The sequence below is a fragment of the Vibrio sp. 2-Bac 85 genome, from assembly GCF_037546705.1.
Lineage (GTDB): Bacteria > Pseudomonadota > Gammaproteobacteria > Enterobacterales > Psychromonadaceae > Psychromonas.
Genome location: NZ_JALAAB010000001.1, coordinates 230,686 through 288,356, shown reverse-complemented (window position 1 = coordinate 288,356; position 57,671 = coordinate 230,686). Strand labels below are relative to the sequence as shown.

The window sequence follows — 57,671 nt, the reverse complement described above, 5'->3', positions numbered from 1 at the left end:
TCAGACATTGGATTTAGCGCTGTTATTTGTAATAAGCTTTCTGCATGTTCTCTACGTGCATCTGATACATCTGCAATAATTACATTTGCACCTTCTGCTTTTGCAATCGAAGCAACGCCAAGCCCTATTGGTCCTGCACCAATAACTAATACATTCTGTCCTGGCTTTATTTCTGCTCGTCTAACTGAGTGAGCCCCAATAGAAAAACACTCAACGATAGATCCTTGGCTATCGCTAACGTTATCAGGTAGCTTCACCAAGTTATCTTCTAATACGGCTAAATATTCAGAAAAGCCGCCATCTTGATGTACGCCATAAAGAGAAATATCTTCACAGCAGTTTGTTTTCCCTTCGGTACAGGCGGCACATTGACCACATGGAATGGCGGGAATAACAGCACAGCGTTGACCCTGTGTAGTATCCTTACAATCACTGCCTACTTGGCTCACGGTGCCACTCATTTCATGGCCTAATACGCGAGGATAAGAAAAGAAAGGTTGGTTACCTGTATAAGCATGAATATCAGTGCCGCAAATACCAACAGATTTTATTTTCAATAACACTTCATTGGGTTGGATAGTTGGAATATCACGTTCAATGTATTCAATAGAATGTGGTTCATTACAAATAAGCGTTTTCATCTTTATTCCTTATTTAATTTTTTCTATAAAGGCACAAATACCCTTATCACTAATTTCTTCAAAGGCTTTATTCACTAGGTTAAATAGTGCCTGGTTTGGTTTTCCAAAGATTCTTTCTATGTTTAATAACTGCTGTAACGCTTGCTGAGGGCTAGATGCTGTTTCGACGATCTCAATAAATTGAGAAGCGAGAGGATCTTTCACATCGACATGGTTGTTGATGGAGTTGATGATGTAATGTGCCCAACCCGCGACCATGATTGGAATATAAATGCTATGGCAGCCTGTTGTTTGTAAGGTTAAAAAAGGATCTAATGCGCGTTGTGGTAGTTTTTGAGAGCCATCCATCGCAATTTGCGCTGTTTTATGTTTAATTTTAGGGTTGCTGAAACGTTGTAGAAGTAGATTAATATATTCATTTATATCAACATTCAGTCCTTTTTTTAAGGAGTGAGACTGCTCTTCCATCAAGTTTTTAGTGACTTGTTTTAGACTATTGTCTTGCATACATTGATAAATAAACTCATAACCAGCAAGGGAGCCGTTATAAGCTAAAAATGAGTGGCTACCATTTAACATACGTAACTTCATTTCTTCATAGGGCACAACATCATCTACAAATAATGCGCCAGCAAGTGCCCAATTAGGTCTACCTGCAATGAACTTATCTTCAATCACCCATTGTGAAAAATCTTCGCATACCACACCGACCTGATCTTTTACATTAGTCAGTTTCTCTATTAATGCATACTCTTCAACTTGCATCGCGGGGACTATTCGGTCGACCATTGTGCTCGGGAAAGATACTTTTTTAACTATCCAATCTGCCAACATTGCATCTTTCTGTTGTGCAAAACCAATCACTGCATTACGCGTTAAAATGCCGTTTTCAGGAATGTTGTCACAGGACATAATACTTAAACCACTTTGTCCATTGAGCATTCTTTGTTTTAAAGCTTGAACGAGTAAACCAATAACAGTTTTAGGTAGGCCTTCTGACTCTAAATCATGTATGACATGTTCATTTTTAATATCTAACTGACGCGTTTGAGGATCGATGCAGTAACCTTTTTCAGTGACCGTTAAAGACACTATCGCTACTTGTGGTTCAGCTATTTTTTTAATAATTGCTTGAATACCATCATGGCGACCGTCCAACGCTTCTGAAACTGTTCTAATTAAGCGTGTACTTGTTTTCTCTGCTGACTGTTCAACAACACTAAAACAACAATCTTGAATTTTCAGGGGCTCAATGGAGCTAAACATGCTTACTTCACAGATCCCCCAAAGGTCACTACTTTCCTGATTAGTGACATCGTTATAAACCGCTTGATGACCGCGATGAAATGCTCCAAATCCTATGTGTACAATGCGAGAAGTTAAATCAGAACGATTGTAAGTTGTATGTAAATCAAAATGACCCTGTTGTTCAAATTTGTTCATCAGAAGGCTACCTATTTATGTTTTATCTCTCTGTGTTAACCATTATCTACAATTGGACAACCAATTTCCATAGGGAAAATAAGCAAAGTCTTGAAATGTGATCTTGAAGCAAGCTCATTATTTTTGATTTCTTAGTTTGTTTTTCTTAATTTGTTGATTTATAGTTATTTTTTATGTTTCTAGCTTTGAGGGATATTTAAATTAATTGTTATAAACAGCCGGCTGATAATAGTGCAATATTAAAATTTTTAATTTTTATCAACCAATTTCATTGGGAATCAACTTTTGACAAAGTAACTGATAAGCCATGATTTACTTTGAGCTCATTTATTGAACCTCCATTATTAATTTTTTAAGTTAAGCTTTGTGTCGCTAGTCCTTATAGTGCTTGCCTTTCCTTGCTCATTGTAGGGCTTTTCGTTATTATCAGGCGTTATAGAATTGATAATCCATCATGAGGAAGTTTAAAATGGATAAAGCAGCGACAAAGAGAAGATATTTTGAAATTGGTTTACAAATTGAAGAGTTGCTGCATACGGGTGTATTTAAAGCAGGCCAACGCCTGCCATCTGAACGAGAGTTAAGTGAGCGACTTGATACAAGTCGTGCAACCATCCGTGAAGCTATTATTATGTTGGAATTAAAAGGTTTAGTTGTCGTTAAACAAGGTGCAGGTATCTATTTTATAGATTCTCCTGATGAGTTAAATCAACGTAATTTTATTCCAATTTCTGATGTTGGTCCTTTTGAATTATTACAAGCTAGACAAATTCTTGAAAGCAGTATCGCTGCTTTTGCTGCCAGCCAAATCAAGTTTAATGAGCTTAGAGAGTTAAAAAGTGTATTGAGGCAACAAGAAAATGAGATTAACGGTGATAGTGAAAAATTCGAAAGTTTAGATCAAGAGTTTCATCGCCTCATCGCGGAATCGACACAAAATAGAGTGTTGATAAAGCAAGCCAGTGATTTATGGAATTTAGTCCGCACTAAAAACCCGTTATGGAAAGAACTGAACCATAAGTATTTACATGAAGAAAAATTACAAACAACTTGGATTCAAGATCACAAAAGAATATTGATGGCGTTACAAAAAAAATCCCCTGAATCTGCACGCCAAGCAGTATGGCAGCACATAGAGAATAGTAAGCAAGAGTTGTTAAAATTGGCTAATATAGATGAAAGTAATGAATCGATGGATGATTATTTTTTTGCTACTGAAATGGATAATATAGATATCTAATTTTGTTTTATTTTCTTTGTTTATAGTGCTTGCTTGATTGTCGAAAATAGATGGTCTTTGACTTTTTAGAGGGCTATAGTTTTAATTTAATTACTTTAAATTAAAAAATGTCACTGAGTGAGGTACTGTCCATCACACTCACTCAGCAACAAAACTGCTTCTACTTGCTTACTTCACCTTTTACATTATTAGGCCTGCCACCGTAGGTAACATCATTGAAATAGCTGGAATGTATGTTACTAACATGAGTACCAAGAAGATAACTAAAAAGAATGGTAATAAGGTTTTGATAACCGAATCAATACTGATACCGCTTATTTTACAACCCGTAAATAAGATCGGCCCAACGGGTGGCGTGATAGTCCCTAAAGATAGATTAAATACCATCAAAATACCAAATTGTACTGGGTGCATTCCTAAGTCCATACAAATGGGTAAGAGAATGGGAGTGAAAATTAATACTGCAGGTGTTGGGTCCATAAAAGTACCGATAAATAATAACACTAAGTTAATAATTAATAGTATTAATATAGGATTGTCGGTTAGTGAAAGTAAGCCATCTGCGATCATACCTGGTATTTGTGTAAAGGCCATCACCCAAGACATTATTGAAGATGTACCAATCATAAATATAACAATCGAAGCCATTTTTACTGTGCTTAAAAGGATTTCTGGTAAATCTTTAACTTTAAGTTGTCGATAAAAAAATCCCAATATAACTGAATAAACAACGGCGATTGCGGAAGCCTCTGTTGCAGTAAATACTCCCCCTAGAATGCCTCCAATCACAACGACAATTAATGACAGACTAGGAATGGCATCAATGGTTACTTTAATACACTCTTTAAGTGTCATTGAATGCTTACCGATATATCCTCGACGTTTTCCCATTATTCCAGCCACAATCATCACACCAAGTCCCCACAGAAGACCGGGCACATAACCGCCTAGAAATAATGCAGATATAGAAACACTACCAGCAACCGTTGCATATACGATCAAAGCATTGCTTGGTGGTATTAGCATTCCCGTTGGTGCTGAAGCAATATTTACCGCGGTACTAAACTTAGGATCATAACCTTCTTTTTTCTGAATTGGACTCATAATGCCACCGACAGCTGCACATGAAGCAACACCAGAGCCACTAATTGAACCAAATAACATGTTAGATACTACATTAGTTTGTGCAAGGGCTGCGGGACAGAAGCCGCTCACAATTTTTGAAAAGTTGATTAGTCGTATTGCAATCCCACCATTATTCATTAGGTTACCGGCTAGAATAAAAAAAGGTATTGCTAGCAAAGCAAAGGAGTCTAAGCCAACAAACATACGTTGTGCAGACGTGGTTAACGCGCCGTTGTAAGGGAGAATAGTTGCCATCGCTGCCAACGATGAAATTCCCACACTCATTGCTATCGGCACACCTATAATTAATAGGACCACAACACCGATAAACATAATTAGCGAAGCAGTTAATGCTATATCCATTATAAATTACCTCGTTGCTGTGATTGATCGTGCTTTAAGTCTGCTAGTTGTTTAACAAAGCCCACTTCATGACAAATAAAATAAAATAACATGATTGCTCCAGATGCTGGAATGGCGATATAAATGACACCAATTGGGATCTGTAATGAAGAATCAAGCTGCCACATTTGGCGCATAGAGCCGTTATAACCACCTGTAATCATCACGGTATAAGCAAAGATAACGATGATTAGCTCAATAAACATTTCAACAATAATGCGTGTCTTTTTATTGAATTTATCTTTAATGAAGGTGATCGCCATGTGTTCGCGTAATCCAAAAACATAGGCACTTCCAAATAGAATCATCCAAATAAATAGGTAGCGTGAGGCAACTTCACTAAAAGCACTAGGGTTATCAAAAACATAGCGAACGATGACTTGATAGGTTACCAGTAAGGTCATTAATCCCATCAGTGCGATTAAAAAAATTGAAAGTATTTTATCGATTCCGAATTTAAGTTTCTGAAACACTGAAACTAAGCGGTTTAATTTATTATTTGGCATAATTTAATCCTGAAAAAATAAGGTCAGTGTTTTCCTGACCTTATTTCTCAAATAATTATCGCAGAGCAATAACTTTGTTGTATAACTCTTTTTGAGCGGCAGTTTTGATTAACTCTTGTTGAAGTGGAGTACATGCTTTTTGGAATTGAGTGATATCAACTTCGTTAAACTTAGCTCCTTTGCTCTGTGCTGCTTCTTTAGATACTTTGATTTGGCTCTTCCATAAATCAAATTCAGCAGCAGTACTTTCTTTGGCTAGACGTCTAAAAGTAGCTCGATCTTGTTCTGACATTGAATTAATAAAGTCAGTACTCACAATCACTAAGTCTGGCACCATTAAATGGCGGGTCGCTGAATAAAATGGGGCAACTTCATATTGTTTAAGGTCGTAGTAGGTGATTTCACTGTTTTCAGCGCCATCAAGTACACCCTGTTGAATTGCTGAGTAAACTTCACCCTGTCCCATTGGAACGCCTTGGCCACCCATGCATGAAAGAGTCTTAATCATGGTGTCAGATTGCATCACTCGCGTTTTCACGCCTTTCATGTCTGCAATCGTATTGATAGGGCCTTCTTTAGTGTACATGCTACGAGCACCACCAGTGTATGCAGCTAATACTTCAAAACCCATTGGCGTGGTTTGTTTGAATAGGTTATCTAATACACCTGAAGTGAATACTTTTTGTTGGTGGTCATAGCCACTGTATATGTATGGCAGGCTAATAATGCCAAAATCTGCACTGTAGTTTTCAACCAGCGGATTAGCAACTATAGCCATTTGAATTGCACTATTTTGTACCAATTCTAATGATGCGCGTTGATCGCCCAGTAATTCATTTGGGAAAATATTCAATTTATAGCGACCGTCAGTTGCTTCGGCGAATTTTTTTCCAAAATCGTTGAGGGCTGTGTATTGGGGATGTTTATCTGATTGGTTGAAGGCTGCTTTTATTTCCGTTGCAGCATTCGCCATTGAAAAAACGCCAAGTGCACCGACAATAGTGGTAGCAAGGGTTAATACTTTAAACTTAGACATAATTGTACTCCGTGTCATTATTAATAAAAAATTAACGAATTTTGTTCATATCAACAAAATCCATATCATCGAATGTAAGATTTTCACCTAGCATTCCCCAAATAAAACTATAATTTTGTGTTCCACATCCTGAGTGAATTGACCAACTTGGAGATAGCACCATTTGATGGTTTCTAACAACAATATGGCGAGTTTCTTGCGGTTGACCCATGAAGTGAAATACCACCTGTTGTGGTTTAATATCAAAATAGAAATAAGCTTCCATACGACGTTCGTGGGTATGAGGAGGCATGGTGTTCCAAACACTGCCAGCTTTTAATGAAGTTAGTCCCATTGATAACTGTGAGGTAGGTAAAACATCAGGATGAATGTATTGATTAATACAGCGTGCATTTGCATTGCTTTGATCACCTAAATCTACGACCTTTGCATCCTCAAGACGAATAATGCGAGAAGGATGAATATGGTGAGATGGTGCGCTAATACAATATAATAAAGCGGGGGATTCACTCTCTAAAGATTTAAATACGATATTTTCATTGCCCTGACCCAGATATAAAGCATCTTTATGCTTTAACGTATAAACTTTTTCTTTGGTTGTTATTTCCGCTTTACCACCGAGGTTAATCATTCCTAACTCGCGACGCTGAAGAAAAAAATCGGTACCAAAATCTTTATTATTAATAAAGTCATCTAATACTAAGTTATTGTTTTTAGGTGAGACTCCCATTACCACAATACGATCAATATGGCTGTATACAGTTACAATTTCATTATCTTTAAACATCTCTTCGGTTAAGAACTCATCTCGAAGCCGCGTGGTATCGTACGTTTTTGCGTCTACTGGATTACTATTATAATTAATATGCATTTTTACACCTTGTGAAGTTCGTTAATACTTTGATTTATATTAAGTTGCTGCATTTTTCTTATTGTTAGCAACAATTAAAATCATCAAAATTCGTAACTGAAATAACGCTATTCAAATATTTTAATCGTCTAATAATTAGTCGTCTGTGAGTACAATACGGCAGTATTGTTAACCAATCAATGTTATTGGTTGTCAATTTGTTTTATTTTTGACAGGGATCTAATAATTGAACTTAATTGAAACGTTGTTTCAAAAAATAACTTTTATTACTTTGTTTTATTATTTTTTGTAATTGCTTTTAACTTATTGTTTTTTATTATCTAATTTTCCTGTCTTTAACTTTTTTGTTCTTCAAATAAATTTTTGTGAAAATGAGGGGGGGTAATACAAGGAAAAAAAACTTAAAAAAGGTAAACCAACTTGTTTTGTCGTTGGAAGTAGTGAGGTACAAATAGGATTTAACTGTTATTGAGATATAGATAGTTAAAAGGATTGAGTTATTAAGTAGCAAGTACTTATTTAATCTAGAAGAAATATAATAAAGCGTTGAAAAAACTAGGTAGTGATGAAATAAGAAGGTCTAACATTGTTAGACCTTTTATAAAAACATTAAGCAATAGCAGGTGATTACGTTGCTGGATATTTTTCTTTTATCCAAAGCATACTTACCGCTGCACCAAAGTGATGAACAGGTCATTACCGCTTAATACAATAGCAACCTTTGCTTTGATTGGGTTAACCAATCAGTGGTGTTATATCAGTAAACAGTCCCATAATAAGATTCGCGGCAAACATTGCTAGTGCTAATGGGATACGTATTTTTATGATCATTAGCATCATTCCACGATACCGAGGAAAATACCTATTAATCTACCATCTATGGTGAACCCCTATTTGAACTTACTTTTAAACAAGTTTAAAGTGGCCACTAAATAAATTAGTAGCCACTTTTGTTCGGTCATTTGGCTAGCTTGCTATTGGACGTTTATAAGTAAGGTTTAACCCAGTCCAAACCTTCTTCTGTTGTATTTTTAGGGTTATATTCGCAACCAATCCAACCGTCATATCCAGAGTCATCCAGCACTGTAAATAAGTGTGGATAGTTGATTTCACCTTCGAAAGGTTCATTTCTACTTGGAATAGAGGCAATTTGAATATAGCCAGTAACATCAGCAAGATCATTAATAAGGTGTGTAAGATCACCATCCATGATTTGAGCGTGGTAAAGATCCAGTTGAAGCTTCACGTTAGTACGCTCAACTTGCCTAATTAAATCTGCAGCTTGTCGCTGATGTGCAATAAAATAATTAGGTGCATCGCGTGTATTTAATGGTTCTATCATCAGTTCAATACCTTGTTTTGCAAAAGCATCTGCAGCAAAACGGATATTATTAATGAAAGTAGTTGTATGTTGTTCACGTGTAAAGCGTGGATCAACAATGCCTGACATTGCATGCACTTTTTTACAATTAAGTGCTTTAGCGTACGTTAGCGCTGTTTTAACACTTTCTTGAAATTCTAGTTCGCGTCCAGGTATTGCTGCAAAACCACGTTCACCAGCATCCCAGTCGCCAGGAGGCATGTTAAACAGTGCTTGCTCAAAGCCATATCGTTGTAGTTTATCTGCTAAAATATCGACATCAAAGGCATAGGGAAATAAATATTCAACTGCTTTAAAGCCTGCATTATGTGCGCGTTCAAAACGCTCTAAAAATGGAACTTCAGTAAAAAGCATGGTTAGGTTTGCTGCAAATTTAGACATTATTTTCCTCTCTCTTTTAAATCTGTTACTTCTGCATCTGTTGGGTAACGAGTTGGATTGCCTGTTAATAACAATGCTAATTGTGCCATTTCTTGTAACTCTTCAGCATTATTAACAGTATCTAAAAATCAGTCTCAGTAATAATAGGGCGATGATTTGCAATTAAGATGTACGATGCTGATCAGAAAATTTAATGATTATGGTGCAATTTATGGCGCCACTGTTCAGTATTAAGGGATACACGCAATTCGCCTATACGCATCACGTAATAAAGGGTGAATCCTTTAATTGCATTATCTTGAACGGCACATGCATATTAACTGTTTTCATCAATACAGCATTCATCTTGTAAGAATCCAATGACTGATTGTAGTTTTTTATATTCGGCGACACAAAAAAGTGTGCGTCCTTCACGGCGTTGCGAAATAAGTTCTGCTGAAAGCAAGCTGGATATGTGATGCGATAGGGTAGAGCCGGGTATTGCTAGCTTTTCTTGTAAGCTGCCCACCGCGATACCTTGATAACCTGCTCGAACGACGCTTTTATAAATACTCAAACGTGTTGGGTGACCTAACTCTTTTAATGCTTTAGCTACAACATCAATATCCATTATTTTACCTTTTCTATTTAATAGGTTAGATTTTCATTTTATACATTTCGATATTACTGGAAATCTTAGAGAGTGCCAATCATTAGTCATTAAAAGGTGGGACAATCAGGCCGACTATAAACGACCTGATTGCTTTATTCTAAAACAGAAAAGAGTAAAGATAACCGGCAGCCATCGCCATACCTAAGATCACCGCAAGAAAAGCAATAATCATTTGGTTTTTAAAAATAGATTTTAACAGGATAACTTCAGTTAAGCTTGCACCTGCGCTACCAATGATTAGTGCCATCACAGAGCCTAGCGCCATACCTTTTGCCACTAATGCCGCACTTAAAGGAATAACCGCTTCAGCTCGAATATAAAGTGGGATACCAATAACGGCTGCGATAGGAGTTGCGTACCAATGGCCTTCCCCTGCGTACTCTGCAATTAAATCTGTTGGCATAAAACCGTAAATAAAAGCCCCTAATGAAATACCAATTAATAAGTAAGGAAAAACTTGCTTGAAATCTTTCCAAGTTGATAACCAAATACGTAACCAACGATTATCTTCTTTTTTAGGCTTAACATTATTGCCGCAGTCCGAAGTCACCGCTGCATCTACTGCACAGGAACTATTCTTCTGAGTGTTTTTGGTAACAGTGTTGGTAGCGGCGCTTGCACAGGCATTGTTCTGCACTGCTTTGTTATTGTTATTGTTATTGTTATTGTTATCAATATCACTGTTGTTAGTGTCATCGCTATCGCCACTGCAAGAACTTGTGGCCGTTTCTTTTTTTGCGCTACTGCAAGGCTTATCACTTTTTAGCGCTTCGTAAGCTTCCGGTTTTACATACCTTTCAAAGCCCAATTTTTCTAATACAAAGCCAGCAGTGACCGCTACAATAATAGCGATAAGAAAATAAAATAAGGCGACTTTAAAGCCAAAAGTAATGACAAAAAGACCAATAATGACAGGGTTAAGTAAAGGACTAGAGAATAAAAATACCATCATTGGTCCAAAACCAGCTCTTGCTCTGAGTAAGCCTTTTAAAAAAGGGATGGTTGAGCAAGAGCAAAAGGGGGTAATCGACCCTAATAGGGCGGCGATAATGTAACCCTTGCCATTACGTGAACTTAAAATTGATTGAATTTTTTGTGGCGTAATAAATTCTTGTAATACCCCGACTAAATAGCTGATTGCTAAAAAAAGAATGATCAATTCTGTCGCTAAAAAAGCAAACATATTTAAGGCCTCTTTGGCCATTGTTAATATTTCTGGACTCATTTACTTACCTTTGTTCGTTATTTCTGGATTATTCGAAATATATGTCGGTTTGAGGTTTATGTCAAACTATTGTTCTGGATTTATCGAAATGATAGGGTGGCAAGGTGATGGAGTAATGAAGTTAGGAAATGAAAAGTGAAGCTTGAATCTATATTATCGAATGTTGATTTTAGTACCCTGAATGATAACGAGAATATTCATATTAATTGCTACAGACTACCGAGGGTATTTCGTAAATTTTTGAACTTTATTGTAGAGGATAGTGTGATCTTTATTGTAGAAGGTAGTTGGCAGGGAGATAACTTTGCCGAGTAATTTAAAGAAAAACTCACCATTTCTGTATTAATTGCAGCAACGTGTGCATTAAGAAAAATGGTGAGCTAATTTTTTATGTTATTTTTTTGAAAATTTAATTTTTCACTTGTTGTGGCATCTCTTCATCAATCGGAAAGTCTTGAATAATAGGGTTATATTTTTCAGGGTATTCACCTAAAAATAGCGTTAAAAATACAACCGTTAACCCACTCGCAGTGATTGGTGAGCCAAAGATACTTTTTACTATCGCACCTAAATCTCCACCAATATTTACGGCAACAGTATTAACCACTTGCGGTACTAATAACACGCCTAATCCCATCCCAAATGAAACGGCTAAGGTGAGCATATTTTTTCTATTTAATTCCACATGAGTTAATATTTTTACTCCAGCCATGGCAACGGTTGCAAACATAATAATGGTTGCACCACCTAAAACAGAGTTAGGAACTGCACGAAATAAAGCGCCAATATGAGGAAACAAACCCATCACAATTAAGATCATACCAATCCAAACACCAATGAAGCGGCTAGCAATACCCGTTAATTGTATTACTCCGTTGTTTTGGCTAAAGGTAGTATTTGGAAAAGTATTAAATATGCCCGCAATTAATGAGTTAACACCATCGCCTAAGATACCTTGTTTAATACGTTTAAGGTAAGAGGCTCCGCTGATAGGTTGTTTTGATACCATACAGTTGGCAGTAATATCACCAGATGTTTCAATCGCAGTAATCAGGTAGATAAGCGCAACAGGAATAAACGCAGCTAAATCAAAAGAGAAGCCGTATTTAAAAGGAACAGGTATGCTAATTAGTGTCTCTACATTACCGATAGCACTGTAATTAACTTTGCCCATTAATACCGCAGCAGCCATACCTACCAACATGCCGATGATAATTGAGGATAAACGCACCCATTGGTTACCGTATTTATGTGCAACAATAATACTTGCCATCACTAATACACCTAAAAATAAGTTATCAAAACTCGCAAAAAGCTCTGGTTTATTGGTTAATAACCACTGTCCACCGGCTAAATCGGTAAAACCTACTTTGATTAAACTAATGCCAATAACCGTGATCACAGTACCTGTAACCACAGGAGTAACCACTCGTTTTAGCTTTTCTAAAAACTGGCTGACAGCAATCTCTACAAAGGCACCTAGAACACAAACACCAAAAATAAGCGATAAGATCTGATCTGGACCACCTCCATTTGCTTTTGCAATAAATCCGGCTGCTAATACTGAGCTTAAAAAAGCAAAACTTGTGCCTTGCACACAGATCATGCCTGCGCCAATACCCATTGGTTTCTTAGCTTGAATGATGGTGCCTACACCAGACACCATTAACGCCATCGATATTAAATAAGGGATCTCCTCTCCCAAACCCAACACTCCACCAATGATTAAGGTGGGGGTAATGATGCCAATAAAACTAGCCAATACATGCTGTATGGCTGCAAAAAAAGATTCTTTGCGCGATGGATTATCATCGAGCTCGTAAATTAACTCTGAAGCGTCACTCATCTTGTATTTCCCTATGCATTATGTGGAACGATTGGAACTTGTAAGTTAATTTTTGCAACGATCGTGCCACTTAAAGAGGGTTTTATAAAATCATTTAAAAACAATGAATTAAAGTTTTTATCCGTTTAAATGTGAAAAATAGTAAATGCAGTTAATACATTTTTGGTGCACTAGTTGCACTTTAATTGAGCAGGTTATTGGAAGTTTATTTTTTATAGTGTTCACTTGTTACCATGGTTTTGTACAACCTTAGTTATGCTTGGTAATGTATATTTACATAGCATCTTATACCCGTTACCAATGAAAGATGCGTTATTGATAGCTAACACGGACATCAATACAAAGTGTAATATATTGATCTTTATAAGAATCAACTTCGTTAATGTGCCTCGACAGGTATAAAAATAAGTATTTACTCCTTAAATGGTTAGCCCTTATCGAATGTTATAACGACATCTTATATTTAAAATAGTGTGAGGAATCAGCACCTAGTGGGGAAGTCGTGAGGCAACTATCTTCGTTGCACTTCAGCTTATAAGCCTAAATTCGATTCGAGTAGTCAATTTATAAACGATGCTTATATTCAGCCGGTTTTATTATTGCTGAAGCACAAAGCAAAGATTTCCAACTACGTGTTGGTATGTCAGTGGTGCCGACTATCATGACCGGCGAACAGCAAAAAGAGTCTCTATAATAAAACCAGACCTTATAAATCTTTATAAGCTATGGTATTAATAAATAAAGCAAACTTATTATGCGAATCTAGAAAATAATAAAACTAAGGAAGGTTAATAAATGAGTATCAATAATCCTCGTGATTACATCGGTTATGGAAGAGATAATGTGCCCGATGCAAATTGGCCTAATGGCGCTAAGATAGCGGTTCAGTTTGTGCTCAACTATGAAGAGGGTGGGGAGAATTGTGTGTTGCATGGTGACCCGCACTCTGAAACCTTTTTGTCTGAAATCGCGGGTGCTGAAGCTTATCCAGAGCGTCACATGAGTATGGAATCATTATATGAATATGGTTCTAGAGCGGGTGTGTGGCGTATTCTTAACGAATTCAAATTACGTGATTTACCACTAACTGTTTTTGGCGTAGCAACTGCTTTACAGCGTAATCCAGAAGTGACCCAAGCGATCATTGAAGATGGTCATGAGATCGCTTGTCATGGTTTAAAGTGGCTTCATTATCAACATACGCCGATTGAAGAAGAACGTGAGCATATGCATCAAGCATTGGATATCATCGAAGATCTGACGGGATCGCGTCCACTAGGATGGTATACAGGGCGTGACTCACCTAATACTCGCGGTTTGGTTGCAGAGCAGAGAGGCATGTTATATGACTCTGATTATTATGGTGATGATCTTCCTTTTTGGGTGCAAGTACCTAGCGATGAAGATGGAGAGGAAACTCGTCCACACTTAGTCATTCCTTATACGTTAGATAACAACGACATGCGTTTTTCTTCTCCCTATGGCTTTAGCCATGGTGAAGAGTTTTTCCAATATTTAAAAGATAGCTTTGATTGTCTATATGCTGAAGGTGACAGCAAACCTAAAATGATATCCATTGGTTTGCATTGTCGAGTAATAGGGAAGCCAAGTCGTTTTATGGCGCTGAAGAAGTTTTTAGATTATGTACAGTCACATGATGATGTTTGGGTTGCACGACGTGATGAGATTGCACAGCATTGGATAACAAACCATCCTTGTCGCGACTAGTGTATTTGAGTTTATTAAAGTTTTAGTTATTGTATTGAAATAAAAGAGCACTTAAATAAGGTATTTAAGTGCTCTTTTTTATCTCTGTTTTATCTCTTTTTTTGCTATGCGAATCTAGGAATAAAAAAGTTTACGCAGCAAGTTTTTTAAGCATATCGATTAAACAGTCCAGGGCTACGGCGACATCGGAAACCATCACCTGTTCTCTAGGGTTATGGCTAATGCCTTTTTCACAGCGTACAAACAACATTGCGATATCTGCAATATTGGTGATCACCATGGCATCATGGCCTGCACCACTTGATAGAAAACAAGGTGTTTTTTGAGTGTGCTTTTCAACCACTTCACCCCATTTTTGTTGTAGATCATCACTGCATAAAACTGCTTCTGCTTGGTAAAGTTTTTCATGTGTTAAGGTCAGTTGACGTTTATCGGCAATATCAGCTAAATTCTGTAATAGCTTTTCACAACAACTCTCTAATGTTGACTGAGATTGACTACGAATATCGACGGTGAAATGTACTTCACCTGCAATCACATTCACTGCACCGGGAAACACATCGCAGCGCCCAACGGTAGCGACAATGCCATGGTCAAAGGCAAATTGCTCAATCATACCAATCATTTGTGCGGCACCTGACATAGCATCTTTACGTAACGCTAAGGGTACTGTGCCAGCATGGCCAGCCATGCCTTTAAGTTTGAATTGATAGCGTTTTGCACCGGCAATACCAGTCACAACTCCCACCGGTAAATTGAGATCTTCTAGTACCGGACCTTGCTCAATATGTACTTCTAAATACGCTAAGATATCATCGGCATTGCGCTTATCTTGCCCTGCTCGCATCGGGTCTAAACCAAAATCAGTCATCGCTTGTGCCATGCTAATGCCTTGGTTATCAGTGATGGCTAACCATTCTGGCTTAAAGCAGCCGGCAGTTGCACTAGATCCAATCAGAGTGGTATTGAATCGTGTTCCTTCTTCATCTGCAAAGGCAACAATATCAACATGAAAGGGCAGTTCTTGATCCATTAATTGCGCCATTGCTTCAATTGCAAGCAGGACACCTAAGTTACCATCATATTTACCCGCATTGGCTACGGTATCACTGTGTGAACCTATTAATACAGTGGGTAATGTTGGATTAGCTGATAGCTTACGTCCCCATTGGTTTCCGACACTATCTTCCCAAGTTTGTAGGCCCGCTTGTTGCATCCACTGTTCAATTTGTTGATGCGCTAGTTTATGCTCTGCTGTTAAATAAGCACGAAGCAAACCGCCTTGTATTGCTGTGAATGTGGCGAGGTGATCCGCCCATTGCATGATTTTTTGCGCACCGTCATTTGTTGTAGTCTGGGACATAAAGGCTCCTTTTAAACAGTGTAATACTGCATTGCAGTAGTGACTGCTTGACCAGGCTGAATGCCAGCTTTGTATTTTAATAAGATCGACTCTAGTGCCGCTAATGTTGTTAACACACACTCTTGGCGAGCGTTAAAGCCCATCGTTCCAATGCGCCAGATCTTGCCATGTAGAGGGCCAAAGGAAGTACCAATTTCAATGCCAAAACATAACAATAACTCTTGTCGTACTTTGTCACCGTCAATGCCATCTGGAATATAAACACCGACCACGTTATTCATTTTAAATTGTTGATTACCGAACAATGTTAATCCCATTGCTTTCAAGCCCATTGCCATTGCATCACCAGCTTGTTTATGACGAGCAATAACATTTTCACTGCCTTCTTCAAGGTAAATACGCGCACATTCTCGTGCTGCATATAACATGCTGGTGGCTTCGGTATGGTGGTTTAAACGTTCTGGCCCCCAATAATCCATTACCATGGCTAAATCAAAATAGTTAGACTGAATTCTAATATCGGTACCGGCAGTATGATGGTCTGCTTTAATTCCTGCTTCAACGTGTTTACGACGGTTGATAACTTCTGCACATTGGTCGCTTAGGCTGATAGGCGCGCTGCCTGATGGACCACCTAAACATTTTTGTAGTCCAACTGAAACTGCATCTAAGTGCCACTCATCCATCTTCAGTTCATTGCCTGCAATAGAGGCAGTTGCATCACAGTAGAATAAAACGCCATGGCGTTGACAAATTTCACCTATTTCAGCAAGCGGTTGATTCATGGTGGTAGAGGTATCACCTTGTACCGTTGCTAATAGTTTTGGTTGGAACTCTTTAATCGCTTGTTCTACTAATTCTGGCGAGCAAACTTCACCCCATTCAATATCGATGGTTTTAACAACGGCACCAACACGTTGTGCAATTTCACACAATAAGTGACCAAAGCGGCCAATCACTGGAATTAATACTTTATCGCCAGGTTGTAAAATGGAAACCAATACCGCTTCGATGCCTGCACGTGCAGTACCATCAACTAACATCGTTTGTTGGTTCTCGGTCTCAAGCACTCCACGGTATAGGGATTGCACTTGATTCATGTAACCTGTCATGACCGGATCGTATTGACCGATTAATGCACTAGAAATAGCTTGATGAACACGTGGATACGCATTGATTGGTCCCGGCCCCATTAATAAACGAACTGGCGGGTTAAGTGTTTCAAATAGGGATTTAGTGGTCATTTTTTTCTCCAAGTAAACTTTGCCCATCACTACGAGGATCGCTAGTTGCTGCTGCTTTCCCGTTTTTATCGAGCATAATGGCACCTGCGTGCCCCATTAATTCATTATTATCAGCCACTATTGTTATATCGTGACCCAGTGCTCTTAAGGTGGCACCGTGTTGTTTGTAAAGTTGATTTTCTACTCGTAAGTTATTGCTGCTGTCACCCCAAGTTCTCCCCAGCAACCAACGAGGTTTTGAAACTGAAGCCGCTAAACTTATGCCTTGATAAAGGTGGCGGCTAAATAAACAAGCTTGCGTTTGTGGTTGTCCTTCACCGCCCATTGAACCGTAAACAAAACGACGTCCATCCTTGAGCTCTGCATAGGCTGGATTTAAGGTATGGAATGGTTTTTTACCTGCAGCAAGTACGTTGTGATGATTTGCGTCAAGGCTGAAACTTTTACCGCGAATATTCCATGTAATACCACTGCTTGGTAGTACTACGCCTGAACCAAACTCCCAGTAAATACTTTGAATAAAACTGACCATGGTGCCGTATTGATCCGATGCTCCCATCCATACTGTATCACCGGGTTTTGCGACATGTGGCCAAGGTAATGCTTGTTCAAAAGAGATATTAGCGGCACATTTTTTTATCACATCGTCATTTAATAATTGCTGCAAAGGTACATCTAGGTACGCGGGATCGGTGATTTGCTGATCGCGAATGATAAAGGCTTGTTTAGTTGCTTCTACTAACAGATGAATATGTTCAACTTCAGAGGTCACTTGATCCACTAAACGGTCGTAAATTGCTAAGATTAATAATGACGCTAAACCTTGAGTGGGTGCATCTAAGTTATATAAACTACCCTTAGAGATATCCACCGTTAACGGCGTTGATACCGTGGCTTGGTACTGGTTAAAATCATTCAACGTTAACGGGCTGCCGGCATCAGCAAGTTCATCCGACATTTGTTTGGCAAGCTCACCTCGATAAAAGTCATCTAAACCTTTCTCAGCTAAATGTTTAAAGGTATCTGCCAATGGTTGATTAATGAGGCTTTCACCTACTTTTAAGACTTCATTTTGATCCAAAAAACGCGCTGCAAAATTAGCTAAATGACTTAAACGAGACAGCGTTTTTTCACTGGCATCAACCAAACTTTGGGTGATTTCAATTCCTTGTTCAGCGGCATCAATAGCAGGTTTAAGTAGCCTATTTAAAGGCATCGCTTTACCATTGAGCGCACTGCTATCTAGCTTAAGAGCTTGTTGCCAACCTGCAACTGTACCCGCCATAGTTATTGCTGATTTACCACCACTTTCTGGTAATTCATCCGCTTGTTGTCGGTAACTTTCCACATCAATATTTAGCGCTGCACCACCGCAGGCATCAATTGCGACCGGTTTTTCTCCTGCTTTACAAATTAGCCAGAAACCATCTCCACCAATACTATTCATGTGTGGATATTGCACTGACACCATCGCCGCTGCTGCCACCATTGCTTCGCTAGCCGTTCCGCCGGCATCTAATACTGCTTGTCCGGCTTGTGCTGCTTTGTAATGTGGTGCGGTAAATGAAGTTTGAAATGTCATCGTTATTGCTCTCCTTGCCATAAGCTAAGACCCGTTTTGATCAGATCAGCTTCCTGGTTATCGATACCCATCAATGAAAATCCGCAGGGTCCTTCTGGTAAGTTTTGTATCGGTAGATGTAACTGTGGAAAACCGGCTAAACCTGCAATGCTGGTTAATCCCATTAATTGCGACCGATATTCAGCTAGTGCTTCACCTGCCATCGTCAGCGCTGGTGGGCCTGATGGAGTGGTAGGTATCACCCATAAACCTTGCATATCATTAAACTGGCTAAGTAATTGTCGTTTAAAATGTTGCTGTTGTACTTTAGCTTCACGATATTGTTCGGGCGTAATAGTACGTGCCCAAATCACACGTTGTAGAATTGAAGGATCTAAGGTGTCACCGTGTTTTGTTAACCAAGCCTCGTGCTCCTCAATTATTTCAAAACCTTGAATAGTGCGGAATAATAGACTCAGCTTATCAAGAGTTTGCTCTGTGTCGGCTAATAGATCACAGCTTAGCAGTGTGATATTAGCTTGTTGGCACCAACGGCTTAATACACCCAACCTTTGCGCACTGAATTGTTGCTGTAATGTCTTATCTAGGTACAAGTTCTTTGCTACTTGTCCTTGTTTTTTTAAAGTAATTGCCGGTTTTTGGGGATCAGTTACCGGTTGTGTTGAAGCACCTAATAATGAAAAAACATTCGCTAGTTTGTTTAAGTCTTGGCTGAAAATGCCTGCGGTATCAAAGCTTTTTGATAATTGAAAAGCATTATCTAAGCTCACTTTCCCAAGTGTTGGGCGTAAACCAAATAGACCACAATAACTGGCAGGAACGCGCACTGAACCGCCAGTATCTGTGCCGATTGAGAAATCAGCTTCACCCTTTGCAACGGCCACTGCACTACCACTTGAAGATCCTCCCGGTAAGCAGTTTGGCGCAAGCGGATTAACGGGCGTACCATAGTGGATATTTTGCCCGTTTAAACTGTAAGCAAGCTCATCGGTTTGAACGCGGCCGACGCAGCTTGCACCATTGGCTAACAAGCGCTCAATTAAACTCGCACTTTGCTGCGCTGGTTGATGGCTTGCTAACCACGCCGGATTACCTGCTCCTGTGACATAACCTTGGACATCGAATAGATCTTTAAACACGAAGGTTAAACCACTTAGCTCACCGTCAGCAGTTGCCGCTAAATTATCGGGCCCTTGTGTACAGTAAACACTTGCGTCTTTAGTTATTAGGTGATCCATGTTTAACGTACTCCCTGTTTAAGGCTGCTTTATTTAACCTTGTTTTTTTGTCACTATTTTTTACTACTGTTATCTTTAAAGCTACTTAACACTTAATGTGAAGAGGCCGTCTTAACTTGTTCACTTTGAGTGGCATAACGGCTAGCTAGTATTGCGCAGTAGAAAATCTGAATCGGGTGATACAGCATGATAGGTAATAGGATCATGCCTAAGTCGGGATTACTGCCAAAAATAACGGTCGCCATCGGAATACCCGCTGCGAGTGTTTTTTTAGTGCCACAAAATACCGCCGCTACTTCATCGGCTAATTGAAATTGACAACGGCGAGCTCCCCATTGAATAAGGTGAACCATACACAGTAATACCACTGCACAAATGGCAATCGAGGTGATCAACATTTGCATTGAGAATGAACTCCAAATGCCGTTCGCAACAGAGTCACAAAAAGCGTTATAAACGATTAATAAAATGACGTATTTATCAACCTTGCTCACTACTGATTTATGTCTTTCCGCAAATTTTAATAAAAAAGGTCTCGCTAATTGCCCTAGGATCATTGGTAATAACAGTAACTTAGCAATCGAGGTAATAGAAGCGACTAAATCAAGTTCAACACCTTCAAAACCCATGAATGCTTGGATTAAAAGAGGCGTGATCACAATGCCTAGAATACTAGATAATGAGGCATTAAAAATTGCCCCCGGAACATTACCTTTACCAACACTGGTCATCGCCACTGAAGAAGAGATAGTGCTTGGCAAAACGAATAAGTAGCAGAAACCAAATGCTAATGCTGCTGGCATATAAGCTAGCAATAGATCACCAAAAATGATCCAAAGTAGAGGATAAGCAATAAACGTCGCAGCTTGAATGTAGATGTGCATACGCCAGTTGCTGACACCGGCTTTAATCGCAGAAGGGGAAAGCCCTAAACCATGTAAAAAGAAGACAATCGCAACACCGATACCGGTAAGTTTATCAAGATGAATTAATCCTCCTGATTTACCAAGTTCAGCGGTTATTGTAGCTAACGCAATGGCGATCACCATGCCCACTAAAAACCACTCTTTTTTAAGTTTATTTATAACATTTATCATTTAATTATTACTCTTACGGCTGATTATTTAATTTAATATTTACTCTAACTCATTGAGCTTGGAATAATTAACACTTATTTTACTGCTTACTTTGGTCGCTTCACCATTTAATAATTGATAGGTGTTATTAACCAAATGAGAAATTAAACTCATGGGAACCGCATAGCTATCTAAAGGCGTTTCATTATTCATATGGCAAATCAGTGAATGGGTGGTACTTTGTACGTATTTTTGCCCAGATTGATCCGTGATCAATAAACATTGATGTGTTTGCAACTGCTCAATTATTTTTGAAAAGTGACTTACTCGACGGCGAATACCTATCACAATCACAAAATCGTCTTCTTCAATTGCAGCTAAATCTTCACCGATAGTTTGCCCTGGTAAAGGCAGCAGTTCTACATGACTGCGGCATTGCATCAGCTGTTGTCTAAAGTGAAGCGCCAGAGGGTAACTGTTGCGATAACCAATAATTTTAATACGTTTTGCTTCAGCAAGGTGTTTAATAATCGCTTTCATATCAACGCTTTTAAGTTGCTCACGTAGGCGCTCTAAAGCTTGAATCTCTTGGTGAAAATCGCAGTTATCTAATGCACTTGTTAATACCGGTTGGCCTCTTTCGCGTACTGCTAATAACTCATTACGAAGAGAAAGATGATCCGCATAGCCTAAGCGACGAATAAAACGACTGACACTGGTTTTAGAAACAGAACACACCTCTGCAATGTCATTCGTTGACATGATCAGGACTTTCTCAGGGTTCAGCAGTAAATAGTCGGCTAAGCGACGACTATTTGGCGTCAAGTCTGGGTAATGTTTAGTAATACGCTCAATCAATGAGTGACTGTTGCTGGTCATCTACTCTTCCTTGTAGGCTAATATAGGCAGTAAAAATAGCTTTCTATCATCTCACAGCCGCAAGAAAACTTTGTAATTCTTCGGTTTGTGGGTTAGAAAATACTTCATCACTTTGACCTGTCTCCCATACTCGGCCTTGATTCATAAATACCACTCTATCGCCAACATCGCGTGCAAAGTTCATTTCATGTGTCACCAGTATTAATGTCATACCTTCTTGTTTAAGTTTTTCTAATACTTTTAGTACTTCACCGACTAGTTCTGGATCTAATGCAGAGGTTATCTCATCACATAATAAAACTTTAGGTGACATAGCCAGTGAGCGAGCAATAGCAACACGCTGTTGTTGGCCTCCAGATAAATTACCAGGGTAAGCTGAGAATTTATCTGCTAGTCCAACTTTCTCTAATAGTTCTTTAGCTAACATTTCACTTTCTGCAGAAGACTTTTTCATGACTAGCTTAGTCGCTAGCATCACGTTCTCACCTACCGTCATATGTGGAAAAAGATTAAAGTTTTGAAATACCATTCCCACACTACGACTTAATAAACGTAATTTATAGTCATCGTCTTCAACTGATTGATTATCAACAATAACTGCACCTTTTTGGTATGCTTCTAAACCATTCATACAGCGTAGAAGGGTACTTTTACCTGAACCACTGCGACCAATGATAGAAACTACTTCACCAGCCTCGACCTTAAGGTCAACACCTTTTAATACGTGGTTTTCGCCATAGTATTTATGGACTTGATCTAGGCTAACGAGCGACATGATTTTTTTTCTCCAAATGGCGAGCTAAAACAGAAAGTGGAAAACAGATAAGAAAGTACAATACTGCAACTAGTGCAAAGACTTTAAAGGGTTCAAAAACGGCATTATTGATCATGGTGCCAGCTTTAGTTAACTCAACAAAACCAATAACAGATGCGAGCGCTGTACCTTTAACTATTTGTACAGAAAAGCCTACGGTAGGTGCGATCGACATGCGCATCGCTTGCGGCACAATAACGTAACGCATGGTTTGTAAATAAGTTAAACCTAGTGTGCGACAGGCTTCCCACTGACCTTTTGGTAACGCTTCGATACAACCTCGCCAAATATCATGAAAAAAGGCACTACTAAACAGTGTTAAAGAAATGACTGCGGCAGACCAAGCATCCACTTCAATACCAATTAACGATAAGCCAAAGAAGGTTAAAAACAATTGCATCAGCAATGGAATACCTTGGAATATTTCTACGTAAGTTTGAATAATTCGAGTGGTGATTTTGCTACGCATACTGCGCAATAGGGTTAGTATCAAACCAAATAGACCACCACCTGCAAACGCTAATAATGACAATAAAATTGTCCAACGAGCTGCCAGTAGTAGGTTTTTTAAAATATCCCAATCAGTAAACTGTACCATTTTAAAGTCCTCCTACAGAGACGGGTTTTTAAAAGCGAAACGCTTTATTAATGCAAACGTCTGACGCATTAATATTGCTAAGAGTAAATAAACTAATGCGGCTACCATGTAAGATTCAAAACTTAAAAAACTACGTGATTGCACAAAGTTGGCTGAAAAGGTTAATTCCTCAACGGATATTTGCGAGACCACAGCTGAGCCAAGCATGACGATAATACATTGACTGACTAACGCTGGATAAACACGTTGGTAAGCTGGTAGTAAAATGATATGCCAAAAAACCTGACGCCTTGTTAAACCAAGTGTTTGGCCTGCTTCCCATTGTCCCTTTGGTGCTGCATCAATACCCGCTCGAATTATTTCTGCACTATAAGCGCCTAAATTGATGATCATCGCTAACATGCCGGCTTGCCAAGCTGAAAGCTTGAGCCCTAAAGCAGGTAAACCAAAAAAGATAAAAAATAACTGCACAATAAACGGAGTGTTACGAATGATTTCGATATAGCAGGAACAACTTCTTCGTAACCATGCATCTTTACTGATTCGACCCTGTGCGCAAAGAGTACCTAATAACAACCCCCCTAGTGTTGAGATAACAGTGAGTTCTATAGTGGCCCATAAACCTGCCGCAAATTGCGGCAGGTAAGGAACTAAACCTGCAAAATCCAGTTGATAGCTCATCGTCTTTATTCCAACTTATGACTTAAGGTCTGCAGGGAATGGCGCTTTTAACCATTTTTGTGAAAGTCCTTCTAATACATCATTTTGCTTAGCGGCTTTAATTAAACTGTTAACGCTATCAAGTAACGCTTGTTCACCTTTCATAACACCGACATAACAAGGAGAGTTTTGTAATAAAAACTTAGTTTGTGGAGCTTTGTCTGGGTAACGAGTTGCAATTTCAGTGACGACTAAATTACCGGTTGCGATTAAGCTAACTTGGCCAGATAAAAAAGCAGACAAAGTACTGTTATTATCTTCAAATCGTTTAATGACAGTGTCTTTAGGAGTTAACTTACTTAACTCAAGATCTTCTACTGAACCACGTGTTACACCAATTGTTTTACCAGCAAGATCTTCTGCACTGCTAACTTGCTCGTCAGCGGTTCCAAAGACACCTAGGAAAAAGGGTGCGTAAGCTTCACTGAAATCGACCACTTTTTCACGTGCAGGGTTTTTGCCCATGCTTGAAATAACGAGGTCAACTTTACCGGTTTGTAAATAAGGGATACGGTTTGCGCTTGTAACGGGGATTAATTCCAGCTTTACGTTTAATTCTTTGGCAAGGTACTTAGCCATATCAATATCGTAACCCTGTGGCTGTAAATCTGTTCCAACAGAGCCAAAAGGAGGGAAATCTTGGGGCACTGCCACTCTAAGTACTGACGATTGTTTAATATCTGCTAATTTATCTGCCTGTACTGCTTGTGCTGAAAACAGTAAAGAGGTGGATAAAACTAAGCTAGATAAAACCTTTAAAAATTTCATATTGTATCTCCATATTTTATTTAAATGAAACGATCGGAACTCTTTGTTTTTATTTTGCAACGATTGTGCCACTCACGTTATATTTTTTAATTTCAATAAAAACAGTTGCTTATGTTTGTTTTTTGTTTGAGATAAATATTTTATTCGCTTATGTCTTTCCGTGTTGGTGCAAGTGATGCAATCGATGCACTGCAATAGGGCGAAGCTGAATCAGAAAAAGCATAATAAATAGCTATCAGTAGAGCAGGGGAGATGTTTTGCTTGGGTGTATTAATTGTTACGCGATTAACCAACAATTTATTATTGGATCAATAAAGGCGAGGGTGGATAATCAAATCAGCGTTAAAGTAGGTTATTATCAGCCATATATTAATACTAAGTAGCTTAATAGGTTTCAGTTTATGATTAATTCTAGTATGGAATATGGTGTAGGTGATAACTCGTACACTATGGCAGGGAAGTTAGCAGGTATTTCTAAACTGGTTGATGATTTTTACATCAATATGGATAACTTTCCTGAAGCAAAAAAAGTAAGAGCGATGCACAGTAGCGACCTTTTTGAGTCAAAGAAAAAGCTCGCATACTTTTTGTCGGGTTGGTTGGGTGGCCCTAAATTATATGCTGAAAATTATGGCAGCATTAATATTCCGGCGGCGCATCAGCATTTATCTGTTGGCATAGAAGAAAGTAATGCTTGGCTTTTATGTATGGAAAAAGCGATTGATCAACAACCCTATGAAGCGGCCTTTAAAGTTTATTTGTTAGAGCAGTTATCGATACCTGCAGCAAGAATTCGAATGGCCTGCGGTCGAGGCTAATCGTTTACTTTATTCATCATCATTAAACGCTAATGCAACGGCTAACGATTGCACTAAACATAGTGATGCAGACTGAGACCTGAACGTATCGACTTTACCTTCATTAATAATAAAGCAAACATCACTGTACGGCATGAGTGGGCTAGTTTGACTATCGGTAATAATGATTTGTTTAGCGCCGGCCTTTGAGGCAGCTTCACTTAGCGTGATTGTTTCCTGTGCATAGGGACTGAAGCTAATCGATAACACAAGATCGTTTACACCAAGCATTGATAACTGCTCGTTAAACATTCCCCCCAACCCATCAATTAAAAATGCGCGGCGTTGCGCATGACGTAATGCATAGGTTAAGTAAGTAGCGATACTGAATGAGCGCCTTAAACCAACAATATAAATATTGTCAGCTTTATTTAATATGTCGACGGCCATTTCTAACTGTTGCTGTGATGTTTGAGCTGCAAGTTGATGCATTGCCTGTGAATTGACCAGTGCAAACTGTTGTAAGATATGTAGCGGTTTACCGCGCTCTGTTTGCAAAGGTTCGTGTTCTTTTAGTAGCCTAGCACGATCCGTATAATTACTTGTTTCTTCAATTAAATCTCGTCTAAATAATTGTTTTACTTCATTAAATCCACTAAACCCAAAGGCTTTTGCAAAACGGATCAAAGTTGAAGGAGGAACATCGGCTTGGGTCGCGATGACGGCAATCGTATCAAAAGCTAAGCTGTTGTTATTGTCTAATACATAAGAAGCAACTTGTTGTAATCGTTTGCTTAAATCACCATAGCGAGTACGAATCTGCTGTTGTAATTGTGCGATATTAGTAGCTACGGTCATGTTACTTCCCTTTATTTCACTTTATTAATGTTGACGACATAATCGAAAGGTTAATTATAGGGGCTGTTAGCCTACACACCTAATTTATGAATATATTATTTCAAAAAGTTAAATTAATGAAATAAATAGTTCATTTAATTTTGAAATGCAAAATTTATTATTAACTATTGATATTTAATGTTTTTTATTTATTTTTTAAATTTTAATTTTCTCTTTTTCTAAAACACCCATCACATTGCCTTATTAAAAATGAAATAAAGTTTTCATTTAACTTGAAAGTGAAACATTTATTTCATAGTATGCCTGCATGGTTAATAAAAGAGCATCTCTTTGATCATTAACTGCACTAAGTTCTCGACTTTTTGTTGTTGGCATAAGCGTATTGTTTATTTACAAATGCGACCAATGCTATCAACCAGAGACGTTGTCAAATAATGGAGCACAACATAATGCAAGCTGAAAACAAGAAACTAGACCTCATTTGTATGGGCCGTGTTGCGGTCGATTTATATGGACAGCAAATAGGTGCTCGCCTTGAAGACATGGGGTCATTTTCAAAATACTTGGGAGGCTCTTCGGGCAATGTTGCTTACGGGACTGCTCGCCAAGGATTAAAGTCTTCTATGCTTGCACGTGTTGGTGATGAACATATGGGGCGATTTTTAAAGGAAGAGTTGGACGCTGTAGGTGTGGATACTAGCCATTTAATTACCGATAAAGAGCGTTTAACTGCATTAGTTGTATTGGGCATTAAAGATACTGAAACATTCCCACTGATTTTTTATCGCGATAACTGTGCTGATATGGCGATCACCGCTGAAGATGTTAGCGAAGAATATATTGCTTCTGCTCGTTGCCTGGCAATTACTGGAACGCACTTATCCAATCCTCAAACGCGAGAAGCAGTGTTAACTGCATTAAAATATGCTCGCCGTCATGGGGTGAAAACTGCATTAGATATCGATTATCGTCCTATTTTATGGGGACTTACTTCTTTAGGTGACGGGGAAACTCGTTTTATTGCTTCATCTTCTGTGACACAACAATTACAAGATGTGTTGCATTTATTCGACCTAATAGTAGGCACCGAAGAAGAATTTCATATTGCTGGTGGTTCTACCGATTCGATAGCCGCGTTGCGTGGAGTTCGCGCAGTCAGCCAAGCTGAATTAGTTTGTAAACGCGGCCCATTAGGTTGCTCTGTTTTTTCTGGCACTATCCCTAAAGCACTGGACGATGGGATCACCATTGAAGGTGTGCGTGTGGATGTTTTAAACGTGCTAGGTGCTGGTGATGCCTTTATGTCCGGATTATTACGTGGTTATTTAAATAATGAAGGTTGGTTGAAATCTTGTGCATATGCCAATGCTTGTGGTGCGCTGGTTGTATCGCGTCATGGCTGCGCACCTGCTATGCCCTCTAAAGAAGAGCTAGATAATTATTTAGAAAGAGCAGATCAAGTACTTCGTCCTGATTTAGACCTTGAATTAAATCATCTTCATCGCGTTACTACACGCAGAAAAGAGTGGCATGAGTTATGTGTATTAGCTTTTGATCATCGTAGTCAATTAGTCGATATGGCTGAACAGTCTGGAGCGGATCTTGGGCGTATTCCCGTATTAAAAGAGCTGATATTTAAAGCCAGCCAAGAAGTTGCTAAAGAAGCCAATTTAGAAGGTAAAGCGGGCATTTTATCCGATAGCCGCTTTGGACAAACAGTATTGAATCACGCAACGGGTAGCGATTGTTGGATTGGTCGTCCTATCGAATTACCTGGTTCGCGTCCATTAGCGCTTGAACATGGCAATATAGGTTCACAACTTACAACGTGGCCGCTGGAACACGTCGTTAAATGTTTAGTTTTTTGTCATCCTCAAGACAGCGCTGAAATGCAACTAGCACAACAACAAACCGTGCAAGAAGTGTATAAAGCCTGTTGCCTTTCTGGTCACGAATTATTGCTAGAGGTGATCTTGCCAAAAGAGATGCCACAGGATGATGTCCATTATGTACAGTTAGTTGCTGACTTTTATCAACTGGGAGTGAAACCGGATTGGTGGAAGCTACCACCGCTGAGTGCTGCATCATGGCAGCAAGTAAGTGACTTGATCGAAACAAACGATGCACATTGTCGTGGTGTGGTTTTATTAGGTTTAGATGCACCGGCTGAACAATTAAAAGCAGGTTTTGCTATCGCTGCAACTTGTCCTTGGGTTAAAGGATTTGCCATAGGGCGCACCATCTTTTCTGCGCCATCACAAGCTTGGTTAGCAAACGATATTGATGATAAGACCTTAATCAAACAAATTAAAAGTAATTACCACGCAATTATTCAATCTTGGCAGCAACGCAATCAACCCAATCAAGATGGTGTTGTGAAGGCGAATGGTGCTGTGAGTGTAGATGGTAGTGCGGCATAAAATTATTATTAGTGATTCAGACATTAAGTTCAATAGCGATACAAGGTCACAACATCATTATTGAGCTTTCATATTATTCGTAGTTAGTTTTTAAGGAAATTGTTCATGGAAACCATTCAAAACTTTATTAATGGTCAAGTAAGTGCCAGTCATAGTCAGCGTTTTTCACCGGTATTTAACCCTGCTACAGGCGAGCAAACCAAGCAAGTCGTGCTCAGTGATGAAGCTGAAACAACAGCTGCAATCATCGCTGCAGAACAAGCTTTTCCTGCTTGGTCAAAAACTTCACCGCTTAAACGATCTCGAGTGATGTTTGCTTTTAAAGCCTTATTAGAAACGAATAAAGAAAAGTTGGCCGCCTTGATTTCCAGTGAACACGGTAAAGTACTTTCCGATGCAATGGGTGAAGTCACGCGTGGTTTAGAAGTTGTTGAATATGCCTGTGGTATTCCTCATTTACAAAAAGGTGAGCACTCCGCCAACGTGGGTACCGGTGTTGATAGCCATTCTTTGATGCAACCATTAGGGGTTTGCGTTGGCATTACACCTTTTAATTTTCCGGCGATGGTGCCGATGTGGATGTTCCCGATCGCGTTAGCAACGGGCAATACCTTTGTGTTAAAACCTTCAGAAAAAGATCCGTCTTTAGCACTGCAGTTAGCTGAGTTATTAAAGCAAGCAGGGTTACCCGATGGTGTCTTTAATGTGGTGAATGGTGATAAACAAGCGGTGGATGTGTTACTGACTGATCATCGAGTGCAAGCCGTTAGTTTTGTAGGCTCAACACCGATAGCGGAATATATCTATAGTACAGCTTCTGCTCATGGCAAGCGTTGCCAAGCACTTGGTGGTGCAAAAAATCATTGTTTATTAATGCCTGATGCAGATCTTGATATGGCAACGAATGCCATTATGGGCGCTGCTTATGGTTCTGCCGGTGAACGTTGCATGGCGTTATCTGTTGTCGTTGCCGTGGGTGATGAAACAGCAGAACAATTGATTGATAAATTAAAAGTACAGATCCAAGCAATGCGTGTAGGGCCAGGTATTGTTGATGGACCAGAAAATGATATGGGGCCAGTTGTTACTGCGCAACATAAAGCAAAAATTTGTGACTTTATTAGTACTGGTGAACAACAGGGTGCTTCGTTATTAGTTGATGGCCGTGATGTTTCGATTAAAGGGCATGAAGCTGGTTATTTTGTTGGTCCTACTTTATTCGATAATGTTTCTCCAGAGATGACTATTTATCAAGAAGAAATTTTTGGTCCCGTGCTCGCAATAGTGAGAGTACCAAATTACCAAACTGCACTTGAGTTAATTAATCGTAATGAATACGGTAATGGTACCGCTATCTTTACGCGTGATGGTGAAACTGCACGTGAGTTTAGTGAAAATGTATTAGCTGGCATGGTCGGTGTAAATGTACCGATCCCAGTACCTATGGCATTCCATAGCTTTGGTGGTTGGAAGCGTTCGGTATTTGGCCCGTTAAATGTACATGGTAGTGATGGTGTGCGCTTTTATACGCGTATGAAAACCGTGACTAGTCGTTGGCCTGCAAGTGTACGTTTAGAAGATCATGAAAGCAGCTTTGCGATGCCGACTATGTAAGTAACCTAAATAAGTAATCTAGGTAAGTAACGTAAGCTCGTGATATGTCTTGAACTAAACAAAACTATCAACATTGTATACTGATAAATTGTAACCAGTTGATTATTAATTGAATTGAATTTTCATTACCCCGAGTTGAGGTTAAGCCTAATTCATTGCTAATAACAAACAGCGCTAGGAAAATAACCTAAGCGCTGTTTTTTTGTATTTATTTTGTATTTGATGAATACGCTACTTTTATCATTTATGTCATTTATAAGGTAACTCGCCGATGATCGTTACAGACCCTTGGTTTTACGCCACTGCGATCCCCGCTGTTTTTATATATGGCATTGGCAAAGGTGGATTAGGTGGCGCACTGGGCATCATAGCCGTGCCATTAATGGCGATGACCATTGCACCGACACAAGCAGCAGCTATCCTATTGCCTATTCTATGTTTAATGGACTTCTTTGCCGTTAAGCAACATTACCGCAATGCCGATTATCGTATTTTAAAACGCATGCTACCGGGTTCGATTATTGGGGTTGCAATCGCAGGCATGTTTTTGAGTGTGATCTCTGAGCCTGGTTTAAAAGTGGTGATTGGCGGTTTATCGTTATTATTCTGCTTACAATATGTAATTAAAGGTGGCAAAAATCAACATAAAGGAGGGCTTATTAGTGCTTGGTTCTGGAGCATAATGAGCGGGTTTTCTAGTACTGCGTTACATGCTGGTGGCGGCCCTGCAAGTATATATTTGTTACCGTTGCAGCTAAATAAAGTGGTGTTAATTGCCAGCATGGCGGTATTGTTTGCCATCATCAATCTGTTTAAGTTAATCCCATATACGTTATTAGGTGAGTTTGATTCAACTAATTTGATGACGTCTTTAGTGCTAATGCCCCTAGGGCCGGTGGGAGTAAAAGTTGGCATTATGTTATTACATAAAATAAGCCAAGCCTTAGTATATCGACTATGTTATCTATTTCTGTTTCTTTCTGGATGTAAATTATTTTGGGATGGCGGGACTCATTGGTTTTTATCCTAGCAGATTTTTTAGTGCTGATTGTGTCGTTTTTATTTTCATTAGTAATTTTAATTGCTCACTAATCGATGGTTGATCTATGGCTAATCCATGGCTAATACATTGTTAAATAGGCTTTATATTATTACTCTTCAGTATTTTTTAAAGTTTTATAGTGATTTTTATTCGCCTTGTTCTAACACCGATATTGCCTGTTTTTTAGTGTTAAACGTTAAAAATGTTAGCAGTGTCAAATTCTTCGGCTATTGAGTGTCAGTTTTAGCTTTATGGCTCTCTATTCTAAACTATAAACCCCTCTTTTTTTACCTCCCTATATAGTAATACAACTGTTTTTATAAATATTTACTCTTGTTTTGAAAAATATTTTTCCATTATTATTTGTCGCGACCGAAGGCCTGCTACTGTTGATTGGGGGCACTATAAAGCACAATACGGTGTGTTTTTATGGCTGATACAGCGATAAATGACACTTTTTATCCATTTTTAGGGGGTTGAAGTGGTTTTTAAGCCTGCTTTATTGCTTAAACTCGACGTGGTTAACAATTATGCAACAATTGAGTTTTAAGCTGTAGCCTAACTAGATTTGAAAGATTAGTATGTGGTTGTTCTTTTATGAAAATAATTTTTCACTTCTTGTTTCAGTCATGATTCATCTTTTTATAAAGTGAGTATGACCACTCAAGAAAGGTAAATAACAGCTTCTAATAGTCAATTGAGAGTGAGGTTTAGCTCTTCGTATTATTAGAACTTATGTTTATAAGTAAACTTCATTTTTAAACCCAAAGTACTATTTAGGAGAGTCTTAATGAAAAAGTTTAAATTATTAACTGCAGCGGTTATGTCAGTCGCATTAGCAGCACCACTTGCACTGACATCTATGACAGCCTCTGCAGAGCGTTATGTCTTAGTAAGCCACGCACCTGATTCAGATAGCTGGTGGAATACAGTAAAAAATGGTGTGACATTAGCAGGTAAACAAATGGGGGTTGAAGTTGAATATCGTAACCCACCAACAGGTGACCTTGCAGACATGGCGCGTATTATAGAGCAAGCAACGGCTTCTAAGCCAGACGGTATTATTACTACGCTTGCTGACTTTGACGTATTAAGCGGTCCAATTAGAAGTGCAGTTGACCAAGGTATTAACGTGATCATCATGAACTCTGGCACACCAGCACAAGCGCGTGAAGTTGGTGCATTGATGTTTGTTGGCCAACCAGAGTTTGATGCAGGTTTTGCAGCGGGTTTACGTGCAAAAGGTGATGGTATTAAATCATTTGTTTGTGTTAACCATGCTATCTCTAATGCCGTAGTTGGTGAACGTTGTCGTGGTTTTGCTGAAGGCCTTGGTGTAAAACTGGGTGATTCAATGCTAGACAGTGGCCAAGATCCTTCTGAAATTAAAAACCGTGTATTAGCTTACTTGAGCTCACATCCTAAAGTTGATGCGATCTTAACCTTAGGTCCTACTTCTGCTGATCCAACTATCTTAGCATTACAAGAAAATGGTTATGCTGGTGATATCTACTTCGGTACCTTTGACCTTGGTGAGAATATAGTAAAAGCCATTAAATCTGGCATCATCAACTGGGGCATTGATCAACAACCCTTCCTACAAGCTTACCTACCTGTAGTACTGCTAACGAACTATGACCGTTATGGGGTATTACCTGGTAACAATATCAATTCAGGCCCTGGCTTTGTAACAAAAGACGGCTTAGCTTTAGTTGAAAAATACGCGGGTGAATATCGTTAAAATCTAAATTAATAAGGCAGCACTATGATGGTGCTTGCCTTTACCTCAAACCATCTCAATTTAAAATTTTTTAGAGGCCAACAGATGAATGAAATCACATCAACACAATCCATGAGCAGCGTAAAACCGGAGAAGCCTGTGTCAGAAAAATCAAACGAACTAGGTAAAACAAAACCGGATGAGCGTGTTAAAAATAGGTCAAGTTTTCGACAAGCATTGATTAGACCTGAATTAGGCGGGATTTGTGGGACCATATTGGTATTTTTATTTTTCTTATTGACTGCAAGCGACTCGGGCATGTTTTCTGCTGCGGGTGTCATGAACTGGTCAATTGTTTCATCGCAATTTATTATTATTGCAGTAGGTGCTTGTTTATTAATGATAGCTGGTGAGTTCGACTTATCAGTAGGGTCAATGATTGGGTTCAGCGGCATGTCAATTGCGCTACTCTCCGTCGTTTTTGGTTTACCGATGTGGGTGGCCATTATCGCAACGTTCATTTTATGCATGGGAATCGGTGCATTAAGTGGTTGGTTAGTGATTAAAACTGGATTACCTAGTTTCATCGTTACTTTAGCTTTCTTATTTATTCTTCGTGGTTTAACTATCTTTGCTGCAATTTCTACCACCAATAAAACCATTGTCGGTGGCATTAAAGATGCTGCACAAGGTGATTGGCTTGCCCCTGTATTTGGCGGCAAAGTATTCACTGGTTTATTTCAATGGATGGGTGATAACGGTTGGATTGAAACCTTTGAGCGTGGTTTCAAAAAAGGACAACCAGTTGTAGAAGGCATCCCAATGTTAATGGTCTGGGCTTTAATATTACTTGTATTCGGTCATTGGTTATTAACAAAAACAAAATTTGGTAACTGGATTTTCGCTTCAGGCGGCAACGCACAAGCGGCCACTTATGTTGGTGTACCAGTTAATCGCGTTAAAATCTTAATGTTCATGTTTACGGCATTTTGTGCCTGTGTTTTTGCAACATCACAAGTTATTGAGTTCGGTTCAGCTGGTGCAGACCGTGGTCTATTAAAAGAATTTGAAGCCATTATTTCAGTGGTTATTGGTGGCGCATTATTAACTGGTGGTTACGGCTCTGTTATCGGTGCTGCACTAGGTGCAATTATTTTCGGAGTAGTACAACAAGGTTTATTCTTTGCTGGTGTTGAAAGCTCTCTATTTAGAGTATTCCTCGGCGCAATCTTGTTGTTTGCAGTAATACTGAATACTTATATACGTCGCATGATCACAGGGGAGAAATAGTATGAGCGAACCAATTATTGAAATGAAAAAGATACAGAAACATTTTGGATCTGTAATTGCGCTCTCTGGTGTGTCCTTGAAAGTGATGGCTGGCGAATGTTTATGTTTATTAGGTGATAATGGTGCGGGTAAATCGACATTTATTAAAACCATGTCTGGTGTGCATAAACCGTCGGTAGGTGAAATTTACTTTGAAGGCAAAGAGATGGACTTTGATTGTCCTCGCGATGCCATCAACGCAGGGATTGCAACGGTTTATCAAGACCTAGCTATGATCCCGTTAATGTCTGTGGCACGTAACTTCTTTATGGGTAATGAGCCAACTAAAAAAATTGCAGGTATTAGTTTCTTTGACCATAAACTCGCTAACGAAGTTACCATGCGAGAAATGAAAAGCATGGGCATCCACCTGCGCTCTGCCGATCAAGCGATTGGTACTCTGTCAGGCGGTGAACGACAAACAGTAGCCATTGCGCGTGCGGTACATTTTGGCGCTAAGGTGCTTATTCTGGATGAGCCAACGTCTGCATTAGGAGTTCGCCAAACAGCGAATGTATTAGCAACTATTGATAAAGTACGTAAACGCGGCATTGCCGTGGTATTTATTACCCATAACGTACGCCATGCTCTTGCGGTAGGTGATCGTTTCACAGTATTGAATCGAGGCCACACATTAGGCACAGCAAAAAAAGGTGAAATAACGTCTGAAGAGTTACAAAACCTAATGGCCGGTGGTGCAACCCTTGCAACAATAGAAGGCTCATTAGCAGGTACTATTTAACCTTAATTATATTGATACCCGAACTGGTTGGCCTAGTTTGGGTATCAATAATTATGTCACCACGCTCTAAACCTCTCACCTCGATCAAAACCTCACATTGCTATTAAATTTCTTATTTCATCTTCCAATATTCTCATTTTTCAAACTATTCCGTATGTCTGTTGTTAATACAGAATTATTCTATCTATCCACATGACGGAGATTTGATTATTTATTTTAAGTTATTGTTTTTAGACTTGATCAGCGTATTGTTGAGTCAATTTTAACAAATTAAGATATTCAGAATTTCCACCGGAAATATGGAATTTTTCTGTATAAGAAGCTGTTATGCAAAAGGAAAATATGGACCAACTCTCTAAAGAAAATAAACTAATTGAAATGCACAAAATTGTAAGAGAAGAGTTATCTTACCGAAGATCACGGCAGCAACAAATATTCACATGGTCTTCAGCTATTCTTGTTGCAATTATTGCGGCTATGCTTATTTCAAATTCAAACTCTTTGGTAATAACTATCCAAGGAAAGTTAATTGCTATAATTTTAGTTACAATGATTTCACTAGTTTCATCTAACTGGCAAATGAAACAACGTAAATTACTTACAGATTTACAAATTGTAGTTACAAGAATAATGAAAGAATTAGGGTATTTTAGTTTAAGTCAAACATCTGATAATAAGAGTGTTTTACCAAGTAGTTGGGAAAACTGGGGCCAAAATTATAGTTCATTGAAAAGCCAGCTTAAAATTAACCACCCAACAAAAATTTTAGTAACTATTATGTTAGGAATTGCTGCAATATTTGCAATTTTACTAAGATAAATGCATAACAAGTTGCTGCATCGGAAAAACTACTCGCTACGCTCGCATTTTTCCGCTGAGCAAGGCGTTATGCGTATAGGAGTATTACTTGAACATTTGGGAAGTTGATAAACTATTTTTGTTTATAGCATTTGTTATACCTGGTTTTATTTCTATTAAAGCTTTTGAACTATTTTATCCTACGCAAATAAAGGATGGTTCAAAACAAATAGTTGATGCCGTAGCATATAGCTGTGTAAATTATGCTTTATTACTTTTACCCATATACTGGGTTGAAAGCAGTGAACTTAAAACAGTGCACCCATCTCTTTATGTATTCTTTTATGTTGCCGTTCTTTTTATTGCTCCTTTATTCTGGGCGTTTATTTGGAAAAAACTAAGAGAATCACAAGTATTCCAAAATAATGCGCCACACCCAACAGAAAAACCGTGGGATTATGTTTTTTCTCAACGAAAATCATATTGGGTTATTGTCACGTTAAAAGACAACGTGAAAATTGCAGGAAAATATAGTTCCAAATCATTTGCTTCACACGCCCCAAGTCCTGAACAAATATATTTAGAGGAATCTTGGGAGTTAAATAGTGACGATATGTTTGAAAGAGCTCACAATGAATCTGATGGTGTTATCATTTTGTCATCAGAAATTAGTCATATAGAATTATTTAAATTCAACTAAGTAAGGGAATATCATGTCAGATAAAAAAATTCCGTTAAATGAGGGCTATCAACCAAGAATTGAAAAAGGTTACCAACCTGTTCCTCCAACTTCTACACCTACTAGTACTAGCGGTACAGGTAATATGCAAGGTGGTTACCAACCACCTTCTAGTGAAGGTGGTGGCCCAACAAATCCTCCGCCAAATAAAAAGTAATACGCATAACAAGTAATGAATGTGGACATATATGGTCACTCCTTGTAAATCAAGGTTAAACTGTTTTTTCTTTATTTTTTAATAATTGATATCGTGCAAAAGTACGTCGCCACTTAAATACAAAGGGCTAAATTTTCTGGTTAAACGTGTTTTGCTCTTTATCGTTTTATTCGATAGTTCACCTTTCCTGAACTGCTTTTAACACTAGTGAGATAACGGTTTCTTGACATATATCCGGCGTCTTAATGACTCTTTATGGGGAGTCGCGCCCTCCTGAATTCCAGAAGAAGTCTTACTCGCCTTTGCACCCATTATGCCTTGATGGCAGAAGTCCAGCGGAGGTTCCAAGTAAGACAAACCGTTTTAAATCATCAATGCATATTACCGTTTAGGGTTGTAGTTTGATTCTTTCATGACTAACATTTCCATTTTTTTGCTGCTTATGCACAGGCTTTAGCAATATTAAAAGGTTGTTTACTTGAGAGTACCGACCAAATTATCCGTGCTAATTTATTGGCTAATGCAACCACTGCTTTGCATCCATGCATGCGTTCTTTGAGTTTTTTTAGCCAGCAACTTAAGACATCATCTTTTTTGTCACACCAATTTAATACGGTGCGGGCGCCATGGATTAGATACTTTCTGAGCGTGCTATTTCCTCGTTTGGTAATTTTACCCATTCGATTGATTTCTCCACTAGCGTATTGAGAAGGCGTAAGTCCAATCCAAGCAGCAAGTTGTCTGCCATTTTTAAAAGCGTTTGCATCACCGACTGCGGCCATTAATGCAGCGGCAATGACGGGTCCAACACCTGGTACGGTTAATAGTAATTTGTACTCATCCTTATCTTTCACTAGCGCGTTTAGTTGCGTTTTTATTTCATCAATCTGTATGATAGTTCTTTGTATATTACGATATAAACGACGAACAAAAGTACGTGCAGTGGCGGTTAACTCATTGCTTGCATCTTCAATAATATCGGGAATTGCTTTCATTAACGTAGGAACACCAAGCCCCACAACTGTGCCATATTCAGATAATAATCCTCTTAGTTGGTTAACGTCACCCGTTCTGACTTTTATCATTCGTTCGGCAATGCGTTGCAATGATTGAATATCTTGTTGCTCATTTGATTTCACTGCAACAAAACGCACTTTAGGCCTTAATGACGCTTCTGCAATCGCCAGTGCATCGTTGGCATCATTTTTATTACCAATCACAAATGGCTTCACAACAAAGGGCGGAATAAGCCTCACTTCATGGCCTAATTTTTCGATTCGTCTACCCCATGGATTAGAGCTGTAACAAGCTTCCATCACCACTAGAGAAGGTTCAAACAGTCTTAATTCATGAATTAGCTCTGAACGCTTAACTTTCTTGTTAAAGAGTACTTGGCGCATTTCATCTAATGCACAAATTTGGAATATATTCTTTGCTAGGTCGATGCTAATTACGCTACATTTCATATTGGTCACTCCATTTGTTAGATTGATTTGCTGAACACTTATCCAATCTTGGCACATTTTGATGCCTTCGTGGAGTGACCATCTCAGCACCCATAAACTTTGACGACTCATCATGGCTCTTCTATCTTTTAATTATGTCGCTTATACATGCTAAGAGGTAGTTGTTATGACTCAGTCTCGCCAATCTCAAGTTTCGTTATCAGATACACCTTATTATCACTGTATTTCACGTTGTGTTCGTCGTGCTTATTTATGTGGTGAAGATAAATACACAGAAAAATCATTTGAGCATCGACGCCAGTGGGTGATTGAACGAATGCATTATCTTGCTTCCGTCTTTAATATTGATATTTGTGCTTATGCGATTATGTCTAATCATTACCATTTAGTATTGCATGTGAATGAGCGGCATAGTGAAGAGCTGAGTAATGAGCAAGTTTGTGAACGTTGGTGTCAGTTATATTCCAAGCCTGTCTTAGTGGCTCGTTGGTTGGATGAACAGACAAGCTCAGCGGCAGAAAATAAAGCGGCATTAGCCATAATTAGTGATTGGCGAGAGCGTCTAGTCGATATATCTTGGTTTATGCGTTGTTTAAATGAATTTATCGCGCGTAAAGCGAATAAAGAAGATGAGTGCTCAGGCCGATTTTGGGAGGGGCGCTTTAAATCTCAGGCTTTGCTTGATGAAGATGCGTTATTAACCTGTATGGCTTATGTAGATTTAAATCCAATTCGTGCAAAAATAAATGACAGCGTTGAAACATCTCAATATACATCAGCTTATGAACGCATACATGGTAACGCCCAACCAGAAGATAACCCATCAAATTATTATTTTAAGAAAAAATCTTTATTTGGTTTTATTGGTGACGCTTATGAAAGCGATAAGATTAATCCTGTACTAGGCATTCCTTTTTCATTGATAGATTACCTTGAGTTGGTTGATTGGAGTGGACGTATTTTACGAGAAGATAAACGAGGTTCAATCGCCAGCCATCATCCTAAATTACTTAATACACTTGGTCTCGATGAGGCTACTTGGTTGACCCTAGCCAGTCGTTTCGGAAAGGATTATCAAGGTGCTGTAGGCTCTTTAGAGGAGTTAGCTTCGTTCGCTGAGCATACAGGTAAATGTTGGATAGCCAGTAAAAACCAATTACGACGACCAATTCATTAATTTAGCTCTATCAAAATTTCTATCATATTGCTATTAGCACTCGCTAATATTAAACATGTTTAAAATTCAACCTAGCATATCAAATGTTAAGATATTAAGGTTTTGGGCGCGGGTAAATATCATTAATCAATAGCTTTATTGTCATGTGCTTATTGTTGATTAATAATTTTTGTTCTGTAAAACTATTGGCTGTCCAGTTTTTGGTTTCAGTTTTTGGTTTTTCTTATTGTTGATTAATAATTTTTTTCTGTAAAACTATTGGCTGTCCAGTTTTTGATTCAGTTTTTGTCATTTTGTATAAGAGGTTGTTATGCTTACTTTGTATAGTGAGGTAATAAATTGAGTAAAACGTGTTATATGTGTGATGCAATTGCTACATCAGCAGAGCATGTGCCACCTAAATGCCTATTTCCAGAAAGTAAAGATTTACCAAGTGGTGAGGATCTAAGGAAGAAACTTATTACAGTCCCTTCATGTCCGATCCATAATACAAGTAAATCTAATGATGATGAATATTTATTGCACAGCCTTTCATTTAGCGTAGCAGGTAATAAAATTGCAAACAATCAAGTAGCAACAAAGATACAGCGTGCAACCAAACGAAGACCAAAGTTTATGAATGAGCTTAACTTAGATACTAAGCAATTGTTAATTCAAGATATGGTATCAGGAAAGTGGTTTTCAGGTCAGACTTTGAATGTAGATTATGAAAGGTTTGAATCTTGTATTGATAAAATTTCTAGAGGTTTATATTTCCATCATTTTCAAGATAAGTGGTTGGGTGAAATTTCGATAAATATACACTTTATGCTGAATGTTGATCCCGCAAATAAAATATACAATCAAGATCTTGCTCGTATGGATAGTATGACCCAAAGTTATTTATCACAGTCTCCCGCTTTTGGTGAAAATCAAGATGTATTTTATTATAAATTCCGAGATAGTAATGAAGGAATAGTAATGAGTCTTAATTTTTACGGTGATAATCGAGTTACATTGCTTTTTAATAAAACAACAGATAAAGCCTAACAAACAATTTAAGAGTGATTCAGCACGCTTGGAGAGGAAAGAGCTGGACCCACAAACTTTAATCAACATTTATACTTTACTAATAACGACTTAAAATAACCTGAAGTTAAATACTTAACCTTCTTGACCCTTCGTGTCTTCGTGGTTAATCCGCTTTTGACCTTAAAAAATGGGGAACATCTAGTCTTTTTCCTATCACCTTTACAGTTCAATTTCCGTCAGTCCAAGCATCGCTACAGGTTCCGATTACTCAATTCATACTAGATATAGTAAAGTACCTAACATCTATAATGGGCACTATAATACTCAAAAATGATTTTTATGTTGATTATTGAGTACTATAGGATGCATTAGTATTCTATTTGAGGATGTTCAATAAATTATCTTTAAACATCAAATCAATGAGTCGGGTTGTGGTTAATAACTCAATATCAAAAAATATTGAGTACTATAATAAACTTTATTTCGATAATTGTTCTTTTTTGAGTGCTATAGTGTTCATTATTATTGAGGGGGGGGTCTATGAAAGCGATTAATTTTGAAAATTTAAATGAGCTAACGGTACAAGCTTTCATTGATAACTCATGGAAGGATATTGCGAAGATTACATTTCCGAATAATGCTAACTACACCTATGATATTAGCGAAGTTGATTATGAATTTGATTATGCAATTGATCATCTTTCTGAGGATGACCATCATGCAGTCTCTATCAACCATCCTGTTGAATTATTTTTTGATGGTAATGGTCAACGAGGTTGGTTGAAGTTCATTGACGATATTATTCCTAGTGGTTCAAGTCGTAAATACTGGTTAACCCAAATAGATACTGAAGGGATGTCTAGTAATCAACAAAAGTTTGTTTTACTTACATACGGTACTATTTCTCCCATTGGCAATTTACGTATTAAAGAGTCTATCGAAGCGATTGATAAAATACCTACGCAATATTTCCAAGTTTCGGAAGTCACAAGCAGAGCTGCAGACTTTTTGAGTTATGCACAAACTCGAGGCGCAGCAGCAGGCGGGGCAACAGGTGCGGGTGGAGAAGCACCGAAACTTTTGTTAAGACGTAGTAAAGATGATCTTGTCTGGATAGATACCTATCAAGAAAATACAAATGTGGACGATATGTATTATCTTGTTAAATTTCCAAGAGGGAATAAAAGGGGAGTTAACGATGCGGTACTCGTCACCGAATACCATTATTATCATGAGTTAACCGATATGGGGTTTATTACTATACCTGTAGCAAACATGAAGTTAGAACAAGGTGAAAACTATCATTCACTTTGGTTGCCAAGGTTCGATATAGAGACTCAAGCAGATGGGACGACCAAACGTTATGGTATGGAATCTGTGTATTCAATGTTAAGAAAACAACCTGGTGCTATTTTAGATCATGGTGAAACAATACGTGATTTGATTACGCTGATCACTGAAAGTAATACGGTGAAAGAGAAAAAACTGCACTTTGATGTAGAGGCATTTATCATCGAATGGGTTCGTCGTGATCTGTTAAATATTGCCTTTGGTAATAGTGATAACCACGGAAGAAATACATCATTCTATAAAGATGAAAAAGGAATAAGGTTAACACCCATCTATGACTTTGCACCTATGAAAGCAGATCCAGAAGGTATACCTCGAACAACTAAATGGGCTGCGCCAACTTTAGAGCTTGGTGGTGCATTTAACTTTGTTGAGATTGCATACTCCTTGAGTGATTTAATTGAACCAGAACACTTATTAAGCGAGCTAAAAGCAACAGCGCGTCAGTTAGTAGGTTTAAAGCAGAGGCTAATAGTGCGTGGTGTTCCCGAACAAATAGTTAATATGCCTGCAATTGGATTTGACTTTCTTGATGAAAAATTAGAACAGTGGGGCTTGTTGTGAAAAATAAAAGTTTAACGGATACCGTCAACTTCTTAAAAAAGCATAATGCAGATAGGAATATGAAATTTAATAGTGAGGGTGAACGTATCAATGCTAAAAATGATGAGTCACAGAGGAAAGTTAAATTATCCGGTGTGCCTGTTGTTGTGCATAGTGGGGAAGCCGATGAAGTTAAAGTAAGGCAACGTTCGTCTAATAATACTGCCATTAAAGATGCTCAGTTACGCAAGGCGGTCATTAATAGTGTTATTGCTAAATTACTATTTTCTGAGATTACTCAAGGAGATGCTTTAATTCAGCTACGCATTCAAGTACTAGGTTTTAACCAAGAAAAGTATGCAAAATTAGTTAATGTTTCTCGTAAAAAACTTTCAGATATAGAAAATAATAGAAGCAACTCAAGCGTGGAGATCTTGAATAAAGTGTTTAAGCCTTTTGGTTTAAACGTAGGGCTGATTCCAATATCACCGACAGTATTAAAAAATGTGCTTGAGGATTATAATAATTTTACTGCTTATTTACCCGAGTAGTTAATAAATAAATGGCTTAATTATTTCTATGATAATGATGCTTCAATGTTTGAATCAAGCTTCAGCACCACAATAAAAAAGGCCTCAAGGTCGGTTAGAACGACAACATATAAAGAGCTGGACACCCACAAACTTTAATCAAGATTTATGCTTTACTAATAACGACTTAAAAATAATCTGATATTAAATACTTAACCTTCTTCACCCTTCGTGCCTTCGTGGTTAAGCCGCTTTTGACCTTAAAAAAGGCCTCAAGGTCGGTTAGAACGACAATGAAGCCAACAGGGTAAGGGGCCTTTAGGAAAGTTATTTAACGAGTTTTTTCATGCCTGATAGCATTTTCTCTGCTGTCTCATAATGATCACCTTCCCATAGTTGATCATTTAAAAATTCACCGGAATAGAAACCGTCATATCCTGTAGATTGGATAGCATCAATCCATTCCTGTAGTGGGATTTCACCTTCACCAATTAAGCAACCTCGTAACTCTTTTTCATCTACCCAAGGTTGGTTTTCAGCAGGTCTTAGACCATCGGAAATATGTATGTTGTAAATTAGTTCTTTGTCTACTTTAGCGACTTGCTCTAAGGTTGCGCCTCGGCAAGACCAAAGATGCCAAGTATCTAATACAAAGCCAAAATTATCGCGGCCAACGGCATCATGTAAACGATGATAATCATCTAATTTTGCAATAGGTGTCCACGCTGCACCTTCAAATTGAAAGCGAATATTATGCTCTTTGCCGATATCTGCAATGTGTGCAATATTTTGCGCGGTGATTTTTATGTTGTCTTCAACTGATAGGCCATTGAGCCCTTCAAATGAATTTACTTGAATCGTGGGAGCGCCAATCTCGCTTGCAAATTGACATAGGGTTTCAACTTGTTTGAACACACTTTGTTGTGTCGCTTTATCAGCTACTTCAACACTTCCGATGATATCAATTGCAGAGGGTAAAATGCCTGCATTATCTAGTTTAGCTTTTAGGTCGGCACTGCTTAAGCCACTATTTATATAGCGCCATAATTTTTCCGTATGGATTTCTAAACCTTGGTAGCCAGTTTCTTTTGCAAGACGAATATCGCTTACAATATTGTTATGTAAAGAACACATGCCGTGTAATGCAAATTTCATACAATCACCTATTCATTGTCTTGAACTTAAATCCAAGCTTTTTGATAGCAAATAAGAAAATAAACCACTGTTGGTTTATCTTCTTTAATACCAGTAGTTAACCATGTTGTTGATGGTTTATTTTTAACGTTTTAGTAGCGCACTTTTTATAATGTCACTGTTTTGTTAGTCTGTAATGACTCTAGTGCAGCATCTGCTAACGCCAGTGCTCTTTCACCATCTATACCAGGTGATAATGACTCTGCTCCACCTAAGACTTCAACAAAATGGTTCCATTCATTTTTGTAGGCTCCTGCATAACGTTGTAAAAAGAAGTATTCAGGGTTTGCTTCAATAGTCCCTTGGTCACCGAATTGTTTGACTGAGTTTTCATTGATGTTACCTGCAGTTAAGAGGCCTTTACTGCCATGTACTTCGATTCGTTGATCGTATCCGTAACCTGAGCGTCGGCTATTATTAATAGTTGCAATCGCACCCGATGCAAAAGTTAAAACAACCACTGACGTATCAATATCACCGGCTTTAGCAATTTCAGGGTCAACCATACAACTACCGTATGCGGTAATGCTAGTAGGTTCTTCATTCATTAAATAACGTGCCATATCGAAGTCATGAATAGTCATGTCTCGGTACATGCCACCTGAGATTTTGGTGTATTCTGCTGGTGGAGCAGAAGGGTCTCGAGAGGTGATGATCAGTGACTCAATTTGTCCAATTGCATTTTCACTTAAGCGGCCCTTTAATTCGTTAAAGTGCGCATCGTAACGACGATTAAAGGCGATAAATAAGATGGTGTCGTGTTGCTCAACGACTTTGAGGCAATTACGTACTTTTGCTAAATCTAGATCGATGGGTTTTTCACAGAAGACTGCTTTACCATGGGCTGCCGCTAACTCTATAAGGTTGACGTGAGTATGCGTTGCAGAGCAAATACAGATGGCATCTACATTTGGATCTGCCATTGCTTCTTCTGTAGTTTGAATTTTGGCATCGTACTTTTCAGATATCTCTTCTCGCCCTTCTACGTAGGGGTCAATAACCGAATAAAGATTAGTTTGAGCATGATCATGAATGTTTTGTCCATGAATGCGTCCAATTCTTCCAACTCCAAATAATGCAATATTAAACATACTGTGTTCCTTAAAGTGTCAATGTGCTGTCATTTATGATTTTGTGTTTACGTTGCTTTCGCTTTTAACCTTTTCCTACTCTAACTGCCATTTATAAGGCTTAGAGAGGGCTTTAACCAGTTTACGGCTTACTCGTTTCGGTAAGTGCTGTTTATAGGTCTTTTTAAAATAAAAATTAATCTCTATTACTGGGTGTAAAAATAAAGTTTTTCAGTAGAAAAATATTTTTCATTTTTATTGGTGGGTTGATATTATTGTTTATTTTATCAAAGCGCTATTTCTTTACTGTTTATTTTTATTGAAACGTTAAGCTTATCACGGGGTGTGAATTTAACAAAAAATAAACAAATTAAGTTATTGTTTTTTATGAATTTTATTTTTAAATGGTTTTTTATGTTAATTTTTTGTTTTACTTGAAAATAGAGGGTCAATAAATTTTTTCCAAAAAAAGTTGATAAAGCACTAAGTATTAATGAAAAAATATTTTCATTATATTTTTTTTGACGTATATTCGATTTGGCTAGCGACAAGTCAATGCTCATTAGGATTTAAAGCTTGTACGCTCAATTCATTCAGTAACCACAATTAATCCGGAGATAAGTATGAGTAAAGTTCAATATGGTATTAGCCCTTTAACTTGGACCAATGACGATATGCCAGAGCTAGGTGGCGATATCCCGCTAGAAACGTGTCTAAGTGAAATGGCTGAAGCCGGTTTTACAGGCACTGAGCTTGGCACTAAATATCCAAGAGATCCTGAAATATTAGTTCCTTTACTTAAAAGTCACGGTTTAGTTCTCGCATCTGGTTGGTTTAGCGGTAACTTAATGACCAACACCGCTGAGCAAGAAATTGAAGCGATGCAAACGCATATTAAATTATTGAAAGCCGCTGGTTGTAAAGCAATGGTCTATGGCGAAGTGAGTAATTCTGTACATGGTGATATCACCATTCCTGTTTCTAAGCGTGTGATTTTAAACGATCAACAATGGCAAGAATACGGTCAAAAAATTACTGTTGTTGCTGACTATTTATTAAACGAGCATGGCATTAAGCTGTCTTTCCATCATCACGTGGGCACTATTTGTGAGACCGAAAAAGACATTGATACCTTTATGGAAGTGACGGGGCCTTCTGTCTTTTTAACCTTAGACACGGGTCATATTACTTACGGTGGTGGTAACCCTGTGAATATTATTAACCGCTGGGGTGATCGTATTGGGCATATGCATTTTAAAGATTTACGTTTAGAAGTGATGGAAGCGGCACGTGCTGCAGATAAATCATTTTTAAGTGCAGTATTAGATGGTGTATTTACTGTACCTGGTACCGGTGATGTTAATTACGATGATGTTTTCACTGCATTAAAAGCACGCGATTATGAAGGCTGGTTATTGGTTGAAGCGGAGCAAGATCCTGCCAAAGCCAACCCATTAGTTTTTGCTAAAACGGCTTATCAAAATATCTCTGGTTACGCACAAAAATTTGGGCTGTAAGCCGCTGACTGTGTAACAAGGTTCCTTTGTTTGTTAGGAAATGAATGCGTATAAAAGGTTTAACGAAGTATGTTAGGCCTTTCATTAGTCGCTTTTTTTTCTTCTATTTAATGAAATGTGAGAACAACATGTTTAATGAAGAAAGTCATTTGAAACAGCCTATTCGTTGGGCGATGGTCGGCGGCGGTCGTGGTAGTCAAATTGGTTATTCGCATAGAAATGCAGCGCAACGAGATGGTTTATTTAAGCTTGTTGCCGGCTCCTTTGATTTAGACGCTGATCGCGGTCGTGATTTTGCGGTGAATTTAGGCATTGACGGAACGCGTTCATATGCAACTTATAAAGAGATGTTTGCACAGGAAAAATGCCGAGAAGATGGTATTCAAGCTGTCTCAATTGCAACACCTAACAGCACTCACTTTGAAATATGTAAAGCAGCATTAGAAGCTAAATTACATGTTATTTGTGAAAAGCCGCTGACTTTTACCACGGATGAGGCGTATGTGCTTAAAGCGTTAGCTGCTGAAAATAACTGCCTTATTGGTGTGATGTACGGTTATTCAGGTTTCCCTATGATCCACCAAGCTCGTGAAATGGTTCGTCGTGGTGATCTCGGTGATATTCGTGTTGTTAATGCACAATTTGCTCATGGTTTTCATAACGAAGAATATGAGAAAGATGATCCAAGTTTAAAGTGGCGTGTAACACCTGCCGCATCGGGTCCTACTTATGTATTGGGCGACCTAGGCACACATACTCATTTTTTATGTGAAATGATTACTGAGATGGAAGTTGAGAGCCTATGTTGCATGCGTCAAAGCTTTATTAAATCACGCGCACCATTGGAAGATAATGCGCATGTGATGCTTAAATTTAAAGGCGGTGCTGTTGGCACATTATGGGCATCTGCAATTAATTCAGGCTCTATGCATCAACAAAAAATTCGCATTGTTGGATCGAAAGCGTCGATTGAATGGTGGGATGAATTTCCAAATCAACTTCGTTATGAAATTCAAGGTGAAGCGCCTCGTGTATTAGATCGAGGCATGCCGTATCTATACCAAGATGATCAAGGTGTTTCATGTAACCGAATCGGTGGTGGTCATGCTGAGGGTTATTTTGAATCTTGGGCTAATTTATATGCTCGTTTTGCCTATGCATTTAATGCCGTTGCAGAAAATGATCAAACCGCTTTAGATAGCATGTGGTTTCCAGGTATTGATGCTGGTATTGAAGGTACTCGACTTTGTGAGAAATGTGCTGAGTCTGCAGATAACGGTTCGCAATGGGTTAATTTTAAAGACTAAGGAATAAATAATGGCACAAGTGAATTTTTTACAAGACAGAACGTTAGATGCAATTGTATTAGGGCGTGCAGGTGTTGATTTATATGCTCGTGAAGCGAATACGGATATTGCCGATGTCTCTGGTTTTGAAAAATATGTCGGTGGTTCTGCGGCTAATATTGCCGTAGCGATTAATAAGCTGGGTGCAAAGGTAGGTTTTATTGGTTGTGTCGCAGACGATTCATTTGGGCGTTATGTACAGGGTTATATGGAAAAACAAGGTATTAACCTTGATGGCATGATGGTTGATGGTAGTGGTTCGCGTACTTCCGTCGCCTTTACGGAAATGAAACCGAGTGATTGTGATGTTTTAATCTATCGCAATAATGCTTCGGATTTAATGCTGAAAACAGAACAAATTGACCCTGATTATATTAAAAAAAGTAAAACATTAATTGTTACCGGTACGGCATTGTCAGCAAGTCCAAGTCGTGAAGCTACCTTATTAGCAATGCAATATGCGCGTAGTGTTGGCACCGTCGTGGTGCTAGATGTGGACTATCGCCCAATGACTTGGCGCAGCGATGTTGATGCATCTATTTATTATGGTATTGCAGCTAATCTATCGGATATTGTGATTGGCAATCGTGAAGAGTTCGACATGATGGAAACAGTGGTCGCACCCGGTAATACCGATGATGATCAAACTGCGGCCCGTTTTTTACAAGGAAATTCACAGATTGTGATCATTAAAGCGGGTGAACTAGGTTCGCGTGTTTATTGCAAAGATGGTCATCAATTTGAACAAGGTATCTATAGAGTTGAGGCGAAAAAACCATTTGGCTCAGGCGACTCTTTTGCTGGCGCGCTTATTTGGACATTAACGGCTGGCGGTACTTTAGAGCAAGGTGTTAGTAATGGTTCAGCTGCCGCTGCTATTAACGTAAGTGGCACCAGTTGTACTGAAGCTATGCCGACTAAAGACGAGCTGGAATCTTTTATTGCAACATTTGAACAAGCTGCTCGTTAAAACAAACAATATGATTTTGATTCACTAACTAAAACTAATTAGGAATATTAATATGGGAAAGCACATCGCACCTTTTGACAATAAGAACCAACCAATTATTGATGTAAATGATGATACGACACCTTTATGTTTTTTTAATCCAGTTAAGTTAAAAAAAGGTGAAACATTTACGCATCAAGTTGCCGGCTATGAAAGTGTTATCGTTTTAGGCGGAGGCACTTGTTCTATCGTTGTTGGTGATCAAACTTTCCCTAATATTGGTAAGCGTGCCAGCATTTGGGATGGAGATCCTGAATCTGTTTATGTGCCTGTTGGTATGGTTGCCGAAATCACTTGTGATAGTGATGAAGCGAATATCATGATTGCAGGTGGCCTTTACGATGAAGTCCTAGCGCCTTTTGCTGTTACTACCGTAGACAAAATTCAATACGGCTCTGACGATACTAAAACGCACCGTAAAATAAAGCATATTTTAGGGCAGGCAAATGCACCGAAGCGTGGCCGTTTATTAGTCAGTGAGTTATTTACTGTGGGTGCCGGCGGCTGGTCTGGTTTTCCTGCTCACAAACATGATTGTGACCGTGGCGAGTTAGAAACAAATTACGAAGAAGTTTATCAGTTCCAGTTTAACCCAGGACAAGGTTTTGGTGCGCAATTCCTTTATGAACATGAAGATGACTGTGGACCGGTTTATCACGTTAAATCAGGCAGTGTTATTGCTATCGATAAAGGCTATCACCCAAGTGTTGCTGCACCGGGTTATGAGATGTATTACTTCACTATTATTGTGGGTAAAACCTCTAAATCATTAGTGCAACATTTTGACCCTCATCATGAATATCAAGTACATACTATTCCTGGTATCAAAGACATGATTAATAAATTTAAATAAAAAGGATTTTTTTATGCTTGTTAATTTAAATGATGTTTTGCCTGATGCGGCGAATAGTGATTATGCAGTACCTTGCTTTAATATCTTTGGTTATGAAGATGCAAGGGCCATTGTAGATGCTGCTGAGGAAGTTAAAAAGCCGGTTATTTTGGCATGCAATAAAGATGTGATTGATTTTTATGGACCTGTGATTGCAGCCACGATGTTTAATGAGTTAGCTAAAAATAGCTCACAAAAAGTTGTGTTGCATCTGGACCACACCTATGAAGAACATATCGTTTATCAAGCGATTAAGGCTGGCTTTAGCTCTGTGATGTTTGATGGTTCGCAACTTTCACTGGCAGATAATATTGCCCGCACCAAAAAAGTCGCTGAAGTAGCGCATGCATGTGGTGTCAGTGTTGAAGGTGAAATTGGATCTGTTCCTTATCAAGAAGGGCGCGACCATATCAAAACAATTGATACGAGTCCTTTAGAAGCGCAGCAATATGCAGAGCAAAGTGATTTGGACTGTATTGCGTTATCGATTGGTAACGTACATCGTTTAACGGAACCAACCAGTGTCATTGATTTTGAGTTGTTAAAGCAGGTTGAAGCATTAGTGACTAAACCTTTGGTTATTCACGGTACCAGTGGTATTCGCGATGAAGATATTTTAAAACTTAAAAAAACCAGAGTCTCAAAATTTAATATCGGCACTTCTTTACGACAAGCATTGGGGCATAATTTACGCGATTATATGAATGCTGAAGCTGAAAAATTTGATCGCCTGTATTTTATGAAGAAAGCCATGCCTCATGTCAGAGAAGAAGCGATTCGATGCTTTAAATTATTGTCTTAGACTGTGTTATTGGTTAACCTTTACTAACACCTAAGTAGTGACTTAGGTGTTTTTTTGAGAGTAAAAATAATGCCGAATAAAATTGAAGTTGCAACAACATTAGACACATTCAAAGATATCCTTGCCGACCGTTATGACAGCTTAAGTAATCGCCTTAAACAAGTGGCTGATTTTATTACTGAAGAACCGATGGTTGTCGCTTTTGAAACCATGTCAGTCATTTCAGTTAAAGCCGGTGTTCCTATCTCTACCTTAAGTCGCTTTGCTAATACTTTTGGCTTTGATGGCTTTAGTAAAATGCAATTACTGTTCAGTGATCAGTATTTTCATAAACCGCGAGATTACAAAGAACGTATTAAACGAGCAAAGCAAGAAGGCTCAATGCAAGTTGACTCTATCCAAGGCATATTTGAAAGTTTAGGTGATTCAAATATTAGAGCCATGGAAGATGTGTTGGTGGGGATTTCACCCTCTAAGTTAGAAGATGCAATCAAGTTACTTGCAAATGCGAGAACCATTTATGTGCAAGGTGCGCGACGAGCTTACCCCGTTGCTAGTTATCTTTCATATATGCTGATAAAAGAAGACTTAAACGTCGTCCTGTTAGATGGCCCCGGTGGTATGAGTTCGCCGATGCTAAAACAGATGAAAGACAGTGATGTATTGTTGATCACTACCTTTAAACCGCATGCGCAGGAATCTATTTCTGCTATTGAACGTGCAGATAAAGTTGGCGCTAAGATTGTTGCTATTACTGACCATCAAATGAGTGAGTATGGCCGAAAAGCAGATATTTGTTTTGAGATTGTTGAAAACGATGTGTTGGGTTTTCGCTCTTTAACCTGCGCGATGTTTATTGCTCAGACGCTAGCCGTAGGCTTAATGCTATAACCTATAACCTATAACCTATAACCTATAACCTATAACCTATAACCTATAACCCTATAACAGATAACAGCTAGCAGAGTTGTCTAATAGGCACTTCAACCTTGATGTGGCTAAATAGCCGGTTATTTCTTATTTATCATTTATAAAATAACTCCTTTACTGTAAGGAGTTATTAGTACTCTTTTCGCCTCTTTTTATACATCCATTTATCCTTTCGCTTAAATAGAACCTATATTTCATTCGATCTCAATATTTTTAATTTTATCTATTGAAAAATATTTTCTATTTTTTGTTTTTGATATGTTTATTATAAGCAGTTATTGAGCTTTTCTTTATTCCCTATTTTCTGTTAATTGTATTGTAGTTATTTTTAGATAAGTGCTTAATATTATTGTTACTTTAAATATATTCATTTAAAACAGTATGTTGCATTGTTATTATTTTGTAGTTGTTAATATAACATGATGCGTTTAACACTTTTATATCAAACCACTATTAATCAACCCATTTCGTTAATATTATGCATTACGTTTGAAATTTATTTTCTATTTTGCATTTTTAATGTTTTGTATGGTTTGTAAAAAGCCTATTATTACCCTGGAGCAAATATATGAACACCTTTCGATTAACTACCGGACAAGCCTTAGTAAAGTTCTTAAATCAACAATATGTTGAGGTCGATGGCCAGCAAGAAAAATTTGTACATGGTGTGTTTACTATTTTTGGGCATGGCAATGTACTTGGGTTAGGCCAAGCTTTAGAGCAAGATCCTGGCGATTTAATCGTACATCAAGGTTGTAATGAACAGGGCATGGCACAAATAGCAGTAGGTTTTGCCAAACAACATAAAAGAAAGAAAATATATGCCGTTAGTGCCTCTGTCGGCCCAGGTAGTGCAAACATGATCACTGCAGCTGCTACGGCAACGGCTAATCGCATTCCAGTTTTACTGTTGCCTAGTGATGTATACGCTTCGCGCCAGCCTGATCCTGTTATTCAACAAATTGAACAGTTTCATGATTATTCAATCTCAACCAATGATGCGTTCCGTCCTGTTTCTAAATATTTCGACCGAGTTGTACGCCCTGAGCAATTAATGACCGCCATGATTAATGCTATGCGTGTGTTAACAGATCCTGCTGATACGGGTGCTGTGACTATCTCTCTCCCTCAAGATGTGCAAGGTGAAGCCTATGATTTCCCTGAATATTTCTTCAAAAAGCGTGTTCATCGTATTGAGCGTCGCCCTGCTTCAGAAGCCATGATTGAAGAAGCTGTAGAAGCATTTAAAGGCAAGAAAAAACCATTGTTAGTTTGTGGTGGTGGAGTACGTTATTCAGAAGCTCACGATGCATTTAAGGCCTTTGCTGAAAAATTTAATATTCCATTTGGTGAAACACAAGCAGGTAAAAGTGCGGTGCCTTTTGATCATCCATTAAACTGTGGCGGTATTGGTTCAACGGGCACTTATTCTGCCAATGTTTTAGCTAAAGATGCGGATATTATTATTGGTGTTGGTACGCGAATGACTGATTTCACTACGGCATCAAAATCACAATATCAACATCCAGATGTGAGCTTCATTAATATTAATGTAGCCAGTTTCGACGCTTATAAACTAGATGGCGTTCGTATTATTGCTGATGCTAAAGTGGCTTTAAATGCATTGTCTGACGCATTAGAGAAACAAGGTTACCAGTCTGAGTATACTGATCAGATTGTTAATGCTCGTAGTGCTTGGGCTACAGAACTTAACCGTCTTGATAATGTTAGTTATGACCAAGATAAATTTGAACCAGAAGTAGAAGGGCATTTAGATAATACAATTCTGGATGAGTATGCTGAAGTACTACAATCTAAATTATTGCAAACACGTGTATTAGGGCTTTTAAACCAAGAGCTATCCGATGATGCAATTATAGTAGGCGCAGCAGGATCATTGCCTTCTGATTTACAACGAGTCTGGCGACCTAAACAAAAAGATACTTACCATATGGAGTATGGTTACTCGTGTATGGGCTATGAAATTGCTGGTGCAATTGGCGCAAAAATAGCTTGTCCCGATCAACCTGTGTATGCGGTATTAGGTGATGGCTCTTACATGATGCTGCACTCTGAATTACAAACGGCGATTCAAGAGGGTATTAAAATCGATATCGTATTATTAGATAACATGAGTTTTGGTTGTATTAATAATTTACAAATGGACAACGGCATGGGCAGCTTTGGTACGGAAAATCGCTTTAGAGATGCCAAAACAGGTAAGTTAATGGGTAAGTCTGTGCCCGTTGATTTCGCTAAGAATGCCGAAAGCTACGGTTGCGTTACTTATACTGTACGTAACGATGAGGAGTTAATTGCAGCAATTGCTGATGCTAAAAAACAAACGGTTGCGACTTTAATCGATGTAAAAGTACTGCCTAAAAGTATGACTCATGGTTATGAATCTTGGTGGCGTTGTGGGATTGCAGAAGTAGCTGATAAACCTGAAATTAACCAAGCTGCTGATAAGATGAATGCGATGGTTAAAAAAGTCCGTCAATACTAAGCTTTTTGCTAGTTAGTGTTTAATTCTTGATGCTCATCAACAACAACTCTTTATAAATTATGTTGAACTTAAGGTACATACTTTAAGTTCAACATTGTCTTTTTAAGGACCGCTGTTTTAAAGCGATCATTATCTAAACTGATTATTACCATTACCATTACCATTACCATTACCATTATTATTCTTTCATTAATCCAATCACTTATCCGATATTTTATATAAACTAGTCAGATTCAGCCTAAAAACCTAGATTTAATAATAAATAATCTGAATACTGTTAATACTGTTAATACTGTTAATACTGTTAATACTGTTAATACTTAAGTGTTTACGAAAGGAGTTGTTATTTTGTCATCTAAGCCTTTTTTATTTCATGGACAAACTAAACAGTGGGTCACTCAACAGGACGATACACTCGTCATTCGCTTGTTGTGTCATGATCCTGAGCATTTAATTACTTCTCATTTTATTCGTTGTGAACCAGACAATGAAGATAGACTTATTGCCCTTGAGCTTATTCAAAATGACTTTCACCTAGGTGATGATGTTAATAGTGAGGGGTATGGTGAAGAGGATGGTAAGTTAGATGGCAATACATATCGCCTTTACCAAGCTTCAATTCCTATCAGTACTCACATTGATAATACTTATTATGCGTTTAAGTGTTTAACCGAAAAAGGCCAAATTTGGTTGACTGCGGCGGGGCAATTTGAGCGTATTCCTGGGCGAGAAACTCACTTTAAATTTAATACTCAAGATAGACCTCCAGAATGGATCAAAGAGCAGGTTTTTTATCAGATTTTTCCAGATCGCTTTTGCCAAGGAAATGCTGACATTTCGGTGAAAACCGGTGAGTACCTGTATCGTGGTGGTGAAAATGCCATTATTGCTAAGCAATGGGGAGAGCCTGTTGCCATTGCAGGACATAAGTCCACAGGGGCGAGTGAATTTTATGGCGGTGACTTACAAGGTATTCAAAATAAATTAGGCTATCTACAGGAGCTTGGAATCAGTGCTCTGTATTTAAATCCTATTTTTACTTCCCCTAGTAACCATAAATACGACACGACGGATTATCTTAATATTGACCCTCACTTTGGTGATAATGCTGATTTTGCAAAACTAAGTGATGATATTCATCAGCGTGGCATGAAAATAATGCTCGATGCTGTATTTAATCATACATCCTGTGAACATCCTTGGTTTGGTCGCTATCAACATTTTAAAGATAGTGCTTATCAGCACCCTGATTCTCCCTATCGCGACTATTATGTTTTTTTAGGTGAGCCGAATAGCAAAGAGGATTATTACTTTGCTTGGAAAGGGGTTGATAACCTACCAAAACTGAATTTTTTAAACGAACAAGTGCAAAATTATATTTATAAAGCAGAGTCATCGGTTGTAAAACACTGGTTAAAAGCACCTTATCATATAGATGGTTGGCGTTTTGATGTGATCCACATGTTAGGTGAAGGCACCAACGCTTATCATAATGCGCACTATGTCAGGGCGTTTAGGGAGTCTGCTAAAGCGGTTAACCCTGACGCTTATATCGTGGGTGAGCACTTTTATGAAGCCACACAGTGGTTGCAAGGTGATCAAGAAGATGGCGCGATGAATTATTATGGTTTTGCTCATCCCGTCCGTGCTTTTTTTGCAGGTTTAGATATTGCCTATCATAGGGTTGAGATAGATGCTCAAGCCTTTGATAACTGGTTAACTGAAAGTCGCGCTAAGATACCTTGGTTAAATCAATTAGCGCAACTTAATCAACTGGATAGTCATGATACATCTCGGTTTATTAATCAATTAGACGGGGATCTGAATAGACTAAAGGCAGCCAGTATGATGTTGTTTAGTTATCCTGGAACACCTTGTTTGTATTATGGGACAGAAGTCGCTTTGCAAGGCGGAAATGACCCCGATAATCGACGCTGTTTTCCTTGGGGCGACCTTGATAAAAATAGTGATACTTTTACTTTTTACCAACGTTTAATTAACCTAAGAAAAAGTAGAATAGAGCTTCAGCAGGGCAGTTATCATACGCTTTATGCGCAGGACAAAAGCTTTGTTTTTGCACGTTTTGAGCAAGGTAAAACAAGCATTTATGCAATTAATCTTGGACAAAAATCGGTGTCATTTACTTTCGAACGATTCGAGTTGATGACCAATGCTCGGTCTTTTTCAGGATTTGATAATCACAGCAAAGATTGGCAGCTCGAGATGCAACAACAATTGTGTTTCACCTTACCCGCAGAATGTGCTTTATTACTCGCTAGCGAAGAAGGATAAGTGGGAACAGAAAAGATAATAAAGATAATAAAGATAATAAAGATAATAAAGATAATAAAGCTGATAAAGTAAATTACAATATAACGTTGATTTACTTTATCTTTTTACCTTTGTAATTTTAACTTCTGGTTTACAACTCTTCATTTTACTTTATTTCATTACACTTTTTCATTGTTAGTAAATGACTAAAAAGTGTAATGATGCGGTTATTATTAGTTATAAATAAAGCCTTTCTAGTTCATGTGTCGGTAGCGGTTTATCAAAGTAATAACCTTGCATTTTATTAATGCCTAGTTTGATACACAGGTTAAGGTCTGCCTCTGTTTCAATGCCTTCGGCAATAATATTTAACTTTAAGGACTGGAGCATGACAACTAAGCCCGCTAAGAAGGGCTTGGTATTTTCTTCCGGAGAGGAACTAGGCATTAGGCTTTTATCCACTTTTACGGTATTAATTGGAAAAGTGTGTAAATGTGAAATAGATGAGAATCCTGTACCAAAATCATCTAATGAAATTTTACAACCTAAGTCGCTGATGCTTTGGATCATCTTCGTACTATTTTCCTGTTCAACTAATAAAGCCGTTTCGGTTAACTCAAATTCAATATTGCTAGCATCAACAGAGTAAGTGCTTAAGGTAGATTTGATAAATTCAATTAACCCTTCATCGGTTAACTGTACTGAGGATAAGTTAATCGACATAGTGAATGCGGGGTTAAGTGTTTTTTGCCAAATACTCAGTTGCATAATGGCTTCTACTACCACCCAACGGCCAATCTCTATGATCAATCTAGATTTTTCAGCAATGGGAATGAATATATCTGGGCGCTGACTAACACCTTCAACATCAAATCGTATTAACGCTTCCACACCTGTTATTTTTGCCGTTAATGAGTCAATAACTGGTTGATAAAGTAAATAAAACCCCTTGTTTTCAAGCGTAGTCCGTAACTGCCTTTCAATTAAGAAATTTTCTAAAAATGCTTCCTGCATTTTGGCTTCAAAAAAACAGAACTGGCTACGGCCATCACTTTTAGAACGATACATCGCAATATCTGCAA

At 38.3% G+C, this 57,671-nt stretch carries 49 protein-coding genes (2 of these 49 only partly in view); 24 read left to right on the top strand and 25 right to left on the bottom strand.

Going from position 1 to position 57,671, the window contains the following annotated elements; translation table 11 throughout:
* Both MT390_RS01265 and MT390_RS01260 read right to left on the bottom strand, forming a co-directional pair.
* Positions 1-641, bottom strand: the 5' portion of a protein-coding gene (locus MT390_RS01265) for a zinc-binding alcohol dehydrogenase family protein (RefSeq protein WP_499439147.1). The gene continues 376 nt to the left of window position 1, outside the view; the window shows 641 of its 1,017 coding nt (coding positions 1-641); it begins with the start codon at positions 639-641; its stop codon lies beyond the left edge, outside the window.
* Positions 642-650: 9 nt separating this feature from the next.
* Positions 651-2,084, bottom strand: coding sequence for a mannitol dehydrogenase family protein (locus MT390_RS01260; RefSeq protein WP_499439145.1), 1,434 nt, complete (start codon positions 2,082-2,084; stop codon positions 651-653).
* A gap of 469 nt (positions 2,085-2,553) precedes the next feature.
* On the opposite strand from MT390_RS01260, the gene MT390_RS01255 reads away from it, so the two are divergent.
* On the top strand, positions 2,554-3,324 hold the full coding sequence (locus tag MT390_RS01255) for an FCD domain-containing protein (RefSeq protein ID WP_499439143.1): 771 nt from the start codon (positions 2,554-2,556) through the stop codon (positions 3,322-3,324).
* A gap of 180 nt (positions 3,325-3,504) precedes the next feature.
* On the opposite strand, the gene MT390_RS01250 is transcribed toward MT390_RS01255, so the two are convergent.
* From MT390_RS01250 to MT390_RS01215, 8 genes are all read right to left on the bottom strand, one after another.
* Positions 3,505-4,812 (bottom strand): TRAP transporter large permease, encoded by a 1,308-nt coding sequence (locus MT390_RS01250; RefSeq protein WP_499439142.1) that lies wholly within the window; start codon positions 4,810-4,812, stop codon positions 3,505-3,507.
* Positions 4,812-5,357, bottom strand: a complete 546-nt coding sequence (locus MT390_RS01245; protein ID WP_499439141.1) for a TRAP transporter small permease — start codon at positions 5,355-5,357, stop codon at positions 4,812-4,814. Before MT390_RS01245 ends, MT390_RS01250 begins: the two co-directional genes overlap by 1 nt.
* Positions 5,358-5,412: 55 nt before the next feature.
* Entirely contained in the window at positions 5,413-6,393 is a 981-nt protein-coding gene (locus MT390_RS01240) for a TRAP transporter substrate-binding protein (protein WP_166368426.1), read from the bottom strand.
* 31 nt (positions 6,394-6,424) lie between these two features.
* On the bottom strand, positions 6,425-7,264 hold the full coding sequence (gene kduI, locus MT390_RS01235) for a 5-dehydro-4-deoxy-D-glucuronate isomerase (RefSeq protein ID WP_166368424.1): 840 nt from the start codon (positions 7,262-7,264) through the stop codon (positions 6,425-6,427).
* A 985-nt stretch (positions 7,265-8,249) separates the two neighbouring features.
* Positions 8,250-9,026 carry a 2-oxo-tetronate isomerase gene (gene otnI, locus MT390_RS01230; RefSeq protein ID WP_499439139.1) on the bottom strand — a complete coding sequence of 259 codons (777 nt, stop codon included), beginning with the start codon at positions 9,024-9,026 and terminating at the stop codon, positions 8,250-8,252.
* Positions 9,027-9,342: 316 nt separating this feature from the next.
* Positions 9,343-9,636 carry an ArsR/SmtB family transcription factor gene (locus MT390_RS01225; protein WP_166368408.1) on the bottom strand — a complete coding sequence of 98 codons (294 nt, stop codon included), beginning with the start codon at positions 9,634-9,636 and terminating at the stop codon, positions 9,343-9,345.
* A gap of 139 nt (positions 9,637-9,775) precedes the next feature.
* Positions 9,776-10,903 carry a permease gene (locus tag MT390_RS01220; RefSeq protein ID WP_499439136.1) on the bottom strand — a complete coding sequence of 376 codons (1,128 nt, stop codon included), beginning with the start codon at positions 10,901-10,903 and terminating at the stop codon, positions 9,776-9,778.
* Between the two features lie 409 nt (positions 10,904-11,312).
* Positions 11,313-12,749: a uracil-xanthine permease family protein gene (locus tag MT390_RS01215; RefSeq protein ID WP_299666641.1), complete on the bottom strand. Its 1,437-nt coding sequence runs from the start codon at positions 12,747-12,749 to the stop codon at positions 11,313-11,315.
* A 795-nt stretch (positions 12,750-13,544) separates the two neighbouring features.
* Between MT390_RS01215 and puuE the strand changes: the two genes are divergently transcribed.
* Positions 13,545-14,477 carry an allantoinase PuuE gene (puuE, locus tag MT390_RS01210; protein WP_499439134.1) on the top strand — a complete coding sequence of 311 codons (933 nt, stop codon included), beginning with the start codon at positions 13,545-13,547 and terminating at the stop codon, positions 14,475-14,477.
* Positions 14,478-14,607: 130 nt separating this feature from the next.
* On the opposite strand, the gene MT390_RS01205 is transcribed toward puuE, so the two are convergent.
* The 10 genes from MT390_RS01205 to MT390_RS01160 form a co-directional block, all read right to left on the bottom strand.
* Complete coding sequence (locus tag MT390_RS01205; protein WP_499439132.1) at positions 14,608-15,840, bottom strand: allantoate amidohydrolase; 1,233 nt, start codon at positions 15,838-15,840, stop codon at positions 14,608-14,610.
* 11 nt (positions 15,841-15,851) lie between these two features.
* Positions 15,852-17,084 carry a pyridoxal-phosphate-dependent aminotransferase family protein gene (locus MT390_RS01200; protein ID WP_499439130.1) on the bottom strand — a complete coding sequence of 411 codons (1,233 nt, stop codon included), beginning with the start codon at positions 17,082-17,084 and terminating at the stop codon, positions 15,852-15,854.
* Positions 17,074-18,666, bottom strand: coding sequence for a gamma-glutamyltransferase family protein (locus MT390_RS01195; protein ID WP_499439129.1), 1,593 nt, complete (start codon positions 18,664-18,666; stop codon positions 17,074-17,076). The genes MT390_RS01200 and MT390_RS01195 overlap by 11 nt, the downstream gene beginning before the upstream one ends.
* 2 nt (positions 18,667-18,668) lie before the next feature.
* Positions 18,669-19,904 (bottom strand): amidase family protein, encoded by a 1,236-nt coding sequence (locus tag MT390_RS01190; protein WP_499439127.1) that lies wholly within the window; start codon positions 19,902-19,904, stop codon positions 18,669-18,671.
* 92 nt (positions 19,905-19,996) lie between these two features.
* The gene (locus MT390_RS01185) at positions 19,997-20,998 is read right to left on the bottom strand and encodes a bile acid:sodium symporter family protein (protein ID WP_166368979.1); all 1,002 of its coding nucleotides are present in this window, start codon (positions 20,996-20,998) and stop codon (positions 19,997-19,999) included.
* A gap of 42 nt (positions 20,999-21,040) precedes the next feature.
* The gene (locus MT390_RS01180) at positions 21,041-21,859 is read right to left on the bottom strand and encodes a MurR/RpiR family transcriptional regulator (protein WP_166368392.1); all 819 of its coding nucleotides are present in this window, start codon (positions 21,857-21,859) and stop codon (positions 21,041-21,043) included.
* 46 nt (positions 21,860-21,905) lie between these two features.
* Positions 21,906-22,634: an amino acid ABC transporter ATP-binding protein gene (locus MT390_RS01175; protein ID WP_299666700.1), complete on the bottom strand. Its 729-nt coding sequence runs from the start codon at positions 22,632-22,634 to the stop codon at positions 21,906-21,908.
* Positions 22,621-23,271: an amino acid ABC transporter permease gene (locus MT390_RS01170; protein WP_166368388.1), complete on the bottom strand. Its 651-nt coding sequence runs from the start codon at positions 23,269-23,271 to the stop codon at positions 22,621-22,623. Before MT390_RS01170 ends, MT390_RS01175 begins: the two co-directional genes overlap by 14 nt.
* A 12-nt stretch (positions 23,272-23,283) precedes the next feature.
* Complete coding sequence (locus MT390_RS01165; protein WP_299666707.1) at positions 23,284-23,952, bottom strand: amino acid ABC transporter permease; 669 nt, start codon at positions 23,950-23,952, stop codon at positions 23,284-23,286.
* A gap of 15 nt (positions 23,953-23,967) precedes the next feature.
* Positions 23,968-24,759 (bottom strand): transporter substrate-binding domain-containing protein, encoded by a 792-nt coding sequence (locus tag MT390_RS01160; protein ID WP_166368384.1) that lies wholly within the window; start codon positions 24,757-24,759, stop codon positions 23,968-23,970.
* A 401-nt stretch (positions 24,760-25,160) separates the two neighbouring features.
* Here MT390_RS01160 and MT390_RS01155 point away from each other — a divergent pair, with 401 nt between their 5' ends.
* Complete coding sequence (locus tag MT390_RS01155; protein ID WP_166368382.1) at positions 25,161-25,577, top strand: group II truncated hemoglobin; 417 nt, start codon at positions 25,161-25,163, stop codon at positions 25,575-25,577.
* 9 nt (positions 25,578-25,586) lie between these two features.
* On the opposite strand, the gene MT390_RS01150 is transcribed toward MT390_RS01155, so the two are convergent.
* On the bottom strand, positions 25,587-26,414 hold the full coding sequence (locus MT390_RS01150) for a MurR/RpiR family transcriptional regulator (RefSeq protein ID WP_166368380.1): 828 nt from the start codon (positions 26,412-26,414) through the stop codon (positions 25,587-25,589).
* Positions 26,415-26,863: 449 nt separating this feature from the next.
* Here MT390_RS01150 and MT390_RS01145 point away from each other — a divergent pair, with 449 nt between their 5' ends.
* The 9 genes from MT390_RS01145 (at position 26,864) to MT390_RS01105 (ending at position 36,975) form a co-directional block, all read left to right on the top strand.
* Positions 26,864-28,834: a bifunctional 5-dehydro-2-deoxygluconokinase/5-dehydro-2-deoxyphosphogluconate aldolase gene (locus tag MT390_RS01145; protein WP_166368378.1), complete on the top strand. Its 1,971-nt coding sequence runs from the start codon at positions 26,864-26,866 to the stop codon at positions 28,832-28,834.
* A 105-nt stretch (positions 28,835-28,939) separates the two neighbouring features.
* On the top strand, positions 28,940-30,448 hold the full coding sequence (locus MT390_RS01140) for a CoA-acylating methylmalonate-semialdehyde dehydrogenase (protein WP_499439124.1): 1,509 nt from the start codon (positions 28,940-28,942) through the stop codon (positions 30,446-30,448).
* 271 nt (positions 30,449-30,719) lie between these two features.
* Entirely contained in the window at positions 30,720-31,478 is a 759-nt protein-coding gene (locus tag MT390_RS01135; RefSeq protein WP_166368374.1) for a sulfite exporter TauE/SafE family protein, read from the top strand.
* Positions 31,479-32,280: 802 nt separating this feature from the next.
* A complete protein-coding gene (locus MT390_RS01130) occupies positions 32,281-33,231 on the top strand; it encodes a sugar ABC transporter substrate-binding protein (protein WP_499439122.1) in 951 nt (316 codons plus the stop codon).
* A gap of 84 nt (positions 33,232-33,315) precedes the next feature.
* Positions 33,316-34,500, top strand: a complete 1,185-nt coding sequence (locus MT390_RS01125; RefSeq protein WP_166368370.1) for an ABC transporter permease — start codon at positions 33,316-33,318, stop codon at positions 34,498-34,500.
* 1 nt (position 34,501) lies between these two features.
* A complete protein-coding gene (locus tag MT390_RS01120) occupies positions 34,502-35,281 on the top strand; it encodes an ATP-binding cassette domain-containing protein (protein WP_166368368.1) in 780 nt (259 codons plus the stop codon).
* A 327-nt stretch (positions 35,282-35,608) separates the two neighbouring features.
* A complete protein-coding gene (locus MT390_RS01115) occupies positions 35,609-36,100 on the top strand; it encodes a hypothetical protein (RefSeq protein WP_499439121.1) in 492 nt (163 codons plus the stop codon).
* An 88-nt stretch (positions 36,101-36,188) separates the two neighbouring features.
* Positions 36,189-36,779, top strand: a complete 591-nt coding sequence (locus MT390_RS01110; protein WP_499439119.1) for a DUF6338 family protein — start codon at positions 36,189-36,191, stop codon at positions 36,777-36,779.
* Positions 36,780-36,792: 13 nt separating this feature from the next.
* Entirely contained in the window at positions 36,793-36,975 is a 183-nt protein-coding gene (locus tag MT390_RS01105) for a hypothetical protein (RefSeq protein ID WP_499439117.1), read from the top strand.
* A 440-nt stretch (positions 36,976-37,415) separates the two neighbouring features.
* Here the strand turns inward: MT390_RS01105 and MT390_RS01100 are convergent, their stop codons facing one another.
* Positions 37,416-38,441: an IS110 family RNA-guided transposase gene (locus tag MT390_RS01100; protein WP_499439488.1), complete on the bottom strand. Its 1,026-nt coding sequence runs from the start codon at positions 38,439-38,441 to the stop codon at positions 37,416-37,418.
* 166 nt (positions 38,442-38,607) lie between these two features.
* Here MT390_RS01100 and MT390_RS01095 point away from each other — a divergent pair, with 166 nt between their 5' ends.
* The 4 genes from MT390_RS01095 (at position 38,608) to MT390_RS01080 (ending at position 43,073) form a co-directional block, all read left to right on the top strand.
* Complete coding sequence (locus MT390_RS01095) at positions 38,608-39,618, top strand: transposase (RefSeq protein WP_499439115.1); 1,011 nt, start codon at positions 38,608-38,610, stop codon at positions 39,616-39,618.
* A gap of 357 nt (positions 39,619-39,975) precedes the next feature.
* Positions 39,976-40,647 carry a hypothetical protein gene (locus MT390_RS01090; RefSeq protein ID WP_499439113.1) on the top strand — a complete coding sequence of 224 codons (672 nt, stop codon included), beginning with the start codon at positions 39,976-39,978 and terminating at the stop codon, positions 40,645-40,647.
* Positions 40,648-41,169: 522 nt separating this feature from the next.
* Positions 41,170-42,543 carry a type II toxin-antitoxin system HipA family toxin gene (locus tag MT390_RS01085; protein ID WP_499439111.1) on the top strand — a complete coding sequence of 458 codons (1,374 nt, stop codon included), beginning with the start codon at positions 41,170-41,172 and terminating at the stop codon, positions 42,541-42,543.
* Positions 42,540-43,073 (top strand): helix-turn-helix transcriptional regulator, encoded by a 534-nt coding sequence (locus MT390_RS01080; protein ID WP_499439109.1) that lies wholly within the window; start codon positions 42,540-42,542, stop codon positions 43,071-43,073. The genes MT390_RS01085 and MT390_RS01080 overlap by 4 nt, the downstream gene beginning before the upstream one ends.
* Positions 43,074-43,379: 306 nt before the next feature.
* On the opposite strand, the gene MT390_RS01075 is transcribed toward MT390_RS01080, so the two are convergent.
* Together MT390_RS01075 and iolG are read right to left on the bottom strand one after the other, a co-directional pair.
* Positions 43,380-44,207 (bottom strand): sugar phosphate isomerase/epimerase family protein, encoded by an 828-nt coding sequence (locus MT390_RS01075; protein WP_499439107.1) that lies wholly within the window; start codon positions 44,205-44,207, stop codon positions 43,380-43,382.
* 146 nt (positions 44,208-44,353) lie between these two features.
* The gene (gene iolG / locus MT390_RS01070) at positions 44,354-45,337 is read right to left on the bottom strand and encodes an inositol 2-dehydrogenase (protein WP_166368356.1); all 984 of its coding nucleotides are present in this window, start codon (positions 45,335-45,337) and stop codon (positions 44,354-44,356) included.
* Between the two features lie 602 nt (positions 45,338-45,939).
* Between iolG and iolE the strand changes: the two genes are divergently transcribed.
* The 8 genes from iolE (at position 45,940) to malZ (ending at position 56,610) form a co-directional block, all read left to right on the top strand.
* Positions 45,940-46,833: a myo-inosose-2 dehydratase gene (gene iolE / locus MT390_RS01065; protein WP_499439105.1), complete on the top strand. Its 894-nt coding sequence runs from the start codon at positions 45,940-45,942 to the stop codon at positions 46,831-46,833.
* Positions 46,834-46,961: 128 nt separating this feature from the next.
* A complete protein-coding gene (locus tag MT390_RS01060; RefSeq protein WP_499439103.1) occupies positions 46,962-48,140 on the top strand; it encodes a Gfo/Idh/MocA family protein in 1,179 nt (392 codons plus the stop codon).
* Positions 48,141-48,150: 10 nt separating this feature from the next.
* Positions 48,151-49,149 (top strand): 5-dehydro-2-deoxygluconokinase, encoded by a 999-nt coding sequence (gene iolC, locus MT390_RS01055; RefSeq protein ID WP_166368350.1) that lies wholly within the window; start codon positions 48,151-48,153, stop codon positions 49,147-49,149.
* A gap of 52 nt (positions 49,150-49,201) precedes the next feature.
* A complete protein-coding gene (locus tag MT390_RS01050; RefSeq protein WP_166368348.1) occupies positions 49,202-50,041 on the top strand; it encodes a 5-deoxy-glucuronate isomerase in 840 nt (279 codons plus the stop codon).
* A 13-nt stretch (positions 50,042-50,054) separates the two neighbouring features.
* Positions 50,055-50,882 carry a class II fructose-bisphosphate aldolase gene (locus MT390_RS01045; RefSeq protein ID WP_166368346.1) on the top strand — a complete coding sequence of 276 codons (828 nt, stop codon included), beginning with the start codon at positions 50,055-50,057 and terminating at the stop codon, positions 50,880-50,882.
* Positions 50,883-50,951: 69 nt separating this feature from the next.
* Positions 50,952-51,773: a MurR/RpiR family transcriptional regulator gene (locus tag MT390_RS01040; RefSeq protein WP_499439101.1), complete on the top strand. Its 822-nt coding sequence runs from the start codon at positions 50,952-50,954 to the stop codon at positions 51,771-51,773.
* 607 nt (positions 51,774-52,380) lie between these two features.
* The gene (gene iolD, locus MT390_RS01035; RefSeq protein ID WP_499439100.1) at positions 52,381-54,318 is read left to right on the top strand and encodes a 3D-(3,5/4)-trihydroxycyclohexane-1,2-dione acylhydrolase (decyclizing); all 1,938 of its coding nucleotides are present in this window, start codon (positions 52,381-52,383) and stop codon (positions 54,316-54,318) included.
* 348 nt (positions 54,319-54,666) lie between these two features.
* Complete coding sequence (malZ, locus tag MT390_RS01030) at positions 54,667-56,610, top strand: maltodextrin glucosidase (protein ID WP_499439099.1); 1,944 nt, start codon at positions 54,667-54,669, stop codon at positions 56,608-56,610.
* 216 nt (positions 56,611-56,826) lie between these two features.
* Here the strand turns inward: malZ and MT390_RS01025 are convergent, their stop codons facing one another.
* Positions 56,827-57,671, bottom strand: partial view of a two-component system response regulator gene (locus MT390_RS01025; protein ID WP_166368338.1) — the final stretch only. 847 nt of this gene lie beyond the right edge of the window; 845 of the gene's 1,692 nt are visible here — the last part of the coding sequence; its start codon lies off the right edge, out of view — the gene reads right to left on this strand; its stop codon occupies positions 56,827-56,829.

Excerpts from the sequence above, each read along its gene's own strand:
- MT390_RS01260 (WP_499439145.1), bottom strand. The coding sequence starts at position 2,084 with ATGAACAAATTTGAACAACAGGGTCATTTTGATTTACATACAACTTAC.
- MT390_RS01255 (WP_499439143.1), top strand. The coding sequence starts at position 2,554 with ATGGATAAAGCAGCGACAAAGAGAAGATATTTTGAAATTGGTTTACAA.
- MT390_RS01250 (WP_499439142.1), bottom strand. The coding sequence starts at position 4,812 with ATGGATATAGCATTAACTGCTTCGCTAATTATGTTTATCGGTGTTGTG.
- MT390_RS01245 (WP_499439141.1), bottom strand. The coding sequence starts at position 5,357 with ATGCCAAATAATAAATTAAACCGCTTAGTTTCAGTGTTTCAGAAACTT.
- MT390_RS01240 (WP_166368426.1), bottom strand. The coding sequence starts at position 6,393 with ATGTCTAAGTTTAAAGTATTAACCCTTGCTACCACTATTGTCGGTGCA.
- kduI (WP_166368424.1), bottom strand. The coding sequence starts at position 7,264 with ATGCATATTAATTATAATAGTAATCCAGTAGACGCAAAAACGTACGAT.
- otnI (WP_499439139.1), bottom strand. The coding sequence starts at position 9,026 with ATGTCTAAATTTGCAGCAAACCTAACCATGCTTTTTACTGAAGTTCCA.
- MT390_RS01225 (WP_166368408.1), bottom strand. The coding sequence starts at position 9,636 with ATGGATATTGATGTTGTAGCTAAAGCATTAAAAGAGTTAGGTCACCCA.
- MT390_RS01220 (WP_499439136.1), bottom strand. The coding sequence starts at position 10,903 with ATGAGTCCAGAAATATTAACAATGGCCAAAGAGGCCTTAAATATGTTT.
- MT390_RS01215 (WP_299666641.1), bottom strand. The coding sequence starts at position 12,749 with ATGAGTGACGCTTCAGAGTTAATTTACGAGCTCGATGATAATCCATCG.
- puuE (WP_499439134.1), top strand. The coding sequence starts at position 13,545 with ATGAGTATCAATAATCCTCGTGATTACATCGGTTATGGAAGAGATAAT.
- MT390_RS01205 (WP_499439132.1), bottom strand. The coding sequence starts at position 15,840 with ATGTCCCAGACTACAACAAATGACGGTGCGCAAAAAATCATGCAATGG.
- MT390_RS01200 (WP_499439130.1), bottom strand. The coding sequence starts at position 17,084 with ATGACCACTAAATCCCTATTTGAAACACTTAACCCGCCAGTTCGTTTA.
- MT390_RS01195 (WP_499439129.1), bottom strand. The coding sequence starts at position 18,666 with ATGACATTTCAAACTTCATTTACCGCACCACATTACAAAGCAGCACAA.
- MT390_RS01190 (WP_499439127.1), bottom strand. The coding sequence starts at position 19,904 with ATGGATCACCTAATAACTAAAGACGCAAGTGTTTACTGTACACAAGGG.
- MT390_RS01180 (WP_166368392.1), bottom strand. The coding sequence starts at position 21,859 with ATGACCAGCAACAGTCACTCATTGATTGAGCGTATTACTAAACATTAC.
- MT390_RS01175 (WP_299666700.1), bottom strand. The coding sequence starts at position 22,634 with ATGTCGCTCGTTAGCCTAGATCAAGTCCATAAATACTATGGCGAAAAC.
- MT390_RS01170 (WP_166368388.1), bottom strand. The coding sequence starts at position 23,271 with ATGGTACAGTTTACTGATTGGGATATTTTAAAAAACCTACTACTGGCA.
- MT390_RS01165 (WP_299666707.1), bottom strand. The coding sequence starts at position 23,952 with ATGAGCTATCAACTGGATTTTGCAGGTTTAGTTCCTTACCTGCCGCAA.
- MT390_RS01160 (WP_166368384.1), bottom strand. The coding sequence starts at position 24,759 with ATGAAATTTTTAAAGGTTTTATCTAGCTTAGTTTTATCCACCTCTTTA.
- MT390_RS01155 (WP_166368382.1), top strand. The coding sequence starts at position 25,161 with ATGATTAATTCTAGTATGGAATATGGTGTAGGTGATAACTCGTACACT.
- MT390_RS01150 (WP_166368380.1), bottom strand. The coding sequence starts at position 26,414 with ATGACCGTAGCTACTAATATCGCACAATTACAACAGCAGATTCGTACT.
- MT390_RS01145 (WP_166368378.1), top strand. The coding sequence starts at position 26,864 with ATGCAAGCTGAAAACAAGAAACTAGACCTCATTTGTATGGGCCGTGTT.
- MT390_RS01140 (WP_499439124.1), top strand. The coding sequence starts at position 28,940 with ATGGAAACCATTCAAAACTTTATTAATGGTCAAGTAAGTGCCAGTCAT.
- MT390_RS01135 (WP_166368374.1), top strand. The coding sequence starts at position 30,720 with ATGATCGTTACAGACCCTTGGTTTTACGCCACTGCGATCCCCGCTGTT.
- MT390_RS01130 (WP_499439122.1), top strand. The coding sequence starts at position 32,281 with ATGAAAAAGTTTAAATTATTAACTGCAGCGGTTATGTCAGTCGCATTA.
- MT390_RS01125 (WP_166368370.1), top strand. The coding sequence starts at position 33,316 with ATGAATGAAATCACATCAACACAATCCATGAGCAGCGTAAAACCGGAG.
- MT390_RS01120 (WP_166368368.1), top strand. The coding sequence starts at position 34,502 with ATGAGCGAACCAATTATTGAAATGAAAAAGATACAGAAACATTTTGGA.
- MT390_RS01115 (WP_499439121.1), top strand. The coding sequence starts at position 35,609 with ATGCAAAAGGAAAATATGGACCAACTCTCTAAAGAAAATAAACTAATT.
- MT390_RS01105 (WP_499439117.1), top strand. The coding sequence starts at position 36,793 with ATGTCAGATAAAAAAATTCCGTTAAATGAGGGCTATCAACCAAGAATT.
- MT390_RS01100 (WP_499439488.1), bottom strand. The coding sequence starts at position 38,441 with ATGAAATGTAGCGTAATTAGCATCGACCTAGCAAAGAATATATTCCAA.
- MT390_RS01095 (WP_499439115.1), top strand. The coding sequence starts at position 38,608 with ATGACTCAGTCTCGCCAATCTCAAGTTTCGTTATCAGATACACCTTAT.
- MT390_RS01090 (WP_499439113.1), top strand. The coding sequence starts at position 39,976 with ATGTGTGATGCAATTGCTACATCAGCAGAGCATGTGCCACCTAAATGC.
- MT390_RS01085 (WP_499439111.1), top strand. The coding sequence starts at position 41,170 with ATGAAAGCGATTAATTTTGAAAATTTAAATGAGCTAACGGTACAAGCT.
- MT390_RS01075 (WP_499439107.1), bottom strand. The coding sequence starts at position 44,207 with ATGAAATTTGCATTACACGGCATGTGTTCTTTACATAACAATATTGTA.
- iolG (WP_166368356.1), bottom strand. The coding sequence starts at position 45,337 with ATGTTTAATATTGCATTATTTGGAGTTGGAAGAATTGGACGCATTCAT.
- iolE (WP_499439105.1), top strand. The coding sequence starts at position 45,940 with ATGAGTAAAGTTCAATATGGTATTAGCCCTTTAACTTGGACCAATGAC.
- MT390_RS01060 (WP_499439103.1), top strand. The coding sequence starts at position 46,962 with ATGTTTAATGAAGAAAGTCATTTGAAACAGCCTATTCGTTGGGCGATG.
- iolC (WP_166368350.1), top strand. The coding sequence starts at position 48,151 with ATGGCACAAGTGAATTTTTTACAAGACAGAACGTTAGATGCAATTGTA.
- MT390_RS01050 (WP_166368348.1), top strand. The coding sequence starts at position 49,202 with ATGGGAAAGCACATCGCACCTTTTGACAATAAGAACCAACCAATTATT.
- MT390_RS01045 (WP_166368346.1), top strand. The coding sequence starts at position 50,055 with ATGCTTGTTAATTTAAATGATGTTTTGCCTGATGCGGCGAATAGTGAT.
- MT390_RS01040 (WP_499439101.1), top strand. The coding sequence starts at position 50,952 with ATGCCGAATAAAATTGAAGTTGCAACAACATTAGACACATTCAAAGAT.
- iolD (WP_499439100.1), top strand. The coding sequence starts at position 52,381 with ATGAACACCTTTCGATTAACTACCGGACAAGCCTTAGTAAAGTTCTTA.